Genomic DNA, 55389 nt, shown 5'->3' on the forward strand with positions numbered 1-55389 from the left:
TGGGCGGGGTCTGGCTGTTCGAGTGGGGGCGGCGCGAGGTCGGGGAGGCCTGATGGTGGCGCGGTCTGGCCGGGCGCCGGCGGCGGGAGGCCTGATCTCGGCGCGTTCTGGCTGGTCGGCGGCCTCCTTGCTGCCGCTGGCCTTCCTCGCGCTCTTCTTCGCCTGGCCGGTCCTCGCGATCGTCTCGCTCGGCTTCCGCAAGGGCGGTGTCGCCGAGGCGCTGTTCTCCGCCGAGACCTGGCAGCTCGTCGGCTTCACCCTCGGCCAGGCCGCCGCGTCGACCCTCGTCGCGGTGGTCGCCGGGTTGCCCGTGGCGTTCGTGCTGGCCCGGTGCCGGTTGCGCGGCCTCGGGATCGTGCGCGCGGCCGTGATGGTGCCGTTCGTGCTGCCGACCGTGGTGGTGGGTCTGGCGTTCCGGACGTTCTGGCCGGACGGCGGGGTGCTTCCGATCGTGCTGGCCAACGCGTTCTTCAACGTCGCCGTGGTCGCGCGGACCGTGGGCGGGCTGTGGGCGCACACGGATCGGCGGGCCGAGGACGCGGCTCGGGCGCTCGGGGCTTCTCGGCCGCGGGCGTTCGCGTCGGTCGTGCTGCCGGCGTTGGCGCCTGCGATCGGGTCCGCGGCGGCGGTCGTGTTCCTGTTCTGCGCCACGAGTTTCGGAGTTGTGCTGGTGCTGGGCGGGTCGCGGTACCGGACCTTGGAGACCGAGATCTACCTGCGGACGGTCGAGCTGTTCGACCTGTCCGGGGCGGCGGCGTTGTCGTTGCTGCAGTTCGCCGCGGTGCTGGCGGTGCTCGTGCTGGGGGCGTTGGCCCGGCGTCGGCGGGAGACCGCGTTGGCGTTGCGCGGCAGGGAAGAGCTGGCGCGACGGCCGTCCGGTGGTGAGTGGTACGTGGTCGCCGCGGCGGTCGTGGTCGTGGTGGCGCTGCTGACGCCGGTCGTCGGGCTGGTGGCGCGGTCACTGTCCACCCGGGACGGTTGGAGCTTCGCCGGGTACGCGGCGCTGGCGTCGCGCGGCGATCGCGGAACGCTGGCGGTGACCGGTCTCGACGCGGCGGTGAACTCGGTGCGGACCGCGTTCGACGCGACGCTGGTGGCGCTGGTGGTCGGGGTGTTCTCGGCGGTGGTGCTGGTCGGGTTGCGGCGGTCGGGTTCGCGCGGTGCCGAGGTGCTCGACACGGCGTTGATGCTGCCGTTGGGCGTGTCGGCGGTGACGGTCGGTTTCGGGTACCTGGTGACGATGGACGCGTTGCCGGGCGACTTCCGGACCTCGCCGCTGCTGGTGCCGTTGGCGCAGGCCCTGGTGGTGACGCCGTTGATCGTGCGGATGGTGTTGCCGGTGTTGCGGGCCGTGGACGAACGGCTGCGGCAGGCGGCGGCGACGCTGGGCGCCTCGCCGGTGCGGGTGTGGCGCGAGGTGGACCTGCCGCTGGTCGGGCGGTCGCTCGTGGCGGCGGCCGGGTTCGGGTACGTCGTGGCGCTGGGGGAGTTCGGGGCGACGAGCTTCCTGGCGCGGCCGGACGCGCCGACGTTGCCGGTGGTGATCGCGCGGTTGATGGCGCGGCCGGGGGAGTTGAACAGTCAGATGGCCTACGCGGCGTGCGCGCTGCTGATGGTCGTCACGGTCGGGTGCGTGCTGCTGATCGAACGGTTGCGCGTGCCGAGCAGCGGGGAGTTCTGATGGCGCTGGAGCTCGGCTCGATCACCGTCCGTTATGGACAGACGACCGCGGTGTCGGACGTGTCGCTGTCGGTGGCGGACGGCGAGGTCGTGGCTCTGCTGGGGCCGTCGGGCTGCGGGAAGTCGACGTTGCTGCGCACGATCGCCGGGCTGGAGAAGCCGTCTTCCGGTTCGGTGCGATGGGATTCCTCGGATTTGGCCGGCGTTCCGGTGCACCGGCGCGAGTTCGGGCTCGTCTTCCAGGACGGGCAGCTGTTCCCGCACCGGTCGGTGGCGGGGAACGTGGGTTTCGGCCTGCGGATGCACGGGGTGGACCGCGAGGAACGCGAGAAGCGGGTGCTGTCGTTGCTGGAGCTCGTCGGGCTGGAGGGCTACGCGGACCGGCGCGTGACGCAGCTGTCCGGTGGTGAGCAGCAACGGGTGGCGCTGGCGCGGGCGCTGGCTCCCTCACCTCGGTTGTTGCTGCTGGACGAACCGCTGTCGGCGCTGGACCGGGCGTTGCGGGAGCAGCTCGCGGTCGACCTGGCGCGGTTGTTGCGCGAGGCCGCGACGACCGCGCTGGTCGTGACGCACGACCACGACGAGGCGTTCACGCTGGCCGACCGGGTGGCGATCATGTCGCGCGGCCGGATCGTCCAGGTCGGACCGCCGGCAGAGGTGTGGTCGTCGCCGGTCGACGTGGAGACCGCGAAGTTCCTGGGGTGCAACAAGTTCGTGCCCGGCTCGTTCGTCGGGCTGGACGTCGCGCGGGTCGGGTTGCGGGCCACGGCGCTGCGGGTGGACGACTCCGGGCCGTTGGAGGGCACGGTGCTGGAGCGGGTGCATCGGCGTGATCACGTGCGGTTGCTCGTGGAGATCGACGGCGACGAGTACGAGGCCGTCGGACCGGTGTCGGTGGGCGACCGCGTGCGGCTCCAAATTGACTTGGACGGCGTTGCCCGAATCGGTTAGCTGGGGGTCCTATGGGATCTCTTGATGGACGAGTCGCGCTCGTCACGGGCGTGAGCAGGCGGCAGGGCATCGGGTACGCGATCGCACGGCGGCTGGCGTCGTTGGGCGCGGATCTGTTCGTGCAGCACCACGTGTCGCACGACGCTTCGCAGCCGTGGGGCGCCGACTCGATCGAAGACGTCATCGCGGGCATCGGCGGTCGCGTGCGGCACCTCGGCCTCGATCTGACCGAGCCGGACGCGCCGGACCGGCTCGTGGCCGCCGCGGTCGAGGCGTACGGGCGCGTCGACGTGCTCGTGTGCAACCACGCGCTCAGCGGGTCGGACGGGCCGTTGGGCGAGCTGGACGCGGCCATGCTCGACCAGCATTACGCGGTGAACACGCGGTCGTCGATCCTGCTGACGCAAGCGTTTGCGCGTCAGCACGACGGCGCGCGCGGCGGGCGGGTCGTGTTCATGACCTCCGGGCAGAACCTGGGACCGATGCCGAACGAGGTCGCGTACGCGGCGTCGAAGGGCGCGCTGGTGGGCATCATGTCGACGCTGTCGCACCACCTGATCAGGCGGGGGATCACGATCAACGCCGTGAACCCCGGCCCGACCGACACCGGTTACGCGAACGAGGAGACGAGGGAGTGGGTGCGGGAGCGGATGCCGCTGGGGCGCTGGGGCGAGCCGGACGACGCCGCCCGGCTGGTCTCCTGGCTGTGCACCGACGACGCCGAGTGGATCACCGGTCAGGTGATCAACAGCGAGGGCGGCTTCCGGTGACGACGTCCCACGAACCGGCCGGGTACGAGTGCCCGTTCTGCTTCCTGCTGGCCGGTGGGGAGACCGAGATCGACAGTCCGCGCGACATCGTGCTGCAGACCGACCGGGCGACGGCGTTCGTGGCATCTGGCTGGTGGCCGAACAACCACGGCCATGTGCTCGTGATCCCCAACGCGCACCACGAGAACATTTACGAGCTTCCCGCCGAGTACGGACACGCGGTGCACGACGTGGTCCGCGAGATCGCCATCGCGATGCGTGCTTCGTACGGCTGCGACGGCATCTCGACCCGTCAGCACAACGAGCCCGCCGGTGGCCAGGACGCGTGGCACTACCACGTCCACGTGTTCCCGCGGTACGACGGCGACGACCTGTACGGGTCGAAGCCGCTACCGGGGTTCGCCACCGGCGAGCAGCGTTGGGCCTACGCCGACAAGCTGCGCGCGGCGCTCAGCTGTCCTTCGTGACCAGGCGGATCGCCGCCAGCCCCGTGCCGATCAGCAGGTAGCAGCCCGCGAGCAGCGTGCTGTTCCAGATCTGGTCGGGCGGGATCGGGTCGCGCATCACGTCGACCAGGCCGGGGAAGCCGGTCGTGATCAGGAACGGGTGCAGCCAGTCCAGCGAGGAGAACTGCCCCAGCACCTGGAACACGATGATCGTCGTCATCGTCGCCGCCTGCACCACCAGCGGGTGCTCGGTGGTCGCGCTGACGGCGAGGGCGACCGCGCCGATCGACACCATCTGGAACGTCACGAGCACGATGAACAACGCGATGCGCAGCAGGCCTTCGCCGGTGGTCAACGTCGTCCCGGTGAGCGTCACCATGCCGTTGGTGCCCAGGAACGCCGTGCCGGCGATGATGCCCACGACCGCCATCAGCGTGACGGCGAAGAGCGACATCGCGGTGAGCCCGAACAGTTTCACGAACAGCAGCCGCACCCGTGACACCGGCGCGACCAGCAGGCCGCGCAACGTGCCGTGCTGCGCCTCGCCCGCGAGGCCGTCCGCCGCCCAGATCGACGCCACCAGCGGCAGCAGCAGGTTGAGCGACAGGAACAGCGTGAAGATCGGCACCACCAGGCCGTTGCCCTGCAGGATCGCGGCGAGACCGGGTCCGCCGCCGCTGTCGCCCGCGGCCCAGATGCCGAAGCTGATGATGATCGGCACCAGGACCAGCCCGAACAACCCGATGATGGTCCGCGGCCGGCGCAGCATCCACCGCACCTCGGAACCGAACTGACGCGCGATCATCGCGGTCCCCCGTCCAGCGTGTCCACAGAGGACATTCCGCGCTCGGCCTCCTCGGCCTCGGTGAGCCGCGCGAACAGCTCCTCCAGACCGGTCTTCCACCTCGTCGCCTCGTAGACCCCGACACCGGCCTTCACCAGCGTCTCGATCACCTGCGGCGCGCTGGTTCCGGCGAGCTCCACCCGCAGTCCCTCGCCGAGCGGGCGGGCGGAGATCTTGGCGCCGCGCAGTGCGCTCAGCGCGGTCTCCACGTCCGGGGTGATCACCTGGAGCGCCGAGCCGCCCGCCTGCAGCAGCTCGGTCAGTTCCCCTTGCGCCACCACGGTTCCGCGGTGCAGGACGGCGACGTGCGTGCAGGTCGCCTCGACCTCGCTGAGCAGGTGGCTGGAGACCAGCACCGTGGTGCCCTGGCGGTGCAGGTCGGCGATGATCTTGCGGATCTCGCGCGTGCCCGCCGGGTCGAGGCCGTTGGTCGGCTCGTCCAGCACGACCAGCTTGCGCGGCACGAGCAACGCCGCGGCCAGGCCGAGACGTTGCTTCATGCCGAGCGAGTAGCCCCGGTACCTGCGGTGGGCCGCCTGGGCGAGCCCGACTCGTTCGAGCGCGTCCTCGACCGCCTGCTTGATGTCGCGCTTCCGCAGCAGCGGTTCGAACGCGGCACACCTGACGAGGTTCTCCCGCCCGCTGAGGAACGGGTGGAACCCCGGACCCTCGACCAGCGCGCCCACGTGCGGCAGCGCCTGCTCGGCCCCGTCGGGAAGACGCTTGCCGAGCAGCTCGATCTCCCCCTGGGTCGGCCGCACCAACCCGAGCAGCATGCGGATCGTGGTCGTCTTGCCCGACCCGTTGGGGCCGAGCATGCCGAGCACGGCCCCCTCCGGCAGCTCCAGGTCGACGCGGTCGACGGCGACCGTGCTCCCGTACTCCTTGCGCAGACCCCTGGTCCGCGCGGCGACGGCGGTCGGCTTCTCCGTCGTCACCGGCGCGCTGGTCGAGGTGGTCACTTCACCTGTCCGATCGTGTCGAACAGCACCTGCTCGGGCACGGCACCCGCCGCCACGCGGCCGTCGTCCGCGATCAGGATCGTGGCGACCTTGGTGTTGAACAGCTTGCCGCTGCCCCAGCTGCCGCTGACCTTCTTCGTGAACCGGTCCACCAGCCCCTGAGCCTCGGCCGGCACCTTGGTCATGGCCTCAGCCGGGATCCTCGCCCCGACGACCGTGTCCCAGCCGCTGCCGAAGACCTGCGGGTTCTCACCCCGCAGCGCCTGCTCCAGCCCCAGCTCCGGCTGCCGCTGGTGCTTCTGCTGCTTCTCCTTGGCCTCCGGCGTGGTGACCTTGGCGCCGGCCGGCGGCGTGAACTCGAACAGCTTCGCGTCCTGCGGCCCCACGTCGATCTGGCTGAAGCCGACGGTGGCCGCCGGTTCCGCGGTGCCGTTGGTGAGGACGGCGACCCGCAGCGGCATCTTCAGCTCGGAGTCGACCGCGATCCGCACCTCGCGGACCAGGGTCTTCTCGGTGGCCTTCGGCGTCAGCACCAGCTCGTAGGCCGCGCGGTTGGCCACGCGGGCCGTGCCGTCGACCGTGATGTCGCTGAACTCCTTGGTCTTGCCGATGATCTCCTTGGCCGCGGTGGCCGGGTCGGCCGCCTTCTGCTCGGCGGCCTCCGGCTTGACGGAACCGAGCCGGTCGAAGCCCTCGGACTTCGTCACCTCGTTGTCCGCCGAGTTCCACGACCACACGGTGGTGCCGTCGTTCACGACGGTCTGCTCGGACTGGCCGTTGGGCAGCGCGAGCCTGAACTTGTCGTTGCCGTCCGTCCAGATCCGCGCGCTGTGCTTGCCGTCGGCGAGCTGCGGGATCTCGGCGATGGCCGGGAGACCGAGCTTGTTGTCGACCTCCACGGTGCCGCCGAACGCGCCCGGCTTCGCGGTCAGGACCTGCTCCACCAGGGTTTCCGGGGAGACGGTCGGCAGGGATGGTGGCTGGCCAGCGCCTGCGGGCATGGCGAGCAGGCTGAGGCCTGCCGCTCCGGTGAGCACACCGGCCGCTGCCGCGGCCAGGGTCACCTTTCGCTTGTTCATTCTTCTGTCCCCTCCTCCAAGGGCTTGTGGGTCCAGCTTGGTGGTGGGTTGCTGAGATGGTGCTGAGACTAGTTCCACCAGCGGTTTTGTGCCTGCCGGTGGCGGTTTTCGAAGCGTTGCTGAGAGTCGGCTGAGATCTTGCGGGCGGCGGAGCCGAGAGCGCGGCATGCTGTGCGGTGTGAAGCCTCGAGTGCTGGTCGTGGACGACGAAGTCGGCGTGCGCCGGGCGTTGGAGCGCGGGCTGGCGGCCGAGGGGATGGAGGTCGTCACGGCCTCCGACGGACCCACGGCGTTGCGGGTGGCGTTGACCGGGGCGTTCGACGTGGTGCTGCTGGACATCATGCTGCCCGGGCTGTCCGGGTACCGGGTGTTGCAGCGGATGCGGGCCGACGGGGTGCGGACGCCGGTGTTGATGGTGTCGGCGAAGGACGGGGAGATCGACCAGGCGGACGGGCTGGATCTCGGCGCCGACGGGTACCTGGTGAAGCCGTTCAGCTTCGTGGTGCTGGTGGCGCAGGTCCGGGCGTTGCTGCGGCGCGGGGGCGGGGCGCGGCGGAGGCTGACGTTGGGGGACCTGGTCATCGACCGCGGGTTGCGCGAGGTCAGCTGGGCCGGGCAGGACGTGTCGCTGAGCCCGCGGGAGTACGCGGTGCTGGACGTGCTGGCGTCGCGCGCCGGGTCGGTGGTGACCAAGGACGAGCTGTTGCGGACCGTCTGGGGTGACGAGCAGGCGGCCACGCGGAACGCGGTCGAGGTCTACGTCGGGTACCTCCGGCGCAAGCTGGAGGCGGTCGGGGCGGGGGAGGTCGTGCGGACCGTGCGGGGGCACGGGTACATCGCGTCCACTCCGGACCTCGACAACGCGTTGGGGAACAAGTGAGTCCTCGCCGCTGGTGGTTCCGGCGCACCTTGCGCTTCCGGATCACCGTGGTGGCGACCGGGGTGGCGTTGTTGTGCCTGCTGGCTTTCACGGGGCTGGCGCCGGCGTTGATCGGGCTCATCCAGATCACCGCGGTGGACCAGGAGCTGGCCAAGGCGCCGCCGCGGGTGCTGGACGTGTCCGGGGTGCCGGTGGACGGGAAACCGCCGCTTCCGTTGACGGCGCAGGACATCCGGACGTTGAAGGCCGGGGAACCGGTGCTGCGGCTGGAAGGGGCCTCCGCGCAGCGGTGGCGGGGGCACGTGGTGTTCACCGGGGACGGCACGCCGCGGCTCGAGGTGTACGGCAGCACGTTGCTCGGGTACGAGAAGGCCAACACGCTGGGAACCCGGTGGCTCGCGGTGGCGGCGGTGCTCGTGGCCGGGTTCGTGGGGATCGCCACCTGGCTGTCGGTGCGGTCGTCGCTGCGGCCCGTGGAACGGATGCGGGTGGCGGCCGGGGAGCTGCCGCACGGGGAGCGGTTGCCGGTGCCGCCGTCGCGGGACGAGCTGCAGGCGCTGGCCGAGGCGCTCAACGCGTTGCTGGCGCGGCGGGACGAGGCGTCGGACCGGTTGCGGCGGTTCACCGGGGACGCGGCGCACGAGCTGAGGTCACCGGTGGCGTCGGTGCGGGCGCAGGCCGAGGTCGCGGTGGCGCATCCCGATCCGGACTTCTCGATCGAGGTGCTGGAGTCGGTGGTCGAGGAGTCGATCAGGCTCAGCGCGCTGGTGGACTCGTTGCTCATCCTGGCTCGCGCGGACACCGCGGCACCGCCCCGGGCCGAGGCGGTGGACCTGGTGCTGGAGGCCGAGGCGGCGATCGCCCGGCTCGACACGGAGCTGCTGGTGCGGTTGAACGCGCCGCCGTCGGCGTGCCTGGTGGCGGCGACCAGGTCCGAGGTCGAGCTGGTGCTGGACAACCTGATGCGCAACGCGGCCCGGTACGCGTACTCGACGATCACGCTGACGTTGGTGCCGGTCGGGCGGGACGTGCGGTTGCTCGTGGACGACGACGGGCACGGGATTCCCGTGGAGCACCGGGCGAAGGTGTTCGACCGGTTCCACCGCGTCGAGGAGGACCGCGGGCGGGCGTCGGGTGGGTTCGGGCTCGGGCTCGCGCTGGTGGCGCATCTCGTGCAACGGCGGGGCGGGTCGGTGCGGGCCGCGGAGTCGCCTGCCGGTGGTGCGCGTTTGGAGATCCGCTGGCCGTCCTGGTAGGCAACCTCAGTGCCAGAGTTGCGAGCGTCGGCGCTGGTCGACGCGCCTGTTGCCGTTGTTGCCGGTGCCCTGCTGGACACCGCGTTGATCACCGGGTTCGGGGTGAAGGTGCCCGGTCCCCTGCTGTGCCTCGGGGACGTGCTCACCGGGCCGTTCGGGGTCGAGCTGACGGTCACGCGGGCTGATCTGTCCGGGGTGTCGGCGGCCGGTGACTTCCTGGAGCTGCACACGGATCTCGTGGTCACCGGGGCCGGGACGATGGTGATCGACCGGGTGAGCTGGACGACCGTCGGCGGCGTGGTCGGGCGGTTCGCGGACGTCACGGTCGGGCGCGGGATGGCGTTGCGGGTGCTGGAGAAGCGGTCGGCGTTGCTGGCGCGGCGGTGCCAGGAGCTGAGCGCGGCACGAGTGGTCGTCGGAGCGGCGATCGTCCGGAGTGGACGGTTGCTGGCCCAGCAGCGGTCCTACCCGGAAAGCCATGCGGGGCAGTGGGAACTGCCCGGAGGGCGGGTCGAGGCCGGCGAGAAGCCCGAGGACGCGCTGGTGCGCGAGTGCGTGGAGGAGCTCGGTGTGTCCGTCGTGGTCGGTGAGCAGGTCGGGCCGGACGTGCCGTTGAAGAAGGACCTGGTCCTGCGGATCTACGCGGCCCAGCTCGGCGGCGGTGAGCCGGAAGCGTTGGAGCACAACGCTGTCCGGTGGCTCACCGCCGACGAGCTGCCCGGCGTGGACTGGCTGCCCGCCGACCGGGTGCTGGTGCCCGCCCTTCAGCGGCTCCTCAACTGAGACCTGAGAGACGCAGAGCCGCGTTCAGGCGGTGCTGGGCGCGGTCGCGGGCCCTTTCCGCGCCCGCCTTGCGGATGCGGTCCAGCTCCGCCGGGTCGGCGAGGAGCTCCAGCGTGCGGTCGCGGACCGGGCGGAGCTCCTCGATCACCGCTTCGGCCACGACGTTCTTGAGGTCGGCGAACCTGCTCGTGTAGTCCTCCGGTTCCTTGCCGGTGCACGAGGTGAGGATCTCGGTCAGGTTCGCGATGCCCTCGGTCGACGACACCGCGCGGCGGACCTTGCGGCGCACCAGGTCCGGCTCGTCGAGGAGGAAGACGACGCCCGCGGAGTTCTGTGCGGACTTGTCCATTTTGCGCGCCGGGTCCGAGAGATCCTTGATGCGTGCACCCACTTTCGGCACCACGGCCGTCGGGACGATGAACGCCTCGCCGTACGCGTGGTTGAAGCGGCGGGCGAGCGCGCGGGCCAGTTCCACGTGCTGGAGCTGGTCCTCGCCGACCGGGACCTCCGCCGTGCCCTGCAACAGGATGTCCGCGGCCATCAGCACCGGGTAGGTGAGCAGGCTGAGGCGCACGGAGTCGCGGCCGAGCGACTTCTCCTTGAACTGGATCATGCGCGCGGCCTCCCCGTACGTGCAGGTGCACTCCAGCACCCAGTTGAGCGCCCCCAGTTCGCGGATCAGGTCGCTCTGGACGCAGGTGCTCTCCGGGGCGATCCCGCTCGCGATCAGCACGGCGAACTGCTCGCGCGTCAGGGATCGCAGACGTTGCGGGTTGTGCGACGACGTCATCGCGTGCAGGTCGCTGATGAAGTACACGTCGTCGGGCGTGCCCTCGCGTGCCCACGTCCGCAGCGCGCCCAGGTAGTTGCCCAAGTGGACCTGGCCGGAGGGCGTGATGGCGGAGAGCCGGATCATGTCGTTGGTCCTTTCGTGAAGGACCGCCCGGACGAAACGCACAAAAAAGCCGCCCGTCCCGGGCGGCCTGTGGGTGCGTCAGCGCACTGCTACTCCGGCCGCCTGAAAGCGGCCCACCAGAGGGTGTTCAGAGTGCGCACGATCACCAGTATAGGACTACCTTTGAAGGATGTTCATCGTGCTGCTGAAGTACGTCGCGCCACTGGAACAGATCGACTACGCCCTCCCCGACCACCGCGAGTGGGTCGAGAAGCAGTACGAGCGAGGGCTGTTCCTCGCCTCAGGGCGTCAGGTGCCGAGGACCGGCGGCGTGATCATCACGCGGCCCATGCCCCGCGGCAAGCTCGAAGCGCTGCTCGCCACGGACCCGTGGGCGGAGCAGAAGCTGGTGAAGTACGAGATCTGCGAGTTCGAGGCGACGCGGACGGCGCCGGAGCTCATGAAGCTGAACGAGGCCGTGCTGCAGGGTTAGCGCCTGGAGCCGAGCCGTTCGATCGCCGCGTCGAGCGCGTCGTACCTGTCGGCGTGTGTGAGCGGGGCGATCGGCGTGTTGCCGTACGTCCTGCCGGTGCGGTCGGCCAGGTACGCGGTGGTGATCGCGAGCCGCGCCCCGTCCGGCAGTTCGAAGCTGCTGTTGGCCGTCGCGCAACCGGCCGTCGGGGGCGGTGCGGATCGATTCCGGCGCGCCTCCCTCGGGTGAGACGAGCAGGACGGTGTGCGGGTTGCCGAGGGCCGCGATGGCCTCGTTGATCGCGCGGTAGGTGTCGACGGGTCGCTCGGCGTCCGCCGTGTCGCTGTGAGCTTGAGCACGCAGTGCCGGCCAGTCGGTCTCCCTGCTCTCTCCAGCGAGTGCCGGATCACGCTGCCTTGAGGGCCTTCTTCGCGGCCTTCTTCGCCGCCTTCTTGCGCGCTTTGTCCCGTTCCTTGAGCAGGAAGGGGACCGGGCAGCGCTTGCACTGGGGTTTCGACCGGCAGCACTTCTTCTTGAGCTTCTTGCCCACTGGTTCCCCCACTCCGACACCGTGTCACTAGAGTAGGTGAGGCTCACTTCACTAGGCACTCTTGTGTGGTAATGCCGACGCGGCCGGTACTCTGGTGTACGGCTGTGCGCATCGACGTGTCCGGCGCGAGCCCCTCCAACGCCTTCGAAGCTCTAGGAGTTCTGCGTGCCCACGGCCACCGCGTCTGCCCTTCAGACGCGCACCGACCTGCGAAATGTTGCGATCGTCGCGCACGTCGACCACGGCAAGACCACCCTGGTCGACGCCATGCTGCGCCAGTCCGGCGCCTTCTCCGCGCGTGCCGAGCTCGTGGACCGGGTCATGGACTCGGGTGAGCTCGAGCGTGAGAAGGGCATCACGATCCTCGCCAAGAACACGGCTGTGCGCAGGCACACGCCGGACGGCGACGTGATCATCAACGTCGTCGACACCCCCGGCCACGCCGACTTCGGTGGTGAGGTCGAGCGCGCGCTGTCGATGGTGGACGGTGTCGTCCTGCTCGTCGACGCCTCCGAGGGCCCGCTGCCCCAGACCCGGTTCGTGCTGCGCAAGACGCTGGCCGCCGGTCTGCCGGTGATCCTGCTGGTCAACAAGGTCGACCGCCCCGACGCCCGGATCTCCGAGGTCGTCGAGGAGGCCCACGACCTGCTGCTCGACCTGGCCACCGAGGTGGGTGCCGACGAGTCCGTGCTGGACCTGCCGGTCGTCTACGCCTCGGCGCGCGCCGGCCGTGCGTCGCTGACCCAGCCGGAGGACGGCGGCCTGCCGGACGAGGAGAACCTCGACACCCTGTTCAAGGTGCTGCTCGAGCACATCCCCGCCCCGACGGTGGAGGTCGACGGCCCGCTGCAGGCGCTGGTCACGAACCTCGACGCCTCGACGTTCCTCGGCCGCATCGCGCTGTGCCGCATCCACCGCGGCACGCTGCGCAAGGGCGAGACCGTGGCGTGGTGCCGCGCCGACGGCGAGCCGCAGAAGGTCCGCATCACCGAGCTGCTGATCACCGAGGCCCTCGAGCGCATCCCGGCCGAGGTCGCCCGCGCCGGTGACCTGGTCGCCATCGCCGGCATCCCGGACATCACCATCGGCGACACGCTGGCCGACGCCGACGCGCCCGAGGCCCTGCCGCGGATCACCGTCGACGAGCCCGCGATCTCGATGACCGTCGGTGTGAACACCTCGCCGCTGGCCGGTCGCAACGGCGGCACCAAGCTCACCGCCCGCCTGCTCAAGTCCCGCCTGGACTCCGAGCTGGTCGGCAACGTGTCCGTGCGCGTCCTCCCGACCGAGCGCCCGGACACCTGGGAGGTCCAGGGCCGCGGCGAGCTGGCGCTGGCCATCCTCGTCGAACAGATGCGCCGCGAGGGCTTCGAGCTGACCGTGGGCAAGCCCCAGGTCGTCACCCGCACGGTCGACGGCAAGGTCCACGAGCCGTTCGAGCGCCTCTCCGTCGACTGCCCCGAGGAGCACCTCGGCGCCGTCACGCAGCTGCTGGCCAACCGCAAGGGCCGCATGGAGAACATGTCGGGCCACGGCACGGGCCGCATCAAGCTCGACTACGTGGTCCCGTCGCGCGGCCTGATCGGCTTCCGCACGGAGTTCCTCACCGAGACCCGCGGCACCGGCATCGCCAACGCCGTCTCCGAGGGCTACGGCCCGTGGGCGGGCGAGATCCGCACCCGCCACAACGGCTCCCTGGTCGCCGACCGCGCGGGCTCCATCACCGCCTACGCCATGATCCAGCTGGCCGACCGCGGCACGTTCTTCGTGGAGCCCGGCGCCGACACCTACGAGGGCATGGTCGTGGGCGAGAACCCGCGCGCCGAGGACCTCGACGTGAACGTGTGCCGCGAGAAGAAGCTCACCAACATGCGCTCCTCCACGGCCGACGTGATGGAGACCCTGGCCCGCCCCCGCAAGCTCTCGCTGGAGGAGGCGCTGGAGTTCTGCGCCTTCGACGAGTGCGTGGAGGTCGCGCCCGAGGTCGTCCGCGTCCGCAAGGTCACGCTGGACGCGAACCTGCGCGGCCGCGAGCGTTCGCGCCTGAAGCAGCGCGGCTGAGTTTCCGCTGCTGAACGCCTGACGGGGCGGCTGGGCCTGGCGGCCTGGCCGCCCTTCGTCGTGTCCGGGGCAAAAGAGCCGGCACGCGGACCCCGCGGCGCGTGCACGCGGCTCGCTGAGTGCACGCGGGGAGCTTTCGTACTCTCCTGGAGTACGGGGGGTCCCCGCGTGGTGGTCGCCAGGGGTGCGGTGAGCGGGCGTGGTGGATGGGCGCGGTGGCGAGCGTGCTGGGGTGGGGGAGCGTCCGGCGTGCGGACCCCGCGGCGGGTGCACGCGGCTCGCTGAGTGCACGCGGGGAGCTTTCGTACTCTCCTGGAGTACGGGAGGGCCCCGCGTGGCGGTCGCCAACAGGGTGGAAGGCGGGTGGGCGGGGGGATTGGCGCGGCGGAGGCGTTTCGGCTGCTGAGAATCGGCGACCCCCACCCCGAACCACCCGACCAGGTGAGCCGTACTACCCAGGGTGTCGAGCAACCCGGCCCTGCCCAGCCACGTCCACCAAGTGGCGCGGGTGACAAAACCTGGGTTGCCCGGACGCCGCCACCACCCTTCTGGCAGTGTGAGGACCATGAGGCGACTCGGGGGAGTGCTGGCCGCTGCCGTGCTGTGCGGCACCGCGGCGTGCACGAACGCGCCGCCTCCGCCGTTGGTCGCGAAGTCCGAGGCGCCGGTCATCACCACCACGGGGCCCAAGGTCACCGAGATCGTGGTCGGCGTGGACGACGTGGCGGGCGGCTACAACCCGCACTCGCTCGCGGCGCAGAGTCCCATCACCACGGCGCTGAGCTCCCTCCTGCTGCCCAGCGTCTTCCGCCCCGGACCCGATGGCGCGCCGCAGCTCGACCGCAACCTCATGGTGAGTGCGAAGGTCACCAAGGCCGAACCGTTCACGGTCACGTACACCATCCGCAAGGACGCGAGCTGGTCGGACAGCGCTCCGATCGCCGCCGAGGACTTCTACTACCTGTGGCAGCGTATGCGCGTGGAGCCCGGTGTTGTGGATCCGGCGGGTTACCGGCTCATCAACAACGTGAGCGCGCGTGAGGGCGGCAAGGTCGTCGAGGTGGCGTTCGGCAAGCCGTTCCCCGGCTGGCGGAGCCTCTTCGCGAACCTCCTCCCGGCCCATCTGCTCAAGGACGCGCCGGGGACGTGGTCGAACGTGCTGGCCACCAACTTCCCCGCCACCGCGGGGCCGTTCCAGGTGCGCAGCCTGGACGAGCCGCGCGGGGAGGTCGTGCTGGAGCGCAGCGACCGGTACTGGGAGGCGCCGACCACGCTGGACCGGGTGGTGATCCGCCGTGCCACGCACAGCGCCATGGCCGAGTCACTGTCCAAAGGCGACAACCAGGCCGCACTGCTGCGGGCCGACGCGGCGGACGTGAACCTGCTCAAGGCGGTCCAGGGCCTGACCACGAAACCCGTGCCGCGCAACGAGGTCGCGCAGGTGCTGCTCCGGCCGGAGACCGACCAGCTCAAGGACATCAAGACCCGCAAGGCGGTTCTGAACGCGCTGGACCGGGACGCGCTGATCGCGTCCGGCACGCAGAGCGGGCCGAGTGCGCAGTACCGGGCCGACTCGTACGTGGTGCCGCCGAGCCGCGCCGGGTACCAGCCGACGATCCAGGGCAACACGCTCAACGCCGCCGCCAGTGACCAGCAGCTGACCGAGGCCGGGTACGCCCGCAACGCGCAGAACGTCTGGGAGAAGGCCGGCAAACCGCTCAAGCTGAGGATCGCGGCACCGGACAAGGTCGAGCCGTACGTCGGCATCGCCAACCGGGTCAAGGCGCAGCTGGAGGACCGCGGCATCTCCGCCGAGGTCGTCACCCCGAACGCCGAGGACCTCTTCAGCAAGCAGCTGCTCGGCAAGGACGTCGACATCGCGGTCGTGCCGCGCGTCGACGCCGGCGACTCGGCGGCCGGGCTCGCGAGCACCTACGGGTGTGCCGGTGACGCGCCGGACGGGGGCACGCCGAGCCCGCAGAACCCGGCCGGCTTCTGCGACCCGGCGATCCAGGCCGACATCGACGCCGCGCTCAACGGCAAGGTGCTCCTCAGCGACGCGCTCGCGCGGATCGAGCCGCAGATCCAGGCGCAGGCGGTCGCGTTGCCGTTGTTCCAGGTAGTGGACCTTCTTGGTGTGCTGCCAACAGTATCCGGGGTGGACACCGGGGCGCCGCTGGCCGGTGTGCTGAGCGAGGCACCCGAATGGCGGAGGCTCGACAAGTAGCCGGCGGGTGGGAAAACCCGTTGCGCGCGCCGATCGGTCGTTGCTACGTTCGGCGGCCCTCGTTGACAGAATTCCCGGTGCCCGGTCAACGAACGCATTCGCCCGGTAATCGGGCCATCGCGGCGCGCTACAAGGTGTCTCCATTGGGTCACGATCGCCCTCCCAGGTAGTGACCGCCGCCTCGACGGGTTCTTACCGTGCTGCCCACGATGTGCCGGTTCGGGGCGCGTAAGGCACATCTCGGTCATGGGCGTGCATGCCGATCTGGCCACGGCCGCCCAGTGCTAGGAGGGCACGTGTCGATGAGGAGAACCAAAGCAATTCCGGCGATCGCGCTGATTTCGAGCGCGGCTCTCGTGCTGGGTGCCTGCGGTGGCGGTGGCGGTACCAACAACTCCGACGCTGGTGACAACAGCATCGCGGGGATGGCGACGGCCCGCGGTGAGTCCGCGGACGGTTACACCGCGCCGGACACCAAGGAGAGCGACCAGGTCGTGGTGTCGACGGACAAACCGTTCACCTCGTACAACAACGCGACCGAGGACGCCAACCAGTCCTACAACACGTTCGCGCTGGTTCTCGTGCAGCCGGGTGCGCACATCATCAACGGCAACAACAAGGTCATCCTGAACAAGGACGTCATGGAGTCGGTCGAGGTCACCTCGAAGTCTCCGCAGGTCGTGACCTGGAAGCTGAAGAAGGGCGTCAAGTGGTCCGACGGCGAGGCCTGGGACTGCGACGACCTCTACATGGCGTGGTTCACGCAGAGCGAGCAGGCGAAGAAGGCTGACGGCGGCAAGTACTTCAAGCCGGCCAGCACCACCGGCTACGACCTGATGACCGGTCAGTGCAAGGACGACCAGACGTTGGTCGGAACGTTCTCCGAGCCGTACCCGGACTACGAGGACATGTTCAACACGGACATCCTCCCGGCGCACATCCTCGAGAAGGCGACCGGTGTCGCCGACATCACCAAGATCACGAAGGACAGCCCGGCCGCGGACATCCAGAAGGTCGCCGACTTCTGGAACGAGAAGTGGAACGGTTTCAGCAAGGACCTCATGCCGGGTGCGGGCCCCTACGTCCTGACCGGCTTCGAGCCGAACCAGTCGGTGACGCTGGAGCGCAACCCGATGTGGGCCGGCAAGCCCGGTGGCCCCAAGAAGATCATCCTGAAGGCGATCCCGGACCCCGTCGCGCAGGCGCAGGCGCTGGAGAACGGTGAGGTCGCCGTCAACTCCATGGCCCAGCCCGACGCGAACGCCGCGACGAAGCTCAAGAGCCTCAACGCCCAGGGCGTCACGTTCGGCTCCGGTCCCGGTCTGTCGTTCGAGCACCTCGACCTGCAGATGAAGAACCCGGTGCTGGCCAAGGAAGAGATCCGCAAGGCGTTCTTCATGTGCGTCAAGCGCCAGGACATCATCGACAAGCTCATCACCGAGGTCCAGTCCGACGCCAAGCCGCTGGGCAGCCTGCTCTTCTTCCCGAAGGACGAGGGCTACAAGGACAACTACGCCGACAAGGCCAAGGGTGACCCGGCCGCGGCGAAGAAGATCCTCGGCGACGCGGGCTGGACGCAGGGTGCCGACGGCGTGTTCGCGAAGGACGGTGTGCGTGCCTCCTTCCGGATCAGCCACACCGACATCCCGCGCCGCAAGCAGACCGTCGAGCTGATCCAGGGCCAGTGCAAGGAAGCCGGCATCGAGGTCAAGGACGACACCGACGCGAACTTCCTCGACGAGCGCGTCTCGAAGGGCGACTACGACGTCGCGCTGTTCGCGTGGTCCGGCTCGCCGTTCAAGAGCCCGAAGAAGTCGATCTACGAGACCGGTGGTGGCCAGAACTGGTCCAACTGGAGCGTGCCGAAGGCCGACGCGGCCCTGAAGACCGCTGTCTCGCAGACGTCGATCGCCGACTCGCTGAAGTACTTCGCCGACGCGGACGTGGCGCTCTCCGAGCAGTACCTCTCGCTGCCGCTGTTCCAGATGCCGAACATGTGGGCCTTCAAGGGACTCGACCGCGTGTACTTCCAGAGCTACTTCGGTGCGCTGTGGGACGCCAACGAGTGGCAGACCAAGTGACCGTGCTCGTCTGAAGTGCCTGAAGTGCGCCCTGAAAGTGCACTAACGCCTGACCGGGCGGGGCCGGACCACGAGTCCGGCCCCGCCCGGGCCGGGTTTCCCCTAGGAGCTCGTCGTGATCCGCTACATCATCCGGCGCCTGCTGATCTCCATACCCATCCTGCTGATCGGCAGTTTCGCCTGTTACGTCCTCGTCGCCACCGCCGGCAACCCCTTGGCGGAAATGCGATTCCGGCCCAACGTCACCGAAGCCGACATCAAGGCCGCCGAGATCTCCCTCGGCCTCGACAAGCCGGTCGTGGTCCGCTACTGGAACTGGCTCACCGACTTCGTGTCCGGTGACTGGGGGAAGAGCATCGCCCTCGGCCAGGCCAAGACCGAGGTCTTCCCGGCCGTCACCGAAGCGCTGTGGACGACCGGGCGGCTCGTCATCGGCGCGGAACTGCTCGCGCTGACCCTCGGTGTCGCGGTCGGCGTGCTCGCCGCCGTGCGGCAGTACTCGCTCTTCGACTACCTCGCCACCAGCACGGCGTTCCTGATGTTCTCGATGCCGATCTTCTGCGTCGCGGTCATCGTGAAGAACTACGGCATCCAGTTCAACAACGTGCTGGAGTCGATGGGGCTGCAGCGCTGGCTCACCACCGCGGGGCCGCGGCCGGGAGGCTTCAGCGGCAGCTTCGGTGACGTGATCTTCAAGTACACCGGCACGTTCCTGCTGCCGACGATCGCGCTGATGCTGATCAGCTTCGCCGCGTACAGCCGGTTCGAACGCGCCTCGATGCTGGAGATCCTGCACTCGGACTTCGTGCGCACCGCGCGGGCGAAGGGCATCTCGCAGAGCCGGGTGATCTTCAAGCACGCGTTCCGCAACGCGCTCATCCCGGTCGCCACGCTGTTCTCGCTGAACTTCGGTGCCGTGCTGTCCGGCGCGATCATCACCGAGACGGTGTTCGGCTGGGCCGGCATGGGCACGCTGCTGGTGAGCTCGGTGCGGCAGTTCGACCCGCCGATGCTGATGGGCTGGCTCGCGGTAACCGCGACGCTGATCGTGCTGTTCAACCTGGTCGCCGACATCGTGTACGGCATCCTCGACCCTAGGATTCGCCTTGGCTAACATCAACTTGGCGTCCGAGGGCGGCGTGGTGAACAGCGCTCCCCGGTCCGACTCGCACGAGTTCGACGCCACCAAGACGCGCACGCAGGGGCAGCTCGTCCTGCGGCGCTTCCTGCGCCACCGGCTCGCCATGGTGAGCCTCGGCGTGTTCGTCTTCCTCGTCCTGTTCGCGTTCCTCGGCCCGCTGATCTGGACCTACGACTTCGAGGACGTGTCCAGCAAGTCGTACCTGCCGATGAGCGGCGCGCATCCGCTCGGCACCACGCAGGTCGGCAAGGACATGCTGGCGCTGCTGATGCGCGGCACCGGCTACTCGCTGCAGATCGCGTTGATCGTGGCCGCGCTGGCGACCGCGATCGGCGTCGTTTTCGGTGCGCTGGCGGGATATCTGCGCGGGTTCGTGGACGCGGCGCTGATGCGCCTGGTCGACCTGCTGCTGATCATCCCGCAGATCGCGGTCGCCGCGATCGTGGTCAAGGGGTTCTCCGGCAGCTGGTACGTCGTCGCTCTGGTGCTCTCGGCGTTCGCGTGGATGCAGATCGCCCGCATCACCCGCGGCGAGACGCTTTCCTTGGCACAGCGGGAGTTCGTCGAGGCGGCACGGGCGTGCGGCGCCACCACGTCGCGGATCATCTTCAAGCACCTGGTGCCGAACATGATCGGCAGCATCACGGTCAACGCCACGCTGGCGGTCGCGACCGCGGTGCTCACCGAGGCCGCGCTTTCGTTCCTGGGACTGGGAGTTCAGCCCCCGGACACCTCGCTCGGCGTGATCGTGCTGGAGAACTACGGGCAGTTCCTGAACCGGCCGTGGCTGTTCTGGGGTCCGTTCATCGTGCTCGTGTCGCTCTCCCTGGCCGTCAACTTCATCGGTGACGGTCTGCGCGACGCGTTCGACCCGAGGCAGACGAAGGTGCGTGCTTGATGACGAGTGTTTCCGAACTGTCGGAGGACTTCCTGCCCTCCGACGACAGCGCCACCACCGCACCGCTGCTCTCGGTCAGGAACCTGTCGGTCACGTTCCCGACCGACGACGGCGACGTCCGGGCGGTGCGCGACGTCTCGTTCGACCTCAACTCCGGCGACGTGCTGGGGATCGTCGGCGAGTCGGGCTCCGGCAAGTCCGTGTCCTCCATGGCGATCATGGGCCTGCTGCCCAAGAACGCGATCATCGAAGGCTCGATCCGCTACCGCGGTGAGGAGCTGAACGGCCGCACCTACAAGCAGATGCAGCCGTTCCGCAGCAAGCACATCTCGATGATCTTCCAGGACCCGATGACGTCGCTGAACCCCGTCTACACCGTGGGGTGGCAGCTCGCTGAGACCTATCGCGCGCACCACGACGTCTCCAAGAAGGCGGCGTGGGCCAAGGCGGTCGAAGCGCTGGAGCTGGTCGGCATCCCGCAGCCGGACAAGCGCGCGGCCCAGTACCCGCACGAGTTCTCCGGTGGCATGCGGCAGCGCGTGGTCATCGCGATGGCGATCATCAACGACCCCAGCGTGATCATCGCGGACGAGCCGACCACCGCGCTCGACGTGACGGTGCAGGCGCAGATCCTCGACACCATGCTGCGCATCCAGTCCGAGACCGACGCGGCGATCGTCATGATCACGCACGACCTCGGCGTGGTCGCGGGCATGGTCAACCGCGTGCAGGTGATGTACGGCGGCACCGTGGTCGAGTCCGGCCCGGTCGACGACGTCTTCGAACGCCCGCGAATGCCTTACACGGTGGGACTTCTGGGCTCGGTGCCGAACCCGGCCACGCTGGGCAAGCGGCTCACCCCGATCAAGGGCGCACCGCCGTCGCTGGTGAACCTGCCGACCGGCTGCTCGTTCTCGCCGCGCTGCCCGCTCGTCGCCGACGTGTGCCACGAGTGGGAACCGCTGCTGGAGGAGGCCGGCGCCGCGAACCACACGACGCGGTGCCACCGCTGGGAGCACCTGGCGACGATCGAGGCGCCGCAGCGGTTGTTCCTGCACGAGGAGATCGGCTCGATCGAGAACCCGGCGGTGTTCGCCGAGGCTGAGCCCGACAACTCGCTCGAAGTGACCGCTGTGCACGGAGATCTGGCTTCTGAACTGTCCGATGAGGAGGCGAAGTGACCACGCCGTTGCTGGAGGTCACCGACCTCGTCAAGGAATTCCCCGTGCGGGGCAAGGGGATCATCCCGCGCAGCATCGGCACGGTGCAGGCCGTGTCGGGTGTGTCGTTCGCGCTGCACGCCGGTGAGACGCTCGGTCTGGTCGGCGAGTCCGGTTGCGGCAAGTCCACGACCGGGCGCGCGATCCTGCAGCTGCACAAGCCGACCTCGGGCTCGGTGAAGTTCGAGGGCCGTGAGCTCACGGCCATGAGCAACAAGCAGCTGCGGCCGTTGCGCAAGGACATCCAGATCGTCTTCCAGGACCCGTACGCGTCGCTGAACCCCAAGTGGCAGGTCAACGACATCATCGCGGAACCGTTGCGGATCCACGGTGTCGAAGGTGGCGTGCAGCGGAGGGTCAACGAGCTGATGGAGCTCGTCGGCCTGAATCCCGAGCACCGCAACCGCTACCCGCACGAGTTCTCCGGCGGTCAACGGCAGCGCATCGGCATCGCGCGCGCTTTGGCGCTGAACCCGCGGTTCCTGGTGCTGGACGAGCCGGTGTCCGCTTTGGACGTCTCGGTGCAGGCCGGTGTCGTGAACCTGTTGGAGGAGCTGCAGGAACGGCTCGGGCTGGCGTACCTGTTCGTGGCGCACGACCTGTCGGTGGTGCGGCACATCTCGGACCGCGTCGCGGTGATGTACCTCGGCAAGATCATCGAGATGGGCGAGCGCGAGGCCATCTACACCAGGCCGATGCACCCGTACACGCAGGCCCTGCTGTCCGCGGTGCCGATGCCGGATCCCAAGCAGGAGCGCAAGCGTCAGCGGATCGTGCTGACCGGTGACGTGCCGTCGCCGGTCAACCCGCCGTCGGGCTGCCGGTTCCGGACCCGGTGCTGGAAGGCCCAGGACATCTGCGCCACCGAAGAACCGAAGCTGGAACTGCGGGGTGGACCGGACGGAACGCTGTCCGCGTGCCACTTCGCCGAGGAACGCTCACTCGTCTAGCGGTCACGGTGAAGGGTGCTTTCATCCATCCGAGGTGGATGAAAGCACCCTTCATCGACAAAACGACCTCCGGGGCGTGCGCTGCTCACACAGCCTTTACTCTTTTCCGGTGACGCTGACTGCCCCACCACGGTTGCTCTTCGTGCACGCCCACCCGGACGACGAGAGTCTCTGGACGGGCGGCACCATCGCGCGCTACGCCTCCGCGGGCGCGCACGTCACCGTCGTCACCTGCACACTGGGGGAAGAGGGCGAGATCATCCCGCCCGCGCTGGCGCACCTGGCCGCCGACGCCGCCGACCAGCTGGGCGGGTACCGCGTGGGCGAGCTGAGATCAGCGTGCGCCGCGCTCGGTGTGACGGACCACCGGTTCCTCGGCGGCATCGGCAGGTGGCGCGACTCCGGCATGGTCGACGTGCCGTCCAACGCCCACCCGCGCGCGTTCATCCAGGGCGCGCTGGAAGACCAGACCGCCCAGCTGGTCGAGATCCTGCGCGAGGTCAAGCCGCAGGTCGTGGTGAGCTACGACGCGTTCGGCGGCTACGGCCACCCGGACCACATCCGCGCGCACGAGATCACCGTGGCCGCGTGCGCCCAGGTCTCGGACGTCGAGCGGGTCTTCTACGCGGTGACGTCCCGCGACGCCACGAACGCCGGTGTGGCCGCGCTGGAGAACGTTCCCGAGGCGTTCCGGCTGCCCGAGCCGGGCGAGCTGCCGGTGACGCCGGATGAAGAGATCACAACGGTTGTGGACGTGTCCGAGCACCTGACGGCCAAGCGCCGTGCGTTGCGTGCACACTCGACGCAGGTCAGTGTGTGGGACGGCGGGTACGCGTTGTCGAACAACATCGCGCAGCCCCTGGTCGGCGCCGAGTTCTACGTGCTGGCCAAGGGCTCCGCGGACGGCGCGGCCACAGATCTGTTCGGAGGACTGGGTGATCGGTAGCGTGCGAGTGTTCCTGCTGCTGCTTCTGTGCGTCGAGGCAGCAGCGCTCGCCGTGCTGGAAACCATGTTCCTGCCGCTTCGCTTCGACGGCACGCTGCTGCCGAAGCTGGGCGACTTCCCGTTCCCCGTCATGATCGCCGCGGCCGCCCTCACCACGCCGCTGCTGGTGCAGTGGGCGGCCTCGGTCTCCGAGCACGTCTTCACCGCCGCGCTGCCGCTGATCACCTGGTTCCTGACGATCATGATCTTCGGTTACGCCGAACCCGGCAGCACCAGGGAGACGGTCGTGCTGCTGCAGGACTGGCGCGGCCTGCTGATGCTCGCGGGCGGCGCGTTGACCGGTGCGGTGGCGTTGGGGGCCGTGATGGCGCGCAACGCGGCCAACCGGCCCGGCCGCTACGAGCCCGCGGGCACCCAGTAGCGGTAGCGGTGGTGCTCGGTGCAGCCGAGGTCGGTGTAGAGCCCGATCGCCGCCGAGTTGTGCTCGGCCACCTGCAGCACGCACGTCGTGGCGCCCTGCTGCAGCCCCCAGCCCGCCAGCTCGCCCATCAGCTGCCGCGCCAGGCCCTTGCGGCGGTGTGACGGCCGCACGGCGAGGCGGGCGACGTGCAGCACGTCCTCGACGACGGCACCCCGCACGGCCGCGACCACGGTGTCGTTCTCGGTGCCGTCCTCGGTGAGACTCGCGAAGCACACGACCTCGCTGGAACCGAGCACGTGTCGTTGTGCGGCGGAAACCTCGGATCCGGCCGTGAGTTCCCACCATCCGGGAAGGTCACGGCTTTCCGTCGCGCCGTCGGCGAACTTCTCCAGCGGACCGGTCATCACCAGCGACTCCGCACCACCGGGGTGATCGAGGTCGACGATCCAGCCGGCGTCGCGGATCGCTCGTTCGCAGCTCGACCCGTTCACCACGTGCGCGGTGGGTTTGATGCCGTGCTCCCGCGCGAACCCTTCGGCGAGGGCCAACGCGTCCGGAACAGGCATTCCGGGATCACCGCAGGTCAGCGTGCTGTTCGCGCGGCCGGTGAACCTGTCGGCGGCGCGCATCGACCAGTCTCCTAGCGGAACTTCGGTCAGGGCGGGCCATGCTCGCGCGCAGAGCGATTCCAGGTGATCCACGGTGTGCACGCGTTCATCCTGTCCCAAGCCCGTCCCAGCAGATGGAGTGACGTGGAACACCGTGCAGCTAAGGCAAGCCTGACCGGGTGATACTCGAACGTGCCGCGTACTCTCCGGCTTGCGCGGTGTGGACCAGAGGAAGTTGGAGAGCGCAGTGACCTATGTGATCGCCCAGCCGTGCGTGGACGTGCTCGACAAGGCGTGCATCGAAGAGTGCCCCGTCGACTGCATCTACGAAGGCGACCGGATGCTCTACATCCACCCCGACGAGTGCGTGGACTGTGGTGCGTGCGAGCCCGTGTGCCCGGTGGAAGCCATCTACTACGAGGACGACGTCCCCGACGAGTGGAAGGACTACACCAAGGCGAACGCGGACTTCTTCAACGAGCTCGGCTCGCCCGGTGGCGCGTCGAAGGTCGGCAAGGTCAGCGCCGACCCGGAGTTCGTGAAGGCGCTCGAACCGCAGGCTGAGGGGCATTGATCATCGACCCGAAGGGCCGGCGCAGGGGGCCGGCCCTGCCGGACTTCCCGTGGGACTCGCTGTCCGACCACGCCGCCAAGGCGCGCAAGCACCCGGGTGGCGTGGTCGACCTGTCCGTCGGCACGCCCGTCGACCCGGTTCCCGCGGTGATCCAGTCCGCGTTGTCGTCCGTCGCCGACATCCCCGGTTACCCGACCACCCACGGCACCCCCGAGCTGCGTGCGGCCTTCGTGGCGGCCGTGGAGCGCCGGTACGGCGTCGTCGGGCTGTCGGAGCAGGCCGTGCTGCCCACGATCGGCTCCAAGGAGCTGGTGGCGTGGCTGCCGACCCTGCTCGGCGTCGGTCCGGGCGACGTCGTGGCCGTGCCGTCCGTGGCGTACCCGACCTACGAGGTGGGCGCGCTGCTGGCGGGTGCCTCCGTGGTGCGTCTTGCCGACGGTGAACTGCCGCCCGCCGGCACGAAGCTCGTGTGGCTCAACTCGCCGTCGAACCCCACCGGACGCGTGTTGTCCGCCGAGCAGCTGCGCGACGCCGTCGCCGCGGCCCGCGCGGTCGGCGCGGTGGTGGCCTCCGACGAGTGCTACCTGGCGCTGCCGTGGGAAGCCGCGCCGGTGTCGGTGCTGCATCCGTCCGTTGTGGACTCCTTCGACGGTGTCCTCGCCGTGCACTCGCTGTCGAAGTCGTCCTCGCTCGCGGGCTACCGGGCCGGGTTCGTCACCGGCGACCCGCAGCTGGTCGCGGAGCTGCTGGAGCTGCGCAAGCACTCCGGGATGATCGTGCCGCGGCCGGTGCAGGAGGCCATGCGGGCGGCGCTGGAGGACGACGAGCACGTCGCCGAGCAGCGTGCCCGGTACCTCGCCCGGCGCGAGGTGCTCAAGCCCGCGCTGGAGGCGGCCGGGTTCACGGTGTCGCACTCCGAGGCGGGGCTCTACCTGTGGTCGTCGCGCGGTGAGGACGCCTGGGAGACGATCTCCTGGCTGGCCGACCGCGGGATTCTCGCGGCTCCCGGCACGTTCTACGGACCGGCGGGTGCCCGGCACGTGCGGATCGCGCTCACGGCGACGGATGAGCGGATCGCGGCCGCCGCGGAACGCCTCAAGGCCTGAGGGCTGAGCGGCTGAAGGCCTGAGGGTTGGGCGACCCGCTGAGCGGCTCGGCGTGGGAACCGCGGTCGTGCGCCTCAAGGCTTGAGGGCTGACCACACCCGGCGGGTGAACTGGTTCGGCGGCACCGCGTCCGTCGTGAGCCGGACGCTCGTGCTGATCGAGTCCCCGCTCAGCCCGAGGCCGAGCACCAGGTGCCAGTGCAGGTCCCAGAGGTCGGAGAACGCCTCCAGCTCCACGTCGGCGTCCGCGCTCACGTGGAGCACGGCCGGTTCCGCGACCCGCACGACCCGCTCGACCGCCCGCACGTCACGCGTGTTCGTGCGGAAGCTGAACGCCAGGTCGACCGTCTCGCTGTCGAGCCCGTACGTCGCGTACGAGTGGCAACGGTGGTGCGGCAGGGACAGCGGCTGGTTCGTCTCCAGGTAGAGGTCACCCTCGAACCGCAGCGTCGGCGAGTGCTGGCTGAGCGTGGCGCGGGCGCTGACGAACTCCCAGCCCGGCATGTCCAGCTTGGGCACCAGCAGTTCCAGGACCTCGCCTCGGCGAGCGGATCTCGTGCGTTCGCCTGAGCGCCAAGGGATTTCCCGGCTGTAGGGCTCCTTCTTGGTGACGAAGACGTACGGCGCGTTGTCCGTCTGCAGCGACAGCACGACGACGGTTCGCCTTGGCGCCCAGTCGAACGCGACCGTGGTGAGCCCCGGCGCGACACCGTCGAAGTGGCTCTCCACCTTGGGCCACCAGCTCGACAGCTCCTCCGCCGGCGCGCCCTTGACGTAACGGCCCTTCTCGTCGACGCCGACGATCCACATCGCCTCCGACCCGCGCGCGGCGTTGCAGAGCGCGGCGATCTGGCGTGCGGCCTTGCCGTGGTCGATCGGCCACTGGGTCTTGAACTCCACGAAGGAGTCCTCCGACTGAGCCCCCTGCAGGGCACGCTCGATCGCGGCGCGAGCGTTCAACTCGAGTCGCTGTTTCAGCACGTGCACCTCCCTGAGCCGGCAAGGGCCCAGCCTGCCGCAGCAGTCCGGGCCCCAGGCACTGTATTTGTCCTCCTAGAAGCGGCTTGTGCCTCAGTCGTTCGCGTGCAGCGCGGCGTTCAGTTCGACGCCGGTGCCCTTGCGCGGCTTCACCAGGACCGTGCCGCTCACCGAGTCCCGGATGAACAGCAGGTTGGACTGGCCGCTGAGCGACAGGGCCTTGACCACCTCGCCGTCCGGCAGCGTCACCTTCGTGCCCGCGGTGATGTACAGGCCCGCCTCGACCACGCAGTCGTCGCCGAGCGAGATGCCCAGACCGGCGTTGGCGCCCAGCAGGCACCGCTCGCCGACGCTGATGACCTGCTTGCCGCCACCGGACAGGGTGCCCATGATCGAGGCGCCGCCGCCGACGTCCGAGCCGTCGCCCACGACGACGCCACCGGAGATGCGGCCCTCGACCATGGAGTTGCCGAGCGTGCCGGCGTTGAAGTTGACGAAGCCCTCGTGCATGACGGTGGTGCCCGCCGCGAGGTGGGCGCCGAGGCGGACGCGGTCGGCGTCGGCGATGCGGACGCCGGACGGGACCACGTAGTCGACCATGCGCGGGAACTTGTCGATGCCGTAGACGGTCACCGGGCCGCGGACGCGCAGGCGCGTGCGGGTCTGTTCGAACCCGTCGACCGCGCATGGGCCGTGGTTCGTCCACACGACGTTGTTGAGCAGGCCGAAGAGGCCGTCCAGGTTGGCGCCGTGCGGCTTGACCAGGCGGTGGCTCAGCAGGTGCAGCCGCAGCCAGATGTCGTAGGTGTCGGCGGGGGCCGCGGTGAGGTCGATCGCGACGCGCACACCGACGACCTCGACGCCGCGTTCGAGGTCCTCACCGAGCAGCTTGGCGGCCGACTCGCCCAGGGCCTCCGCGATCTCCGCGGACGACACGCGGGACGTGCCCAGGTCCGTCGTCTCACCGAGGGCGGGGGACGGGTACCAGGTGTCGAGGACGGTGCCGTCCGGGGTCACAGTGGCCAGGCCGATGCCGTATGCGGTGCTCACGGGCACCCAGCTTAGTCCGCTCGCGGGGTGGGATCAGTCCGGGACGTCCGCGGAGAAGTAGAGCGATCCCAGGTCACCCCTGGTGGCGATCAGCGCCTCGTTGCACTTCGACTGACGGGCGTCGGTGCTGCCGATGTTGTCGACCTTCACCTCACCGCAGCGGTGCGCCTCGAAGTCGCCCACCGCGGTCATCAGCCGGGGCAGCACCGCGCTGACGTCCTCCTGGACGCGCTTGCCCTGCAACGCCCGGTCGAGCTTGCGGGTCATGGTGCTGACGCGGCTCACCCAGCCCGCGCAGTCGGCGGGGGTGCCGCTGTGCTGGGAGCCGCACGGGGCCGCGAAGAGGGTCCTGATCTCACCGCACTGCCGGTCGCACGCGGCCGGTGCCTCGCCGCAACCGGTCGCCATCAGCAGCAGAGTGATCACGAGCAGTGTGCGTTCGATCACGCAGCGCACGGTATCGGCTGAACGGCCCAGCGCCCAAGCGGGCTGAGTAGGGTGAACGCCGTGTCCGACACCCTTGATCTGCTCGCCGACCCGATCGACCTGACGACCGCGCTGGTGGATGTGCGCAGCGTGTCCGGGGAGGAGGCGGAGATCGCGGACCTCGTGGAACGGTCGCTGCAGCTGCACGCGCCCCACCTGGAGATCACCCGATCGGGCAACGCGGTGCTGGCGCGCACGAACCTCGGCAAGGATCGCCGGGTGGTGCTGGCCGGGCACCTGGACACCGTGCCGATCAACCAGAACTTCCCGAGCCGTCGCGAGGGCGAGATCCTGCACGGCTGCGGCACCGTCGACATGAAGGGCGGCGACGCGGTCATGCTCGCGATCGTGGCCCTCAGCCAGAACGCGCGCCACGACCTGACGTTCGTCTTCTACGACTGCGAGGAGATCGAGGCCGAGCGCAACGGGCTCACCCGGATCGAGCGCGAGCTGAAGGACTGGCTGCTGGGCGACCTCGCGATCGTGTGCGAACCGTCCAACGGCACGGTCGAGGCCGGGTGCCAGGGCACGATGCGGATCGAGATCAGGACCACCGGAAAGCGCGCCCACACCGCCAGGGCGTGGATGGGCCGCAACGCCATTCACGGCATGGGCGAGGCGTTGCGCAGGCTGGAGGCCTACGAGCCGCGGCAGCCCGAGATCGACGGCTGCCGGTACCACGAGGGCCTGCAGGCCGTGAAGATCAGCGGTGGCGTCGCGGGCAACGTCGTGCCGGACGAGGCGGTGCTGACCGTCAACCACCGGTTCGCCCCGGATCGCACGGTGGCGCAGGCGGAACAGCACCTGCGCGAGGTCTTCGACGGCTTCGACGTCACCGTCACGGACTTCGCGGCCGGCGCGCTGCCCGGGCTGAACGCGCCCGCCGCCCAGGAGCTCGTGCGGGCCGCGGGAGGCACCCCGGTGGCCAAGCTCGGGTGGACGGACGTGGCGCGGTTCGCGGCGCTCGGCATGCCCGCCGTCAACTTCGGACCGGGCGATCCGACGCTGGCGCACACGCAGGAGGAGAACGTGCCGGTACGTCAGATCACCGGTTGTTTCGACGTGCTTAAGCGATTTCTGCTTGCCTGATCACTAGTATCTCAGTGATGACGAAAGACGAGAACGGCGTGGTGGACGAGCGTCCACTGGAGAAGATGCGCGGGCCGGTCGTGCTGCGCAGAGAACGCCGGGACGAGCTCACCACCACCGACCAACGCCTGCTGGACTCGCGCGGGCCTTCTGACTGGGTGCACACGGATCCGTGGCGGGTGCTGCGGATTCAGGCCGAGTTCGTCGAGGGCTTCGGGGCGCTCGCCGAGGTGCCCAGCGCGGTGACGGTGTTCGGTTCCGCGCGCACCGGCAGGGACCACCCGGAGTACCAGATCGGCCGGGACCTCGGCGCGGCGCTGGCCCAGGCCGGGTTCGCGGCGATCACCGGTGGCGGACCGGGTGCCATGGAGGCCGTCAACCGCGGGTGCTCCGAGGCCGGCGGGTTCTCGATCGGGCTCGGCATCGAGCTGCCGTTCGAGCAGGGGCTCAACCCGTGGGTCGACCTCGGCGTGAACTTCCGCTACTTCTTCGTGCGCAAGACGATGTTCATCAAGTACTCGCAGGCCTTCATCTGCCTGCCCGGCGGGTTCGGCACGCTCGACGAGCTGTTCGAGGCCCTGACGCTGGTGCAGACGAAGAAGGTCACGAAGTTCCCGGTCGTGCTGTTCGGCACGCACTACTGGCAGGGCCTCTACGACTGGATCAAGAACTCGGTGCTGGAGGGCGGCAAGGTGGGCGAGAAGGACCTCGCGCTGCTGCACCTCACCGACGACATCGAGGACGCGGTGCGCGTGGTCAAGGAAGCGCACCAGGCATGGGCGGACGCGCACTGATGTACGTAGCTGTGTACTGCGGCAGCCTGTCGACCGTTCCGCAGAGCTACATCGACCTCGCCGCCGAGGTGGGGCGCCAGATCGCGGCACGCGGCTGGCACCTCGTGTGGGGCGGTGGGCAGACGTCGATGATGGGTGCGGTGGCACGGGAGGCCCGCGCCGGTGGGGCGCACACCTACGGGGTGATCCCCAAGGGGCTCGCCACCAGGGAGATCGCCGACCGGGAGTCGACCGAGCTGCACGTGGTCGACACCATGCGCGAGCGCAAGAAGATGATGGACGACAAGGCGGACGCGTTCCTCACGCTGCCCGGTGGCATCGGGACCGCCGAGGAGTTCTTCGAGGTGTGGACGTCGCACGTGCTCGGCATGCACGCCAAGCCGGTGGTGCTGCTGGACGTCGACAACCACTACAAGGGGCTCGTCGAGTGGCTGACCGAGTTGCGGGACAAGGGTTTCGTCTCGCACGCCGCGTTGAAGTCGCTCGTGGTGACCGACGACGTGTCAGTCGCTCTTGACGCTTGCGTCGGCTAGTCCCTTGGCCTGAGCCAGGAGCTGGGCCTCCGGCAGGAGATCCGGCAGCGGGCGGTACGGCGTGGCCGTCACCTCGAACCGCTTGCCGGAGACCACCCTGCCCTGCCAGGAGCCCGCGATCTCGCCGTCCACCAGGATCGCCCCGCGCCGGCCGAGGATGCGGAAGATGTCCTTCTGCGCGGCCTTGTCCGGCAGCAGCAGGTCCCGGTCGCGGGCCTGCAGGTACGGGTCGGTCGGCGGCAGCAGCCGCACGTCCGGCGGTTCGGCGTCGACGATCTCCACGTCCTCCGGCAGCCATGCCCGCTGCCCCTCGACGGACACCTCGACCAGGCCCTCGGTCGGCCACTGCTTCTTGACCTCACGGGTCGTCGTGCCGAAGTAACCGGCCACTTCGGACGGTCCCGCCGGTCCGTGCAGGCTCAGGTACCGGTGCACCAGCTCGTGGAAACCGGCCGTCTTGCGCGGCACGACCGGCCAGCCGTGGATCCGTTCGAACGTCACGGTCTTCTCCTCCGGGAGGATCCGGAGACCGGCCGGGAGCGCGCCGAGGCGGAAGATCGGGTCGCTGACGTGCTCGGTCCCGCAGCCGCGGCACGGTTCGACGGTCTGCCTGGGCGCCAACGGGGTCAGCGCCTTGCTGACGTCGCCCTTGGTCATCGGCTTGGTGACGATCGACCGCATCGCCGTGGCGATGTGCCGCAACGACGCCACCATGTCGTCGACCTTGGGACGCGCGGCACGCGCTCGTGCGTCGGCGTCGCTCCACGGCCACAGCGCGCGGGCGAACGCCTTCAGCTCACCCGCGCGGTGCAGATGAGGAGCGCCTCGTACGGACCAGGTGACGGTGAACTCGTCCACCGAGGGATCGTGCAGCCGCGCGGCGAGGCTCAGCAGGGCCGAGCCGGAGGTGTTGTCCTGGACGCCCAGGGAGAACACCGCCAGCTCGGCCGCGCTTGCCACCCGCCGGTCCAGCTCGTGCTGGTGGATCCGGTGGAAGAGCACCTGCTGCCGGGTGAAGTCCACCCGGACATTCTTACGCCTTGGGCACCGTCAAGCTCGACGGTCCGAACGTGACGGTGGCACCACGTGTCGATTCCGTGACATAGCGCGGGTCGACCGTGTCGATCACCAGTGCGATCCGGTCGCCGGCGCCGACGTTCCACACGGTCGGCTCCAGTTCCACGTCGAGCGTCTGCGTGCGGCCCGCACCGGTCACCTTGACCGGCTTGTGCGTGATCAGCGAGCCCAGGCCGAGCGGCCCGACCTCATACAGGTAGGCGAACAGCGTGGTGGTCTCGGCGCTCGGCGTCACGGTCAGCCGGAGCTTCGGCGTGCCCGCGAGCGTTGCGCCGTTCGGGTACTGCGGTCCGTTCCACACGCCCGCGAGGTTGCGGTCGACGAACGGCAGCGAGACCCCGGTCGGGATGTTCAGGAACCCTTGCAGCGCACCGGAGAGCAGGATCGTGCCGCTGTCGGCCACGGTGTTCCAGCCGGCGTGGATGCGTTTGCCGTCGAGCTCCATCGTGTCCACGGCACCGGACGGCCACGAGGCGAACTTCCGCCACGTGCCGCCGTTGTTGGGCTTGAGCTGCACCGGTTGTTCCGCGTCGATGCCGTTGGCCGTGCCCTTGACGTAGCGGTCGAACCAGCGGCCGACCGACTCCCAGATCTCGTTGGGCAGCCCGGCCGCGCCGAAGAGCTCGGCGGTGGCGTGGTCACCCGGCGAGAGCATGAGCCGCTTGGGGCCGGTGAGCTTCGAGTAGAAGTCCGCGACCTGGCCCGGCGCGAAGATGCCGTCGTTCCAGGCGTTGCCGAGCAGCACCGCGGTGCCGTTGGCGTTGATCTGCGCGATCTTCGAGGCGGCCGAGCGGCCCGCGGAGATCGGCAAGACCTCGGAGAACCTGCCGTCGTGGTAGGCGTCCTCGGCCTCGTTCAGCACGGGACCGGGACGTCCGGTCGCGTGTCCCGCGGCGAGCAGCACTTCGACGGCCTGCTTGTTCACGGTGTTGTTGGGGTAGAGCGAGCGGGCCAGGTCGGTCCACGTGCTCAACGCGGCCGCCGCCTTGATCCGCTTGTCGTTGGCCGCCGCCAGCAACGACTGCCCGGCGCCGTAGGAGATCCCGGCGACGCCGACCTCGCTGCCGTCGGCGTGGGCGTTGGCGATGGCCCAGTCGATGACCTTGCTCACGTCACCGACGGTGTCCGGACCGGCGATGTCGATCTCGCCGCCGGAGTCCCAGAAGCCGCGGCTGGTGTAGCTGACCACGACGTAACCGGATTCCTTGGCGAGCTTGGCCGCCGCGCCGACGTACTCGATGTTCGGCACCGCCCAGCTGGACGGCATGACCAGCAACGGGAACGGCCCGTTGCCCCGTCCGGTCGGTTCGACGACGAAGGCCTTCAGGGTGGTGCCACCGACGCCGGAGATCGACTCGTAGGAGATCTGGTGTCCGGGTGCCGCGATGGCGGCCGGAGCACCGAGCAGGGTTGTGAGGAGTACCAGGACTGGAACAAGTGATCGTCGCACGCTGGTCCTCCTTGACCATGACGTAGATCACACAGGGTTGTTACTGCGGAGTAAAGCAGATTGCTACTCGCCGGTAGCAAGCCGTGTGAGCCAGCTCACTGTTTTACGCTGAGTGGCATGAACCGATTCCGCATCACTGAGCTGCCGAAAGACCGCGTGCTGGTCGTTGCGCATCTGACCAGCGCGGACGCTTTGGGCCAGACCATTGATGACGGCGCGGACGTCGTGGAATTCGACGGTGACCTGGAATTGCCATCGCTCACCGAAACGTTGGATGTGGTGACGATCCCCGCAGGGGATGAGGATTTCACCCTGGCGACTGCCACAGTGGCTGCGATGTCCGGAGTACGCGCCATTCGTGCGTCCGACGTGCGGCAGGCGAGGAAGGTCGTGGAGATGGTTGCGAGCGTGACGGGAACCCGTCCGCCGGCCCGAGCCGTGCGGGCGCTCGCCTGATGCTGCCCTCCGTCGAAGCCTGGTTCGCCACGCACACCTGGCAGCAGCCCTCGTGGACGGTCGACGAGCTCGTGGCGCTGAAACGCGGCCGGACCGTCTCCGTCGTGCTGCCCGCGTTGAACGAGGAGGAGACCGTCGGCGACGTCGTCGGTGTCGTCCGGCCGTTGCTCGGCACGCTCGTCGACGAGCTGGTGGTGATGGACTCCGGTTCCACCGACCGCACCGCCGGCGTCGCGGCGGCCGCCGGGGCGCGGGTGGTGCGGCGCGAGGACGTCGTGCCGTGGCTGGAACCGTTGCCCGGCAAGGGAGAGGTGCTCTGGCGGTCGCTCGCCGCGACCTCCGGCGACCTGATCGTGTTCCTCGACTCCGACCTGGTGGATCCCGAGACGGCGTTCGTCACGGCGTTGCTCGGGCCGTTGCTCGACGTTGCGGACGTGCACCTGGTGAAGGGCTTCTACCGGCGGCCGTTGCGGCTGGAGAGCTCCGGTGGCGGGCGGGTCACCGAACTGGTGGCACGGCCGTTGCTGAACACGTTGCGGCCGGAGCTCTCCGGTGTGGTGCAACCGCTCGGCGGCGAGTACGCCGCCACCCGGTCCTTTTTGGAGTCCGTGCCGTTCGCGGCCGGGTACGGCGTGGAGATCGGGCTGTTGCTGGACGCGCACCGGATCTACGGGCTGTCCGCGCTGGCCCAGGTGAACCTGGGCGTGCGCAAGCACCGCAATCGGTCGCTGCTGCAGCTCGGCGTGATGTCGTCGCAGATCATGGGCACGGCGCTGGCCCGGTGCCGGGTGGACTTCGACCCCGGCCCGTTGACTCAGTTCGTGCAGGTCGACGGCGAGTGGCTACCCGACTCGACCGACGTGCTCGTCGCGGACCGGCCCCCGATGGTGCACGTGGTCGAAGAGCGCTAGCTGCTCCTCCCTGTGCGTCACGACGAGCGCGGTGCCCCGGCAGGCGTCCAGGACCTTCTTCAGCACGCGGTCGGCCTGCTCGGGGTCGAGCCCTTCCGTCGGCTCGTCCAGCAGCAGGACCTCCGGATCGGCCAGCACCGATCTGGTGAGGATCAGGCGCTGCCGCTGGCCGCCGGAGATCTCCTCGCCGCGTTCGCCGACGACCCGGTCCCAGTCGAGGTCCAGTTCGGTGATCTCGGCCGCCCGGTCGAGTTCTTCCTGCGTGGCGTCGGGTTTGGCCAGCAGGACGTTCGTGCGGACCGTGGTGTGGAAGACGTGTGCGTCGGCGAGCGCGCCCTTGCTCGGTTCCAGCCGGTGGGCGATGGCGTTGAGCAGGGTGGTCTTGCCGATGCCGCTCGGGCCGACGATCGCCGTCCTGCCTTGGAGCACCGGGGTTTCCGGCACGTGGACCGGCTCGGGTTCGCCGGTCGGTTCCGGGGCCGGCCTGGTGAGGGCGGCGAGCGGGATGGTGATCTCGAACGTCGCGATGGCGGCCATGATCAGCCAGGCCGGTTCGTGCTGGGCGAGCAGGACGAGTGCCGTGCCGAACTGGACGGCGATCGCGAGCGGGGTCAGGTCGCGGGTGCGTTCCTTGCGGGACAACGCCTTCGCGGTCGCGGTGGCCGCGGAGAGCTTTTCGTCGAACAGGCCGTAGGCGATCAGTTCTTCTTTGCCGTGCACCAGTTCCGCAGTTCGTTCGGTCAGCTCGGCCCGCAACGGTGTGAGGTCCTCCGGTTTGCGGACGGCGAGCCAGGGCAGCAGCGCGACGTTGATCAGCAGGCCGAGCGCGAGCGGGAGGGAGAAGACCGCCGCCACCGCGCTCACGAGACCCGCGGTGATCCACGGCAGGGTCGCGCGGAGCTTCGTGTCGAGGTGCTGGTCGACGTTCGTGACGATGCGGGTCAGCGCCGTGCCGGACGGGACGTGCCTGCGGTTCACGAGGTCGTCGTAGACCCGGCCGCGCAGCTCGACGGCCTCGCTGAGCACGGCCTTGTGGCTGGTCAGGCGTTCGAGGTAGCGCAGCGCGCCCTTGGCCAGCGCGAGCGTGCGGACCGCGACGATCGCCACGGTCAGCGCCTGCATCGGCGGGTGCTCGGCGGCCCGCATGATCAGCCAGGTCGCCGTCGCGGTGAGGCCGACGCCGGCCAGTTCGGCGAGGACGCCGACGAGGATCGCGAGTCTCATACCTGGACCACCCTGTTCACCTCGTTCAGCAGCGTCGGCCGGTGCGCCACGATCACCGCGGTCCGGCCCTTCGTGAAGTCGCGCGTGGCCTGGAGCACCAGCGCTTCCGACTCCGCGTCCAGGTGCGCGGTCGGTTCGTCCAGCAGGAACAACCCGGCGTGGCGCCGGTCCAGCGCCCTGGCCAGCGCGACCCGTTGCTGCTCACCGGACGACAAGTTCGCGGGCACGAGCGTCGGTCGTTGCGGCACCCATGCGAGCGCCTTCAGCCAGGCCTCGCGGTCGATCTCGCGCAGGTCCACGCCACCGACCAGCACCCGGCCGGCGTCCGGCTGCACGAACCCCAGGAGCAGCCCGAGAACCGTGCTCTTGCCCGCACCGCTCGGCCCGACCAGCGCGATGCGCTCACCCGGTTCGATGTGCAGCGAGAAGTTCCTGAGGCTGCGCACGCTCACGTCCTCGAACACGATGTCGGCGTGCGCGAGGTCCGGCGGCTCGACCCCCGTGGTCTCGGTGTGCGGCGGCACCTTCGCGAGCACCTCACGGCCCTGAGCGCTCGCGTGGTACTGCGCCCCGGCCGCGCGCAGCGGGAGAAACGCTTCCGGGGCGAGGAAGAGCACGAGCAGTGCGGTGTGCAGCGGCACCCCGCCGGTCAGCAGCCTCAGCCCGACCGGCACCGCGACCACCGCCACCGACATCGTGGCCACCAGCTCCAGCACGAACGCCGACAGGAACGCCACCCGCAGTGCCGACATCGTCTCGGCCATGTGCCGCGCGGCGAGTTCGCGGACCGTCGTGGACTGCGCCCGCGCCCGCCCGAACGCCCGCAGCGTCCCGATGCCCTTGACGACGTCCAGGAAGTGCCCGCCGAGCGTGGCGAGCGCGTCCCACTGGCGAGCCGTCCGCTCACGGGTGTGCGCGCCGACCAGAGCACCGAAGACCGGGATCAACGGCAGCGTCAGCAGGATCGTCAGCGCCGCCGTCAGGTCGGCGAACGCCAGCCTGATGACCACCGCGAGTGGCACGGCCACGGCCAGAACCTGTTGCGGCAGATACCCGACGACGTACGGCGTCACGTCGTGCACGCCCCGGGTCACCAGCGTCGCGACCTCGCCCGCCCGCGTGCCGGGGGAGCGCAGGAAGGCCTCGCGCAGACGTGCTCGGGTTCGTTCGGCAGCTCGATGCGCCATCGCCCGGTGCGCCCACCACACCAGCACCCGCAGGCCGACCACCAGGCACAGCGGGAGAAGACCGGATCCGCCGCTCAGCACCGACGCCAGGAGCTCGGCCTGGGCCAGCACCAGGAACGGGATCGGGATCAGCGCGAGGAGATGGCGACGATCGACCACTGCACCAACACCACCAGCGGGATGATCGGGATCGCGACCCACGCGAGCAGGCCGAGCGTGTTCGCGTGCGCCATCAGCCCGCCGACGTCGATCGAGCTGAACGCCAGCGGAACGGGCAGCGCGCAGAGCAGTCCGGTGAGCGGGAACAACGTCCACCGCCGGGTCTGGAACGCCCAGCCGTGCAAGGCGAACAGCACCGGCATCACCAACGCCACCGGCCACGGCGCGGCGAGCAGGTGCGCCAGGAACAGGCCCCAGCCGACGGAGACCGTCAGCGCGCCGGTGAACACGAGCCACGACCACAACCGCAGCTGCACGGCCGCCATGAACAGCACCAACCCGGCCAGCACCAGCGTGAACACCGAGTGCGCCCCGGACAGCAGCTCACCTTCGAGCCGCGGGAACGCCGCGAACAGCACCCCGATCGCGGCCACCAGCCACACCTCGTTGCCCAGGAAGAACGGCGTCATCCGGGCCAGCGTCTCGTCGCGGCGCCGGAACGGCAGCAGCAACCCCGTGCCGTAGTCGAAGCCCGCCAACGCGAAGTAGCCGACGACGAGCACACCGAGCACGACCAGCCAGAGCATCTCCATCAGAGCGTCACCACCAACGGCGAGACAGGCGCGGGCGTGACGTCCGGACCGCGGCGGACCGCACGTGCGATCAACGCCCAGTCGACGCACGCCAGCAACACGAACAGGGACGAGAACACGACGAGCGACAACAGGATCTGCGAGGAGTCCACGTGGGACACCGCGTCCTCGGTGCGCAGCAACCCGTAGACCAGCCACGGCTGCCGGCCGACCTCGCGGAACACCCAGCCGAGGATCGCGGCCACGAACGGCAGCGGAATCCCGATCACCATGAGGTACAACGGGAATCGCATCCGGATGACCAGATCCTTGACCAGCAACGGCAGCGTCAGCCAGCTGACCGTCGTCAGCGTCATCCCGATGATGATCATGAATCCGAGTGCGACGCCCGGTCCGGCCGCGAGCTTGCCCGGCTGGAACTCCCTGAGGATCGGGAACTGCGCGAAGCCTGCCCCGACCAGCACGGGCGTGGCCAGCGCGGTCGTGATCACGCCCATCCGCAGCGACCGCCGGAAGAAGTCCGTCTCGGCCGTGCGCCTGATGAAGTGGTACCCCGACACGCCGGTCAGGAACACCCCGCCGACCGTGAGGGACGCGAACACCACGTGCACCAACGCGGTCCCGAACGTCGGGTTGGTCAGCAGTGCCGAGAAGTCCTCCAGCCGCAACACGTTGCCGTCGACCCGGTAGCCGACGGGGTGCTGCAGGAACCCGTTCGCCGCCATGATCCAGAACGCGGACGCGTAGGCGGTCAGCGCGGTCAGGTACAGCAACGCCAGGTGCAGCCAGCGGTTGAGCCGGCCCCAGCCGAAGATCCACAGCCCCAGGAACGTGGACTCCAGGAAGAACGCGACCAGCGTCTCCAGCGCGAGCGGCGCCCCGAACACGTCACCGGCGTAGGTCGCGAGACCCGACCAGTTCAGCCCGAACTGGAACTCCATCACGATCCCGGTGGCGATCCCCAGCGCGTAGTTGATCACGTAGATCCGGCCCCAGAACCTGGTCATCCGTTCGTGCACGGGTGCTCTGGTCAGCGTGAACCGGGTCTGCATGATCGCGAGCAGGGTCACCAGCCCGAGCGTGAGCAGCACGAACAGGAAGTGGAACGAGGTCGTCGTCGCGAACTGGACGCGGGCGAGGTCGGCAGCGCTCATGAGTAGGGAGGCTATATGTAGGCGCGCTACTCATCGAGCGTTTCGGCGGGATATGGGGGAGATCTCAGGGCTCCCCTGATGCGGCGGCATGAGTAGAGTGGCTACTCATGAAGCCCGATGCGCTGCGTGGCCACCTGGACGCGTTGCTGCTGGCCACGCTCGACGGCCGGGAGCTGCACGGATACGCGATCATCGAGGCGCTGCAGCTGGGCAGCGGCGGCGCGCTCGACCTGCCGACCGGCACGGTCTACCCGGCGTTGCGCCGGCTGGAGCGCGCCGGGCACGTGGTCAGCGACTGGAGCACGGTCGGCGGACGCAAGCGCCGCACCTACAAGCTGACCTCGGCCGGTCAACGGGCGCTGCGCGCCGAGCGCAGCGCGTGGCAGGAGTTCACGTCGGTCATCGACGGCGTGCTGGGAGGGGGCGGCAAGTGGGCACAGGCCTGATCGACGACTACGTGACGGACCTCGGGTCGCGCTTGCAGGGTTCCCGCAGGCAGGTCCGCGACCTGCTCACCGAGACCCGTGACAGCCTCAGCGACGCCGTCGAGGCCCACCTCGACCGCGGCCTGGACGAGGAGACCGCGCAGCGCAAGGCCGTCGAGGAGTTCGGCCCGGTCCGCGAGATCGCCGGGGAGTACCAGGCGGAGCTGGCCGTCGCGTACGGCGCGCGCACGCTGGCGTGGCTCGCCGTCGTGCTGCCGACGATGCACGCGTTGTGGGAGATGGGCCGGCTCTACTTCATCGGGCCGTGGCAGGACTTCGGCGGCCCGGTGCCGACCTGGTACCTGTGGATCGCCAAGGCCAACGACATGACCAGCGGCGTCTCCGCGGGCATCGCCCTGGTGGCGCTCGTCCTGGGCCGCGTGCTGGCCCGCCGGTTCGCCACGCAGCTGCTCGCCAGGCTCGCGGCGTCGATCGCGTTGTTGTCGCTGCTGGTCGTGGTGCTGGGCAACGTAGCCATCCTCGGCGCGACCTGGGGCCTGGATCCGCAACGGCTCGTGCAGTCGTTCCCGATGAGCATCGCGAGCTTCGCGACGTGGGCCGTGATCGTCCGGCTCGGTCTGCTCGCTCGCCGCTGCCTGAGCTGTGCCACGATCGTCGGGTGACCAACGCCCTGATCTACCTGATCGTGATGGTGGCCGTCGCGGCAGTGGTGTTCCTGCTCGCGGCGTTGGTGTTCGGGCGCGGCGAGGAGCTCGCCCCGCTGCCGCCAGGTGCCTCGCCCACGCGGCTGCCGTCGGACGACATCACCGCGGAGGACGTCCGCGAGCTGAAGTTCCAGCAGGTGTTCCGCGGCTACAAGATGAGCGAGGTCGACTGGGCGTTGCAACGGCTCGCGACCGAGGTCGAGACGCTGCGGGCGCGCGTGGAGGAACTGGAGAGCAGTGACCGAGCTTGAGCTGACGGTCCAGGTGGCCGCTCCGCCCGACACGATCTTCCGCGCGATGACCGACTGGGAACGCCAGTCCGAGTGGGTGTTCGGCACCCGCGTGTCGGTCGTCGCGGGCGACGGGCGGTCGGTCGGCAGCGAGATCGACGCGGTCACGTTCGGCGTCTCGGACCGCATGCGGATCACGCGCTGGGACCCGCCGCACGCCGTCGAGGTCGAGCACCTCGGCCGGGTCGTGCGCGGCACCGGTGTTTTCGCCGTGCGCGGCAGTCGTTTCGTGTGGACGGAACGACTCGACGTGCCGTTCTTCTTCCCGGTGGTGAAGCCGCTCTTCGTGCTGATGCTGCGCCGCTCGCTGCAGCGGTTCGCGAGGTTCGCGGAGGAGTACCGGTGATCGTTCGCTGCCCGTGGGGTGATTCCACGCCGGACTACATCGCCTACCACGACACCGAGTGGGGCGTGGAGCTGCACGGCACCGAGGCCCTGTACGAGCGGATGTCGTTGGAGGCGTTCCAGTCCGGACTGTCGTGGATCACGATCCTGCGCAAGCGACCGGCGTTCCGCGCGGCCTTCGGCGACTTCGATCCCGAGCTGGTCGCGAAGTTCGGGCCCGCCGACGTGGAAAGGCTGATGGCCGACGCGGGCATCGTCCGCAACCGGATGAAGATCGACGCGGCGATCCACAACGCGCGGGTGATCGTCGACCAGGAGGTGGATCTCGACGAGCTGCTGTGGTCGTTCGCGCCCACCGACCACGTGCGGCCCGCGACGATCGCGGACGTGCCCGCGATCACCGCCGAGTCCAAGGCGATGGCCAAGGAGCTGAAGCGCCGCGGCTTCAAGTTCCTCGGCCCCACCACGTGCTACGCGCTGATGCAGGCCACCGGCATGGTCGACGACCACATCGCGACGTGCTTCCGCGCTACCGGCCGATGAACTTCGGGGCGCGCTTGTTCACGAAGGCGTCCACGGCTTCCCGGTGATCCTCGGTCGCGCCGCAGTCGGCCTGGGTGCGGCGTTCGGCCTCCAGGGCGTCCTCCAACGTGCCGTCGGCGGCCGCGGCCAGCGCTTCCTTGATCTTCGCGTACGCCGTCGTCGGGCCCTTGGCGAGCTTGGCGGCCAGCAGGTGCGCGGTCTCCTGCAGCTCCTCGTCCGGCACGACCTGGTTGACCATGCCGATCCGCAACGCCTCCTCGGCGCCCACCGGCTGCGCGAGCAGCATCATCTCCATCGCGCGGCCGTGCCCGATCAGCCGCGGCAACGTCCACGAGGCGCCGGAGTCCGCGGTGAGACCGACGTTCGCGAAGGCCATCAGGAACTTCGCCGACGTGCCCGCGATGCGCAGGTCCGAGGCGTAGGCGAAGGACGCGCCCGCACCGGCCGCGCTGCCGTTGACCGCGGCGATCACCGGCTTCGGCATGCCGATCAGCTCGCGCACGATGGGGTTGTAGTGCTGCTCCACGGTGTGCAGCGGCGCGGGATCACCGGCCTGCAGCAACCCGATGTGCTCCTTGAGGTCCTGACCCGCGCAGAACGCCCGGCCCGCACCCGTGATCACCACCGCGCGCACCGACTCGTCGGCCGCCGCCTCCTTCAGTGCGGCGAGGAACGACTCCTTCAGCGCGATGGTGAAGGCGTTGAACGACTCGGGGCGGTTGAACGTGAACGTGCGCACACCATCGGCGTCGTCGACGAGGAGCTCGGACACTGAACCTCCATCAAGCAGTGGAAACGTTGCGAACCGGCCGCAGGCACTCGTCGACGAACCGAGTCGTGCCCGGCGCCAGCCGCAGTGTCTGTTCGTCGAAGAACGACGCTGCCGCGTGCCCCGGCCAGTCCGGTGGCAACAGTTCAGCAGGAAGACCGGGATCGCGGAACAGGAACTTCCGCCACGCGTGCAGCAGCTGCTGTGACGCGGCGAACGCCGCCGCGTCGCCGGTTTCGTCCACAACGGACACCAGTGGCCGCCAGTGCGCGACGAAGGCGGCGTAGTCGCGTCCCAGCCCGGCCAGGTCCCAGGCCTTCGCGGCCAGCTCGACGTCCGGACCGTCGTGTGAACCGTGAAAAGTTCGTGCGGACACTTCTTCGGCGGCGAGCACGTCGGCCAGTTCCGGTGACGGCCGCGGCGCGATCCACGTCACAGGGCCGAGCGCGCCGTAGCCGAGCAGCTGCAGCTCCGAGGCCAGGTGGTCGCGCGAGTCGCGGCCCGGCATCTCCTCCAGCACCACGACGTGCCAGCGACCGTCCCAGGTGGACGGCCGGGTGCGGTAGATGCGGGCCGCGGCCTCGTCGAGCCTTCGTTCCCCGCGAGGTGTCATCGCATAACCCGGCCCGTCGGGCAGCCTGGTCGGCTGCAGCCAGCCCTGCCGCACCGTCCGGGAAACGGCGGTGCGCACGGCCGGTGCGGCGAATCCCAGGGGCTCCAGCAGCCGGACGAGGGCGGCAATGGTGGCGGCGCCACCGCGTTCGCGCAGGTGGCCGCCGTAGACGTCGAAGAGCGCGGAACGGGCTCGCACCCGGCACAGTCTGTCACGCCGCGCCCGCGACCGCCGAAAGTGTTGTCTTGTCGTGAAAACGGGTACTGATCAGGGTGAAATCAAGATCAACAAATGTCACCCGAACTCGCCAAAAGATCGGTTCGGTTTCGCCCCTGAGTCGCGATAGGGGAGAATGGAGCAGATCCGGCCTGGCCGGACGGGGAAGAGTTGACGGAGGGAGCACGCGATGGCGGCCATGAAGCCCCGGACCGGCGACGGTCCCCTCGAGGTCACCAAGGAGGGACGCGGCATCGTCATGCGCGTGCCGCTCGAGGGTGGTGGGCGCCTTGTCGTCGAGATGTCGGCGGACGAGGCCAGCGCCTTGGGCGACGCGCTGAAGGCCGCCGCCGGCTGAGGCATCCCGGCGAGAAGCACCAGAAACACGCAAGCCCCGGTTTCCGCTGTGTTCCACAGTGGAGGCCGGGGCATCGCAACGTTTGGCGCTGAGTCAAAATGGAGCCGTCGAAAATACATGGGGAGGGGTCCGGCGTGGGTTCGACGGTTCCGTCAGTGCCAACCAAGCTCGTGGACGTCGAGGTGGCCACCACCGCGCGCCGCGGCGTTGCGACGGTCGTGCTCGCGGCCACCGGACCGGTGCTCGGGCCGGGCGGCGACGGCATCGACGTCTCCGACCTCACGGGCAAGGCCGGTGAGGTGGTCCGCCACGACGAGGCCTGGACGCTCGGTGTCGGCACCGGCACGCTGAGCGACCACCGCACGGCGGGTGCGGCCCTGGTCCGCGCGCTGAGCGGCGAGGACGCCCCGAAGAGCGCCGACGTGCTGCTGACCCCGGACCTCGACGCCGAGAAGGTGCGCGCGTTCGTGCTGGGCGCGGCGCTCGGCGGCTACCGCTTCAAGGTCACCGGCGAGGAGGCCCCGAAGCGCGTCGGCTCGCTGCGGCTGGTCACCGGGGACACCGGGTTCGAAGAGGTGCTGACCTCGGCCGCGCTGAAGGCCCACGCGCTGGCCACCGCCACCTCGCTGGCGCGTGACCTCGCCAACACGCCCTCCAACGTCAAGGACCCGCGCTGGCTCGCGACCACCGCCGCCAAGCTCGCGGAGAAGATCGACGGTCTGTCCGCGACCGTGCGGGACGAGAAGTGGCTGCGGCAGCAGGGCTTCGGCGGCGTCCTGGCGGTCGGCGGCGGAAGCGCCCGGCCACCGCGGTTGCTGGAGCTGACGTACGGCACGACCGGCCCGCACCTGGTGTTCGTCGGCAAGGGCATCACGTTCGACACCGGCGGCATCTCGGTGAAGCCCGCCGACGGCATGCACCTGATGCGCACCGACATGGCCGGCGGCGGTGCGGTGATCTCCGCGCTGATGGCCGTGGCCCGCAGGCGGCTGCCGGTCAGGATCACCGGTCTCGTGCCGTGTGCGGAGAACCACATCTCCGGCTCGGCGTACCGGCCGGGCGACGTCGTGCGGCACTACGGCGGCGCGACCACCGAGGTGCAGAACACCGACGCCGAGGGCCGCATGGTGCTGGCCGACGCGATGGCGTACGCGGTGCGCAACCTCAAGCCGGACCTGCTCGTGGACGTGGCGACGCTGACCGGTGCGATGAAGGTGTCGCTCGGCCTGCGCACGGGCGCGGTGTTCACGCCGTCCGCCGAGATCGCCGCAGCCGTCATCGAGGCGGGTGCCGGGGTCGGCGAGCAGTGGTGGCGGATGCCGCTGCTGGAGGAGCACGTCGAGGCCGTGACCAGCGAGATCGCGGACTACAAGCAGTGCCCGCCCGGTCCGGGCGGCATCACGGCGGCGCTGTTCCTGCAGAAGTTCGCGGGCGACGTGCCGTGGGCGCACCTCGACATCGCGGGCCCCGCGCGTTCGGAGAAGGTCTACGAGGAGGTCGTCGCGGGCGCCACGGGCTTCAGCGCGCGCACGCTCGTCGAGCTGGCCGAAAAATATTCGCGTTAGTCCCTACGATCGGCCATACGAGACGGCGAAGTTCCACGGCATGATGTGAGCGCCTTCACACCGTCGTAGAGGAGCGCTCGTGTTGCTTCGCCTGGTTCTCGCCGTCTCGCTGACACTGGCGGCGCTGACCCCCGCCACCGCGAGCACGCCCTGGTGGGAACCGGTCGCCCGGCCCACGCAGGACTCGCAGATCAACGTCACGGGCGAGCCCTTCAAGGGCACCGACGGCCAGGGCAGGGTGCGCGGGTTCGTCGACGCGCACAACCACCTGATGACCGACCAGGCGTTCGGCGGCCGGTTGATCTGCGGCGAGGAGTTCGACGAGCAGGGTGCCCAGGCTGCGCTCAAGGACTGCCCCGAGCACTACCCGGCGGGCATCGGCGCGTTGTTCGAGGCGGTCGTCACGAACGACTTCGACGGCCACGACCCGGTGGGCTGGCCGACGTTCAAGGACTGGCCGTCCTACCAGACGGTCTCGCACCAGCAGAACTACTACGCCTGGCTGGAACGGGCGTGGCGCGGCGGGCAGCGCGTCCTGGTCACCGACCTGACCAGCAACGCCACCCTGTGCGTGATCTACCCGTTCAAGGACAAGCCGTGCGACGAGATGGCGTCGGTGCGGCTGCAGGCGAAGCGGACCTACGAGCTGCAGGACTTCGTGGACCGGCAGTTCGGCGGGCCCGGCAAGGGCTGGTTCCGCATCGTCACCTCGTCCGAGCAGGCGCGGGACGTGATCGAGCAGGGCAAGCTCGCGGTGATCATGGGCATCGAGACCTCTGAGCTGTTCGGCTGCCGGCAGCTGCTCGACCTCCCGTTGTGCGGCAAGGGCGACATCGACCGCGGCCTGGACGAGGTCTACGCGCTCGGCGTGCGCAGCGCCTTCCTGTGCCACAAGTTCGACAACGCCCTGTGCGGCGTCAGGTTCGACTCCGGGGTGCAGGGCGGCGTGCTCAACGCCGGCCAGTTCCTGCGCACCGGCACGTGGTGGAAGACCGAGAAGTGCGCGGGACCGCAGCAGGACAACCCGATCGGCGTGGCCGGGCCGAACGCGCTGATCCCCGCCAACGTCGTCGCGCCGAAGTACGACGAGGAGAAGCGCTGCAACGTCCGCGGCCTCACCTCGCTCGGCGAGTACGCGGTGCGGGGCATGATGAAGCGGCACATGATGATCGAGATCGACCACATGAGCGTGAAGGCCGCCGGACGCACGCTGGATCTGGCCGCCCAGGCGCACTACCCCGGCATCCTGTCGAGCCACAGCTGGATGGACGCGCAGTGGACCGAGAAGGTCTACCAGCTCGGCGGCTTCGTGGCGGGCTACGAGAACGACGCCCCCACCTACGTCGCCCAGGCGGCCGCGGCGGAACCGTTGCGCCGCAAGTACGACGTGGGCATCGGGTTCGGCAGCGACTTCAACGGCGTGGGCTCGCACCCGGCACCGCGCACCGGCGTGACCTACCCGTTCCGCACCTACCCGGAGGGGCCGCTCGTCGACCGGCAGCGCACCGGCGACCGCGTGTGGGACGTCAACACCGACGGCGGTGCGCACGTCGGCCTGCTGCCCGACTGGATCGAGCAGATCCACCAGGCCGGCGGTGACCAGCTCGTGCGGGACATGCTCGGCGGCGCCGAGTCGTACCTGCGGACGTGGTCCGGGACTCAGCGCTGGACGTCGTGAGTCCTGAGCGCGTGCTCGCGGAAGGCGCGGACCGCGGGCGGCAGGGGCTGGTCCTTCAACCACGCCAGCCCGAAGACGCGGCTCGCCCGCGGGGTCAGCGGTAGTTCGCGCAGCCCGGCCGGCGGGGTGGTCTCGGCGTGCGTCAGCAGTGCGACGCCGAGACCCGCCGCGACCAGGCCGCGGACGGTCTCGATCTCCTGGCTCTCGAAGGCGGTGCGCGGGGTGATCCCGGCGGCGGCGAACATGTCGTCGGTGATCTGCCGCAGGCCGTAGCCGTGTTCCAGCAGGATCAGGTCCTCGTGCTCCAAGTCCTTGAGCCGCACCGACTTCCTGGTGGCCAGCCGGTGCGCGGACGGCACGACGACGATCAGCTCCTGTTCGAACAGGACGGCCGAGGAGAACTCCGGCCCCTCGGGCGGTGGGGCGACCAGGGCGAGGTCGATCTCGCCCTGGCGCAGCTTCTCGACGACGGCGGCGCGGGCGTTCTGGATCAGGCCGAACCGCACGTGCGGGTGCTCGGCGCGGAACCCGCGGACCAGTTCTGGCACCAGCGACCGGCCGAGCATGTGCAGGAACCCCAGCACCACGCGGCCCTTCTCCGGGTCCAGCTCCTCCTCGACCTCGCGCAGGCCGGGTTCCAGCGCGGCCAGTGACCGGGCCGCGGCCTCGGCGAGGAGGCGGCCGGCGCGGGTGAGCCGGACCCGGCGTCCGGTCTTCACGACGACCGGTGCGCCGAGCTGCTCGCCGAGCTCGGCGAGCCAGCGGCTGACCGTCGGCTGGGGCAGCCCGACGCGTTCTGCGACACGGGTCACGTGCTCGTCGGCGGCAAGCGCTTTCAGCACGGCCAGCTTCGGGGCCAGGTCCAATTCATCCACGAATTGATTCTGACCCATTTCCGTATTGGACGTATGGCTTAGCGTCGAATGCGTGAACAGGTTGACCGCGTCCATCGCCGCATCGGGCCTCGCGTGTTTCGCGTTGCTCTACGCACCGCAGCCGGTGTTGCCGCAGATAGCCGCGGACTACCGGTTGGGGCCGGGCGGTGCGTCGCTCGCGCTGTCCGCCGCGACGCTGGCGCTGGCCGTGGTGGTCGTGCCGGTGGCGATGCTGTCCGAACGGGTGGGGCGCCGGCCGGTGATCGTGGCCAGCGTGCTGTTCGCGGGTCTGCTCGGCGTCGTGCTGCCCTTCGCGCCGAGCTACGAGGTCTTCCTGGTGCTGCGGGTGCTGCAGGGCATCGCGGCGGCCGGGGTGCCCGCGGCGTCGATGGCCTACCTCGCGGACGAGCTGCCCCGCGGGAAGCTCGGTGGCGCGATGGGCGCGATGATCGCGGGCAACAGCGTCGGCGGCATGCTCGGCCGCCTGCTCTCCGGCACGACGGCCGACTGGCTGGGCTGGCGCGGGTCGATCCTGCTCACCGGCGTGGCCGGGCTCGCGGCCGCGCTCGTCGTGGTCTTCTTCCTGCCGCGCGCCCAGGCCGCGCCGAAGCGGGCGCCGCGCGGGATGAAGGCGGCCCTGAGGGATCCGGTGCTGCTCGCGCTGTACGCGGTCGCCGTGCTGATGGTCGGCGCGTTCGTGTCGTTCTACAACGTCGCGGGTTTCCAGCTCACCGGTCCGTCGTGGCTGGAGTCGCTGGTGTTCCTGTTCTACGCGTTCGGCAGCACCGCGGCGGCGTTCGCGGGCAGGACGGCCGACCGGCTCGGCCGCGGGCGCGCGCTGCTCATGGCCATCGGGGTGGTGGCGCTGGGCACGGTCGCGAGCCTGGTGTGGGTGCCGCTGGGCCTGGCGATCGTCACGGCGGGATTCTTCGCCTCGCACGCCGTCGCGAGCAGCTGGGTCGGCTCGCGCGCCCCGTCCAACGCGCGCGGCCACGCGTCCGGGCTGTACCTGTGCGGGTTCTACGTGGGCAGCAGCATCGGCGGCACGTCCGGCAGCACCGCGTACGGCGAGTGGGGCTGGGGCGGGCTGGTGCTGGTGGTCCTCGGCTGGCTCGCGCTGGCCGCGATGCTGGTTCAGAACTCCAACGCGAGGGTGATGCGCGAGTCGACCGGCGAGATCAGCGTGCGGCCGATCCTCGGCAGCTCGACCACGCCCTCGACCAGGCCCACCGAGACCGAACGGGTGTCCGCGGGGACCTCGACCACGACCGCGAACGGCAGCGGACCGCCGTCGTAGCGGGCGCCGAGCTGCGGTGCGGTCGAGCCGTCCGGCAGCGTCACGGTGATCAGGTCCTTGGTCACGGCGCCGCCCGCGGTGTCCGGCAGGTCGCCGGAGGCCTCCATCCGCACCTCCAGCAGCGCCTTGTCCGGTGCGGAGATGGTGGCGAGGTCGTACTGGCTCTCACCGAACTTGATCGGGCGCTGCCGGCCGAGCCGCACGCCGGTGATCTTCATGTCGATCGCGCTGCCGCCGAGGCGGAGCTTCTGGGTCGACTCGGTGAAGTGGGCGGGAGCGGCGGCGCGCTGCAGCACCCGCGGCGGGTTGTCGGCGCGCTTGCCGGACGGGATCTCGACCCGCTGCTCCAGCGACTTGGCGCCGAGCGAGCCGAGGGTGAGCGTCTCGGTGCCCTCCTTCGGGTCGGGCACCGTGTAGACGACGAACACCGAACCGTTGGCCGGGAGCCGTTCGGCGGGCAGCAGCTGGCGCTTGCCGGGCACCTCCAGCGCGAGCTCGGACGGTTGCGGGGCGAAACCCTGCCAGTTCGTGCGGCGGAAACCGCTGTCGGTCTCGAAGAGCTTCTCGACCTTCATCCGCATCACGCGCAGCCGTGAGCCCGGTTCGGCGCTCAGGGTGCCTTCCGAGGTGTACCAGATGTCCGGGTTCGCCCAGCCGGAGATCGCGGTGCTGAGCAGGTCGTCGCGCAGCTTGAGGTCGATGTTGCCGAGCCCGAGGTCGGCGTTGGAGCGCTTGCCGTCGTCGGGCAGCACGGCGAGGAAGTCGCGCCCGGCGGTGAGGTCCTGCTGCTTCGACGGGTCGAACTCCCGGCCGTCGGTGCGCACGAGCTTGCCGAGCGGCGTGCTGCGGTTGCCCTTCTCCGGCACCTGCGGCGACTGCACCTCGTAACGGACCTCGTCACCCGTCTTGGTGACTTCCTTCAACGGCACGGGCACCCAGTCGGTGCCGGCGCCGGTGCCCGGCACCTGGACCGGTCCGCACCAGAGCCGCTTCTCCACCTCGGCCTCGACGCCCGTTCTGGCGAACCAGCAGCTGACCGCCGCCGCGCCCGCCCGTGCCACGTAGCCGTACTCCAGCGTGTACGCGAGCTGGGCTTCGGCCTGCGCCTGCAGGTCGGAGGCGTCGGCGAGCTTCAGTCCGTCGACCCTGAGCTGGACGGCCGTCGGCTGTGTCTTCGGGGCTGTGGCGCATCCAGTCACTGCAAGGAGGACCGTCAGACCCAGCACCGCACAACGCACAGTCCTCGCGCCCCTCACCGGTTGAAACGACAACGTCACTACTGGTTAAAGGCGGCGTTCACACTTTGGGGTTGCCCTGAGCGTGTGTGACTCAAATCACGCTGCGGTAGACCTCGACTGTCTGCTGGGCCATCGTCGACCAGGAGAACTCCTGCTCAGCGCGCTGCCGACCGGCAGCGCCGAAGCGCTGGGCCCGTCCAGAATCTGAGATCAGCTCATTTATTGCCTCGGCGAGACCGTGTCGATATGTCGACAATTCACGTTCGTCATAGTGCACGAGCAGGCCGGTCTCGCCGTGCGCGACCACTTCGGGGATGCCGCCGACGTCGCTCGCGACGACCGCCGTGCCGCACGCCATGGCCTCCAGGTTCACGATGCCGAGCGGTTCGTAGACCGACGGGCAGACGAACACCGTCGCGTGGCTGAGGATCTGCCGCACCTCGGCGGGCTGCAGCATCTTCTGGATCCAGAAGACCCCGGACCGCTTCCGCGCGAGCTCCTCGACCGCCAGCCGCGTCTCCTCGGCGATCTCCGGCGTGTCCGGAGCACCGGCGCACAGCACGATCTGCGCGCTCGGGTCGATCTCGTGCGCGGCGGCGACGAGATGTCCGACACCCTTCTGCCGGGTGATCCGCCCCACGAACGCCACGATCGGCTTCTCCGGATCGATGCCGTACGCGACGAGCGCGTCCGTCTCCGTCACCGGCCGGTACGCCGTGGAGTCGATGCCGTTGCGCACGACGTGCACCTTCGCCGGGTCCAGCGCGGGGTAGGCGTCGAGCACGTCGGCCCGCATCCCGTCGCTCACGGCGATGATCGCGTCGGCGTGTTCGTACGCGGTCCGCTCGGCCCACGACGAGATCCGGTACCCGCCGCCGAGCTGCTCGGCCTTCCACGGCCGGCGCGGCTCCAACGAGTGAGCCGTCACCACGTGGGGTATCCCGTGCAGGAGTTTGGCCAGGTGACCGCCCATGTTGGCGTACCACGTGTGCGAGTGCACGAGGTTCGCCGTGGACACCGCCGCGGCCATCTCAAGATCCACCGCGAGGGTGGTCAGCGCCGCGTTCGCCTGCTCCAGGCTGTGCGGTGGGTTGTGCGCGATGGCGTCGCCGCGGGGCGCACCGAAGCAGTGCACGTCGACGTCGACGAGCTCGCGGAGATGGGGCACGAGGAATCCCACGTGCACACCAGCGCCGCCGTAGACCTCAGGTGGGTACTCCCGCGTCATGACCGCAACTCGCACGCCTCCACCGTAGATCACGGCGGTAGGTGTTGGGACGAACCAGTTTGCGTCTGGTTGAAGCTCGATCGCACAGATAGGGTCACATACCGTGAAGGGGCAGCCGCACGTTCTCGGAATTGTGCTTGCCGGTGGTGAAGGCAAGCGCCTGTGGCCACTGACGGCCGACCGCGCGAAACCGGCTGTGCCCTTCGGGGGCAACTACCGGCTGGTCGACTTCGTGCTGTCGAACCTGGTCAACGCGGGGCTCGCGAAGCTCTGCGTGCTGACGCAGTACAAGTCGCACTCCCTGGACCGCCACATCTCGACGACGTGGCGCCTGTCCAATGTGCTCGGTCAGTACGTGACACCGGTGCCGGCCCAGCAACGCCTGGGCCCTCGCTGGTACACCGGATCCGCCGACGCGATCTTCCAGTCGCTGAACCTGGTCCACGACGAGAAGCCCGACCACGTGGTCATCTTCGGCGCCGACCACGTGTACCGGATGGACCCGTCGCAGATGATCTCGCAGCACGTCGAGTCGGGCGCGGCCGTGACCGTCGCCGGCATCCGCGTGCCGCGCACCGAGGCCAAGGCCTTCGGCTGCATCGACTCCGACGCGTCCGGGAAGATCACGCGCTTCCTGGAGAAGCCGTCCGAGCCACCACACGTGCCGGACGACCCGGACGTCACTTTCGCTTCAATGGGCAACTACGTCTTCACCACCGAGGCGCTGCTCGACGCGTTGCGCGGCGACGCGTTGAACCCCGACTCCGACCACGACATGGGCGGCGACATCATCCCCATGCTGGTCGACCGCGGTAAGGCGCACGTCTACGACTTCCAGGACAACGAGGTTCCCGGCGCCACTGATCGGGACCGCGGGTACTGGCGTGACGTGGGGACGATCGACGCCTACTACGACGCCCACATGGATCTGGTTTCGGTCCATCCGATTTTCAACCTCTACAACCAGCTGTGGCCCATTCGCACGGCCACTCCGCCGTTGCCGCCCGCGAAGTTCATCGCCGGAGGGTCCGCTGAGGACTCGATGGTCGGGCCCGGGTCGATCATCTCCGGGAAGATCCACGGGTCGGTGATCTCGTCCGATGTGACCGTTGAGGTCGGGTCGGTGGTGCAGGGGTCGGTGTTGTTGCCCGGCGTTCGGATCGGGAAGGGCGCCGTGGTTCGGCGGGCCATTCTGGACAAGAACGTCGTGGTGCCGGATGGGGCGTTGATCGGGGTGGACGCGCCGATGGACCGTGAGCGCTACACCGTTTCCGCGGGCGGCGTCACGGTCCTCGGCAAGGGCGTTCGGGCCTACTGAGCCTGAGCTTGGGCTGAGCCTTGGCCGGCCGGCCGCGGGTCGAGTGGGTGGTCGGCCTGCGTCGGGTTGTGAGGGTTGTTCGGGAAGAACGGCTCGGGCCTTCGGTCCTCGATCAAAGGCGGCTCGGCTTCGCCGTCGCTGGGCTAAGGGCGGCGGGCTGCCACCAGCAGGCCGTCGCCCAGCGGGAGGATCACCGGGACCAGGCGGTCGTCCTCCTTCACCAGGCGGGCGATGTCCCGCATCGCCTGGGTCGACTCGTCCCGTTTGGAAGGGTCGACGACGGCGCCGTGCCATAGGACGTTGTCGAACGCGATGACGCCGCCCGGCCGCAGCATGCGCACGCCGTGTTCGAGGTACTGCGGGTACTCGGGTTTGTAGGCGTCCACGAAGACGAGGTCGTAGGCCGCGTCGGTCAGCCGGGGCAGCACGTCCAGCGCCTTGCCCATGATCAGGCGGGTGCGGGAGGGCGAGATGCCTGCCGCCGCGTAGGCCTCGCGGGCGGCGCGTTGGTGTTCGGGGGCCACGTCGATCGAGGTCAGGATGCCTGAGGCCGGCATGCCGGCGAGCAGGTAGAGGCCGCTCGTGCCGGCGCCGGTGCCGATTTCGACGACCGCGCGGGCCTGCAGTGCGGTTGCCAGGAACCGCAGTGCGGCGCCTCCGCCGGCGCCGATGGGCACGCAGCCCAGTTCCTGGCCGCGTGCGCGTGCTGCCAGGTGCACCTCGTCCTCGGGGAGGTACTGCTCGACGTACTCCCGCAGGGCCGATTCCGCTGTCACGGATACGCAGGTTAGTGCCCCGCGTGCCCAAAACGGGTGAACGCCGCAAGAACCGAGATTCTCAGGGTGCTCTCAGGCAGCTCTCACGATCGTTTTAAGGGAGCAGGAGAAGGTAGGCAGGCAAGAAGCCAGGCTCTAGTCGGGAACAAGCCGGACCCGTCGCTCGTTGAGCCGCATAAGGGTCGCCGGGCGGCCCACATGGAGGTGCCGAAACACCTGATGCGCACGCAGTCGAGTTCGCCGGAGGCCGTCGCGCCCATCGAGACGGCCGACTGGACGCCGCCCTCGTGGGACGAGATCGTTCGCGAGCACGCGGACCGCGTCTACCGGCTCGCGTACCGTCTGACCGGCAACCAGCACGACGCCGAGGACCTGACCCAGGAGACGTTCATCCGGGTCTTCCGGTCGCTCGCGTCCTACAAGCCGGGCACCTTCGAGGGGTGGCTGCACCGCATCACCACCAACCTCTTCCTCGACATGGCTCGCCGCCGCAGCCGCGTGCGCATGGAGGCGCTGCCGGAGGACAACGACCGCCTTGAGGGTGACGACCTGTCCCCTGAAGAGATCTACGACGAGAACCACCTGGACCCCGACCTGCAGGCCGCGTTGGACGAGCTCCCCCCGGAGTTCCGCGCCGCCGTGGTCCTGTGTGACGTGGAGGGCCTCTCCTACGAGGAGATCGGCGCCACGCTCGGGGTGAAGATGGGTACCGTGAGGAGCAGGATCCACCGGGGCCGCCAGGCTCTCAAGGTCGCGCTCGAACGTCGTCGTCAGGAATCGTTGCTGGAGGACTCTGCATGACCGACCTCCGTGGTTGGGGCCTGCCTGAGCAGCATCTCTTGCCGGATGCCGTGGTCGCGTTCGTGGACGGCGAGCTGTCCTCGGTCGCTCACGAGCGAGCCTCCGCGCACATCCAGCGCTGCGGCTTCTGCGCCTTCGAGACCTACACCCAGCAGCAGGCGCGCGCGGCAGTGCGCACCGCGGCGGCGCCCACGGCGCCGGCGTCGCTGCTCGACCGGCTCGGGGCCATTCCGCAGGAGGTCGAGCTGCCGTCCGCACCGGACGGGCTCGCGATCACCGAGGACGGCCAGTTCGTCGCCGTGCAGCGCACCGACAAGCCCGCGTTCGGGTCCGGGCCGGTGCTCGGGTCCAGCAGACCTCTGGGCAGCAACGGCTGGTTCAGCGGCCGTCGCGCCCGGCAGGGTGCCGGGGTCGTGGTGAGCGGCATGCTGCTCGGCGCGCTCGCGTTCACCACGCCGGACAGCGACGCTCCAGCCACGCCTTCCGCGCCGCAGAACGCCCGCGCGGTCTTCGCGACCACCCCCTGACAGTCATTTCACCGCTCTTCGGGCAGGCTGTAGCTCAGCACTCCTAGCGGAAAATTCGGGGAGAGATGAGCCAGCAGTCGCCCAACGGCCAGACGCCCACACCCGTTTCCGGAGTGGACGACGGAGCGCATCGCAGGCTCCGGCCACGGCCCCTGGTGCAGCCGCCGGTCGACCCCGCGTACGCCACCGCTTTCGGCCGCCCGGACGGGGTGTCCGGCGCGTTCGCCACGCGCGACGTGCCCGTTCCCCAGGTCCAGTCCGCGCCGCCGCCACCCGAGTCGCTCGCGACCGCGTTCGGCCGCCAGGGCTCCTCCGAACTCCTCCAGCGGCCACCGCAGCCGACCGGCGAGCCCGACCCGGACATCGACCCGGTGTTCTGGGGCGACAAGCCCGCCGGTGACCCGTGGCGCGACCCCGCCTCCGGTGCCGTGATCGGTCCGCCCGCGGTGGGCGAGGACGCGCCGGGCGAACCCGAGCGCGAGCAGGAGCCCGGTCCGCAGCTCAGCGTCCCCGAGCTGATCTTCGGTCGCCGGGTGAAGCCGACCGCTCTCGCGTTGCTGACCGCGGTCGCGCTGCTCGTCGGTGCCGCCGGTGGCCTCGTCGGCTGGCTGATCGGCCGCGCCGGCAACCCGCTGACCGACTCGACCGTGACGCTGGCCGAGGTCGAGCAGGGCAAGGAGCGCCCGGCCGGGTCGATCTCGGACATCGCCAAGCGCGTCACGCCCAGCGTCGTGTCGATCGAGTTCAAGGGCGCGAACGTCGCGGGCGTCGGCTCCGGTGTCGTCATCGAGGCCGGTGGCTACATCCTCACCAACGACCACGTCGTCGCCCCCGCGGCCCAGGACTCGTCGGCCAAGCTCA

The 55389-nt window shown here is 69.7% G+C and carries 57 protein-coding genes (1 of these 57 only partly in view); 37 read left to right on the plus strand and 20 right to left on the minus strand.

Annotated features, from left to right (window positions below; translation table 11 throughout):
* Window positions 1-52 precede the first annotated feature (52 nt).
* Genes ACWEIJ_RS27835 through ACWEIJ_RS27850 form a run of 4 tightly spaced genes read left to right on the plus strand, consistent with a single transcriptional unit; the run spans window position 53 to window position 3868 of the window.
* Window positions 53-1681: an ABC transporter permease gene (locus ACWEIJ_RS27835; RefSeq protein WP_449840185.1), complete on the plus strand. Its 1629-nt coding sequence runs from the start codon at window positions 53-55 to the stop codon at window positions 1679-1681.
* Complete coding sequence (locus ACWEIJ_RS27840; protein ID WP_449840186.1) at window positions 1681-2631, plus strand: ABC transporter ATP-binding protein; 951 nt, start codon at window positions 1681-1683, stop codon at window positions 2629-2631. The genes ACWEIJ_RS27835 and ACWEIJ_RS27840 overlap by 1 nt, the downstream gene beginning before the upstream one ends.
* Window positions 2632-2642: 11 nt before the next feature.
* Window positions 2643-3401, plus strand: a complete 759-nt coding sequence (locus tag ACWEIJ_RS27845; RefSeq protein ID WP_449840187.1) for an SDR family oxidoreductase — start codon at window positions 2643-2645, stop codon at window positions 3399-3401.
* Window positions 3398-3868 (plus strand): HIT family protein, encoded by a 471-nt coding sequence (locus ACWEIJ_RS27850; protein ID WP_449840188.1) that lies wholly within the window; start codon window positions 3398-3400, stop codon window positions 3866-3868. The genes ACWEIJ_RS27845 and ACWEIJ_RS27850 overlap by 4 nt, the downstream gene beginning before the upstream one ends.
* On the opposite strand, the gene ACWEIJ_RS27855 is transcribed toward ACWEIJ_RS27850, so the two are convergent.
* From ACWEIJ_RS27855 to ACWEIJ_RS27865, 3 genes are read right to left on the minus strand one after another with little or no spacing between them, the layout of a single operon-like run.
* A complete protein-coding gene (locus ACWEIJ_RS27855; RefSeq protein ID WP_449840189.1) occupies window positions 3852-4652 on the minus strand; it encodes an ABC transporter permease in 801 nt (266 codons plus the stop codon). The genes ACWEIJ_RS27850 and ACWEIJ_RS27855 overlap by 17 nt on opposite strands.
* Window positions 4649-5653, minus strand: a complete 1005-nt coding sequence (locus ACWEIJ_RS27860; RefSeq protein WP_449840190.1) for an ABC transporter ATP-binding protein — start codon at window positions 5651-5653, stop codon at window positions 4649-4651. The genes ACWEIJ_RS27855 and ACWEIJ_RS27860 overlap by 4 nt, the downstream gene beginning before the upstream one ends.
* On the minus strand, window positions 5650-6732 hold the full coding sequence (locus ACWEIJ_RS27865; protein ID WP_449840191.1) for a LolA family protein: 1083 nt from the start codon (window positions 6730-6732) through the stop codon (window positions 5650-5652). Before ACWEIJ_RS27865 ends, ACWEIJ_RS27860 begins: the two co-directional genes overlap by 4 nt.
* Before the next feature lie 166 nt (window positions 6733-6898).
* On the opposite strand from ACWEIJ_RS27865, the gene ACWEIJ_RS27870 reads away from it, so the two are divergent.
* The 3 genes from ACWEIJ_RS27870 to ACWEIJ_RS27880 are packed head-to-tail and all read left to right on the plus strand — an operon-like array spanning window position 6899 to window position 9651.
* Complete coding sequence (locus ACWEIJ_RS27870; protein WP_449840192.1) at window positions 6899-7612, plus strand: response regulator transcription factor; 714 nt, start codon at window positions 6899-6901, stop codon at window positions 7610-7612.
* Window positions 7609-8868, plus strand: coding sequence for a sensor histidine kinase (locus ACWEIJ_RS27875; RefSeq protein WP_449840193.1), 1260 nt, complete (start codon window positions 7609-7611; stop codon window positions 8866-8868). Before ACWEIJ_RS27870 ends, ACWEIJ_RS27875 begins: the two co-directional genes overlap by 4 nt.
* A 9-nt stretch (window positions 8869-8877) precedes the next feature.
* Complete coding sequence (locus tag ACWEIJ_RS27880; protein ID WP_449840194.1) at window positions 8878-9651, plus strand: (deoxy)nucleoside triphosphate pyrophosphohydrolase; 774 nt, start codon at window positions 8878-8880, stop codon at window positions 9649-9651.
* On the opposite strand, the gene trpS is transcribed toward ACWEIJ_RS27880, so the two are convergent.
* The gene (trpS, locus tag ACWEIJ_RS27885) at window positions 9644-10567 is read right to left on the minus strand and encodes a tryptophan--tRNA ligase (protein ID WP_449840195.1); all 924 of its coding nucleotides are present in this window, start codon (window positions 10565-10567) and stop codon (window positions 9644-9646) included. The two genes, ACWEIJ_RS27880 and trpS, sit on opposite strands and share 8 nt — an antisense overlap.
* Window positions 10568-10736: 169 nt before the next feature.
* Here trpS and ACWEIJ_RS27890 point away from each other — a divergent pair, with 169 nt between their 5' ends.
* Window positions 10737-11039 carry a YciI family protein gene (locus tag ACWEIJ_RS27890; protein WP_449840196.1) on the plus strand — a complete coding sequence of 101 codons (303 nt, stop codon included), beginning with the start codon at window positions 10737-10739 and terminating at the stop codon, window positions 11037-11039.
* A gap of 385 nt (window positions 11040-11424) precedes the next feature.
* On the opposite strand, the gene ACWEIJ_RS27895 is transcribed toward ACWEIJ_RS27890, so the two are convergent.
* Complete coding sequence (locus ACWEIJ_RS27895) at window positions 11425-11580, minus strand: hypothetical protein (protein ID WP_449840197.1); 156 nt, start codon at window positions 11578-11580, stop codon at window positions 11425-11427.
* A 153-nt stretch (window positions 11581-11733) separates the two neighbouring features.
* Between ACWEIJ_RS27895 and typA the strand changes: the two genes are divergently transcribed.
* From typA to ACWEIJ_RS27940, 9 genes are all read left to right on the plus strand, one after another.
* Window positions 11734-13629, plus strand: a complete 1896-nt coding sequence (gene typA, locus ACWEIJ_RS27900; protein WP_449840198.1) for a translational GTPase TypA — start codon at window positions 11734-11736, stop codon at window positions 13627-13629.
* 565 nt (window positions 13630-14194) lie between these two features.
* On the plus strand, window positions 14195-15856 hold the full coding sequence (locus ACWEIJ_RS27905; protein WP_449840199.1) for an ABC transporter family substrate-binding protein: 1662 nt from the start codon (window positions 14195-14197) through the stop codon (window positions 15854-15856).
* Between the two features lie 302 nt (window positions 15857-16158).
* The gene (locus ACWEIJ_RS27910) at window positions 16159-17937 is read left to right on the plus strand and encodes an ABC transporter family substrate-binding protein (protein ID WP_449840200.1); all 1779 of its coding nucleotides are present in this window, start codon (window positions 16159-16161) and stop codon (window positions 17935-17937) included.
* Window positions 17938-18052: 115 nt separating this feature from the next.
* Window positions 18053-19051, plus strand: coding sequence for an ABC transporter permease (locus ACWEIJ_RS27915; RefSeq protein ID WP_449840201.1), 999 nt, complete (start codon window positions 18053-18055; stop codon window positions 19049-19051).
* A gap of 28 nt (window positions 19052-19079) precedes the next feature.
* On the plus strand, window positions 19080-19976 hold the full coding sequence (locus tag ACWEIJ_RS27920) for an ABC transporter permease (RefSeq protein WP_449840317.1): 897 nt from the start codon (window positions 19080-19082) through the stop codon (window positions 19974-19976).
* On the plus strand, window positions 19976-21157 hold the full coding sequence (locus ACWEIJ_RS27925; RefSeq protein WP_449840202.1) for an ABC transporter ATP-binding protein: 1182 nt from the start codon (window positions 19976-19978) through the stop codon (window positions 21155-21157). The genes ACWEIJ_RS27920 and ACWEIJ_RS27925 overlap by 1 nt, the downstream gene beginning before the upstream one ends.
* Window positions 21154-22146: an ABC transporter ATP-binding protein gene (locus ACWEIJ_RS27930; RefSeq protein WP_449840203.1), complete on the plus strand. Its 993-nt coding sequence runs from the start codon at window positions 21154-21156 to the stop codon at window positions 22144-22146. Before ACWEIJ_RS27925 ends, ACWEIJ_RS27930 begins: the two co-directional genes overlap by 4 nt.
* Before the next feature lie 109 nt (window positions 22147-22255).
* Window positions 22256-23092 carry an N-acetyl-1-D-myo-inositol-2-amino-2-deoxy-alpha-D-glucopyranoside deacetylase gene (gene mshB, locus ACWEIJ_RS27935; RefSeq protein WP_449840204.1) on the plus strand — a complete coding sequence of 279 codons (837 nt, stop codon included), beginning with the start codon at window positions 22256-22258 and terminating at the stop codon, window positions 23090-23092.
* Window positions 23082-23513: a hypothetical protein gene (locus tag ACWEIJ_RS27940; protein WP_449840205.1), complete on the plus strand. Its 432-nt coding sequence runs from the start codon at window positions 23082-23084 to the stop codon at window positions 23511-23513. The genes mshB and ACWEIJ_RS27940 overlap by 11 nt, the downstream gene beginning before the upstream one ends.
* Here the strand turns inward: ACWEIJ_RS27940 and ACWEIJ_RS27945 are convergent.
* On the minus strand, window positions 23489-24274 hold the full coding sequence (locus tag ACWEIJ_RS27945) for a GNAT family N-acetyltransferase (protein WP_449840206.1): 786 nt from the start codon (window positions 24272-24274) through the stop codon (window positions 23489-23491). The two genes, ACWEIJ_RS27940 and ACWEIJ_RS27945, sit on opposite strands and share 25 nt — an antisense overlap.
* Window positions 24275-24368: 94 nt before the next feature.
* Here ACWEIJ_RS27945 and fdxA point away from each other — a divergent pair, with 94 nt between their 5' ends.
* Window positions 24369-24695, plus strand: a complete 327-nt coding sequence (fdxA, locus tag ACWEIJ_RS27950) for a ferredoxin (RefSeq protein ID WP_355445994.1) — start codon at window positions 24369-24371, stop codon at window positions 24693-24695.
* Window positions 24692-25801, plus strand: coding sequence for a succinyldiaminopimelate transaminase (gene dapC / locus ACWEIJ_RS27955; RefSeq protein WP_449840207.1), 1110 nt, complete (start codon window positions 24692-24694; stop codon window positions 25799-25801). Before fdxA ends, dapC begins: the two co-directional genes overlap by 4 nt.
* A 74-nt stretch (window positions 25802-25875) precedes the next feature.
* Here dapC and ACWEIJ_RS27960 read toward each other — a convergent pair whose 3' ends face one another.
* From ACWEIJ_RS27960 to ACWEIJ_RS27970, 3 genes are all read right to left on the minus strand, one after another.
* A complete protein-coding gene (locus tag ACWEIJ_RS27960; RefSeq protein ID WP_449840208.1) occupies window positions 25876-26781 on the minus strand; it encodes a hypothetical protein in 906 nt (301 codons plus the stop codon).
* A 90-nt stretch (window positions 26782-26871) separates the two neighbouring features.
* The gene (gene dapD, locus ACWEIJ_RS27965; protein ID WP_449840209.1) at window positions 26872-27828 is read right to left on the minus strand and encodes a 2,3,4,5-tetrahydropyridine-2,6-dicarboxylate N-succinyltransferase; all 957 of its coding nucleotides are present in this window, start codon (window positions 27826-27828) and stop codon (window positions 26872-26874) included.
* 33 nt (window positions 27829-27861) lie between these two features.
* Window positions 27862-28275, minus strand: coding sequence for a hypothetical protein (locus tag ACWEIJ_RS27970; RefSeq protein ID WP_449840210.1), 414 nt, complete (start codon window positions 28273-28275; stop codon window positions 27862-27864).
* A 60-nt stretch (window positions 28276-28335) separates the two neighbouring features.
* Between ACWEIJ_RS27970 and dapE the strand changes: the two genes are divergently transcribed.
* The 3 genes from dapE to ACWEIJ_RS27985 are packed head-to-tail and all read left to right on the plus strand — an operon-like array spanning window position 28336 to window position 30730.
* Window positions 28336-29403: a succinyl-diaminopimelate desuccinylase gene (dapE, locus tag ACWEIJ_RS27975; protein WP_449840211.1), complete on the plus strand. Its 1068-nt coding sequence runs from the start codon at window positions 28336-28338 to the stop codon at window positions 29401-29403.
* Between the two features lie 17 nt (window positions 29404-29420).
* Window positions 29421-30197 (plus strand): LOG family protein, encoded by a 777-nt coding sequence (locus ACWEIJ_RS27980; RefSeq protein ID WP_449840212.1) that lies wholly within the window; start codon window positions 29421-29423, stop codon window positions 30195-30197.
* Entirely contained in the window at window positions 30197-30730 is a 534-nt protein-coding gene (locus tag ACWEIJ_RS27985) for an LOG family protein (protein ID WP_449840213.1), read from the plus strand. The genes ACWEIJ_RS27980 and ACWEIJ_RS27985 overlap by 1 nt, the downstream gene beginning before the upstream one ends.
* Here the strand turns inward: ACWEIJ_RS27985 and ACWEIJ_RS27990 are convergent.
* Complete coding sequence (locus ACWEIJ_RS27990; protein WP_449840214.1) at window positions 30701-31753, minus strand: winged helix DNA-binding domain-containing protein; 1053 nt, start codon at window positions 31751-31753, stop codon at window positions 30701-30703. The genes ACWEIJ_RS27985 and ACWEIJ_RS27990 overlap by 30 nt on opposite strands.
* A gap of 10 nt (window positions 31754-31763) precedes the next feature.
* Window positions 31764-33257, minus strand: coding sequence for a CocE/NonD family hydrolase (locus ACWEIJ_RS27995; protein ID WP_449840215.1), 1494 nt, complete (start codon window positions 33255-33257; stop codon window positions 31764-31766).
* A gap of 117 nt (window positions 33258-33374) precedes the next feature.
* On the opposite strand from ACWEIJ_RS27995, the gene ACWEIJ_RS28000 reads away from it, so the two are divergent.
* Together ACWEIJ_RS28000 and ACWEIJ_RS28005 are read left to right on the plus strand one after the other, a co-directional pair.
* A complete protein-coding gene (locus ACWEIJ_RS28000) occupies window positions 33375-33713 on the plus strand; it encodes a hypothetical protein (RefSeq protein WP_449840216.1) in 339 nt (112 codons plus the stop codon).
* Window positions 33713-34624, plus strand: coding sequence for a glucosyl-3-phosphoglycerate synthase (locus ACWEIJ_RS28005; protein WP_449840217.1), 912 nt, complete (start codon window positions 33713-33715; stop codon window positions 34622-34624). Before ACWEIJ_RS28000 ends, ACWEIJ_RS28005 begins: the two co-directional genes overlap by 1 nt.
* On the opposite strand, the gene ACWEIJ_RS28010 is transcribed toward ACWEIJ_RS28005, so the two are convergent.
* Genes ACWEIJ_RS28010 through ACWEIJ_RS28025 form a run of 4 tightly spaced genes read right to left on the minus strand, consistent with a single transcriptional unit; the run spans window position 34556 to window position 38941 of the window.
* Window positions 34556-35848, minus strand: a complete 1293-nt coding sequence (locus tag ACWEIJ_RS28010; protein ID WP_449840218.1) for an amino acid ABC transporter ATP-binding/permease protein — start codon at window positions 35846-35848, stop codon at window positions 34556-34558. The genes ACWEIJ_RS28005 and ACWEIJ_RS28010 overlap by 69 nt on opposite strands.
* Complete coding sequence (locus tag ACWEIJ_RS28015) at window positions 35845-37194, minus strand: ABC transporter ATP-binding protein/permease (RefSeq protein WP_449840219.1); 1350 nt, start codon at window positions 37192-37194, stop codon at window positions 35845-35847. Before ACWEIJ_RS28015 ends, ACWEIJ_RS28010 begins: the two co-directional genes overlap by 4 nt.
* Window positions 37164-37787 carry a cytochrome d ubiquinol oxidase subunit II gene (locus ACWEIJ_RS28020; RefSeq protein ID WP_449840220.1) on the minus strand — a complete coding sequence of 208 codons (624 nt, stop codon included), beginning with the start codon at window positions 37785-37787 and terminating at the stop codon, window positions 37164-37166. The genes ACWEIJ_RS28015 and ACWEIJ_RS28020 overlap by 31 nt, the downstream gene beginning before the upstream one ends.
* Complete coding sequence (locus tag ACWEIJ_RS28025; RefSeq protein WP_449840221.1) at window positions 37787-38941, minus strand: cytochrome ubiquinol oxidase subunit I; 1155 nt, start codon at window positions 38939-38941, stop codon at window positions 37787-37789. The genes ACWEIJ_RS28020 and ACWEIJ_RS28025 overlap by 1 nt, the downstream gene beginning before the upstream one ends.
* 107 nt (window positions 38942-39048) lie before the next feature.
* Here ACWEIJ_RS28025 and ACWEIJ_RS28030 point away from each other — a divergent pair, with 107 nt between their 5' ends.
* From ACWEIJ_RS28030 to ACWEIJ_RS28050, 5 genes are read left to right on the plus strand one after another with little or no spacing between them, the layout of a single operon-like run.
* Window positions 39049-39387, plus strand: a complete 339-nt coding sequence (locus ACWEIJ_RS28030) for a PadR family transcriptional regulator (protein WP_449840222.1) — start codon at window positions 39049-39051, stop codon at window positions 39385-39387.
* Entirely contained in the window at window positions 39372-40049 is a 678-nt protein-coding gene (locus tag ACWEIJ_RS28035) for a permease prefix domain 1-containing protein (RefSeq protein ID WP_449840223.1), read from the plus strand. The genes ACWEIJ_RS28030 and ACWEIJ_RS28035 overlap by 16 nt, the downstream gene beginning before the upstream one ends.
* The gene (locus ACWEIJ_RS28040; protein WP_355446043.1) at window positions 40046-40342 is read left to right on the plus strand and encodes a DivIVA domain-containing protein; all 297 of its coding nucleotides are present in this window, start codon (window positions 40046-40048) and stop codon (window positions 40340-40342) included. The genes ACWEIJ_RS28035 and ACWEIJ_RS28040 overlap by 4 nt, the downstream gene beginning before the upstream one ends.
* The gene (locus ACWEIJ_RS28045; protein ID WP_449840224.1) at window positions 40329-40727 is read left to right on the plus strand and encodes an SRPBCC family protein; all 399 of its coding nucleotides are present in this window, start codon (window positions 40329-40331) and stop codon (window positions 40725-40727) included. Before ACWEIJ_RS28040 ends, ACWEIJ_RS28045 begins: the two co-directional genes overlap by 14 nt.
* Window positions 40727-41269: a DNA-3-methyladenine glycosylase I gene (locus ACWEIJ_RS28050; protein ID WP_449840318.1), complete on the plus strand. Its 543-nt coding sequence runs from the start codon at window positions 40727-40729 to the stop codon at window positions 41267-41269. Before ACWEIJ_RS28045 ends, ACWEIJ_RS28050 begins: the two co-directional genes overlap by 1 nt.
* Here ACWEIJ_RS28050 and ACWEIJ_RS28055 read toward each other — a convergent pair.
* On the minus strand, window positions 41256-42041 hold the full coding sequence (locus tag ACWEIJ_RS28055) for an enoyl-CoA hydratase-related protein (RefSeq protein WP_449840225.1): 786 nt from the start codon (window positions 42039-42041) through the stop codon (window positions 41256-41258). The genes ACWEIJ_RS28050 and ACWEIJ_RS28055 overlap by 14 nt on opposite strands.
* Before the next feature lie 10 nt (window positions 42042-42051).
* Window positions 42052-42849 (minus strand): PaaX family transcriptional regulator, encoded by a 798-nt coding sequence (locus tag ACWEIJ_RS28060; RefSeq protein ID WP_449840226.1) that lies wholly within the window; start codon window positions 42847-42849, stop codon window positions 42052-42054.
* A gap of 208 nt (window positions 42850-43057) precedes the next feature.
* On the opposite strand from ACWEIJ_RS28060, the gene ACWEIJ_RS28065 reads away from it, so the two are divergent.
* The 3 genes from ACWEIJ_RS28065 (at window position 43058) to ACWEIJ_RS28075 (ending at window position 46468) form a co-directional block, all read left to right on the plus strand.
* Complete coding sequence (locus tag ACWEIJ_RS28065; protein WP_065914675.1) at window positions 43058-43225, plus strand: DUF3117 domain-containing protein; 168 nt, start codon at window positions 43058-43060, stop codon at window positions 43223-43225.
* Between the two features lie 98 nt (window positions 43226-43323).
* Window positions 43324-44790, plus strand: coding sequence for a leucyl aminopeptidase family protein (locus ACWEIJ_RS28070; RefSeq protein ID WP_449840227.1), 1467 nt, complete (start codon window positions 43324-43326; stop codon window positions 44788-44790).
* 79 nt (window positions 44791-44869) lie between these two features.
* Window positions 44870-46468, plus strand: coding sequence for a hypothetical protein (locus tag ACWEIJ_RS28075; protein WP_449840228.1), 1599 nt, complete (start codon window positions 44870-44872; stop codon window positions 46466-46468).
* Here the strand turns inward: ACWEIJ_RS28075 and ACWEIJ_RS28080 are convergent.
* Window positions 46450-47343, minus strand: coding sequence for a LysR family transcriptional regulator (locus ACWEIJ_RS28080; protein ID WP_449840229.1), 894 nt, complete (start codon window positions 47341-47343; stop codon window positions 46450-46452). The two genes, ACWEIJ_RS28075 and ACWEIJ_RS28080, sit on opposite strands and share 19 nt — an antisense overlap.
* Before the next feature lie 52 nt (window positions 47344-47395).
* Between ACWEIJ_RS28080 and ACWEIJ_RS28085 the strand changes: the two genes are divergently transcribed.
* On the plus strand, window positions 47396-48640 hold the full coding sequence (locus tag ACWEIJ_RS28085) for an MFS transporter (RefSeq protein WP_449840230.1): 1245 nt from the start codon (window positions 47396-47398) through the stop codon (window positions 48638-48640).
* A 1329-nt stretch (window positions 48641-49969) separates the two neighbouring features.
* Here ACWEIJ_RS28085 and glgA read toward each other — a convergent pair.
* Window positions 49970-51121, minus strand: coding sequence for a glycogen synthase (gene glgA, locus ACWEIJ_RS28090; RefSeq protein WP_449840231.1), 1152 nt, complete (start codon window positions 51119-51121; stop codon window positions 49970-49972).
* 88 nt (window positions 51122-51209) lie between these two features.
* On the opposite strand from glgA, the gene glgC reads away from it, so the two are divergent.
* Window positions 51210-52424, plus strand: coding sequence for a glucose-1-phosphate adenylyltransferase (gene glgC, locus ACWEIJ_RS28095; protein ID WP_449840232.1), 1215 nt, complete (start codon window positions 51210-51212; stop codon window positions 52422-52424).
* Window positions 52425-52567: 143 nt separating this feature from the next.
* Here the strand turns inward: glgC and ACWEIJ_RS28100 are convergent, their stop codons facing one another.
* Window positions 52568-53200, minus strand: a complete 633-nt coding sequence (locus ACWEIJ_RS28100; RefSeq protein ID WP_449840233.1) for an O-methyltransferase — start codon at window positions 53198-53200, stop codon at window positions 52568-52570.
* A 198-nt stretch (window positions 53201-53398) separates the two neighbouring features.
* On the opposite strand from ACWEIJ_RS28100, the gene sigE reads away from it, so the two are divergent.
* The 3 genes from sigE to ACWEIJ_RS28115 all read left to right on the plus strand — a co-directional run.
* Window positions 53399-54001, plus strand: coding sequence for an RNA polymerase sigma factor SigE (gene sigE, locus ACWEIJ_RS28105; protein ID WP_355446079.1), 603 nt, complete (start codon window positions 53399-53401; stop codon window positions 53999-54001).
* Window positions 53998-54528, plus strand: coding sequence for a zf-HC2 domain-containing protein (locus ACWEIJ_RS28110; RefSeq protein WP_449840234.1), 531 nt, complete (start codon window positions 53998-54000; stop codon window positions 54526-54528). Before sigE ends, ACWEIJ_RS28110 begins: the two co-directional genes overlap by 4 nt.
* A 65-nt stretch (window positions 54529-54593) precedes the next feature.
* Window positions 54594-55389: the 5' portion of a trypsin-like peptidase domain-containing protein gene (locus ACWEIJ_RS28115; RefSeq protein WP_449840235.1), read on the plus strand. It continues 725 nt past the right edge of the window; only the first 796 of its 1521 coding nucleotides appear in the window; the start codon lies at window positions 54594-54596; its stop codon lies off the right edge, out of view.

It is taken from the genome of Lentzea sp. NPDC004789 (genome assembly GCF_053601075.1).

Coding starts and splice junctions, on each gene's coding strand:
- ACWEIJ_RS27835 (WP_449840185.1), top strand. CDS start 53: ATGGTGGCGCGGTCTGGCCGGGCGCCGGCGGCGGGAGGCCTGATCTCG.
- ACWEIJ_RS27840 (WP_449840186.1), top strand. CDS start 1,681: ATGGCGCTGGAGCTCGGCTCGATCACCGTCCGTTATGGACAGACGACC.
- ACWEIJ_RS27845 (WP_449840187.1), top strand. CDS start 2,643: ATGGGATCTCTTGATGGACGAGTCGCGCTCGTCACGGGCGTGAGCAGG.
- ACWEIJ_RS27855 (WP_449840189.1), bottom strand. CDS start 4,652: ATGATCGCGCGTCAGTTCGGTTCCGAGGTGCGGTGGATGCTGCGCCGG.
- ACWEIJ_RS27865 (WP_449840191.1), bottom strand. CDS start 6,732: ATGAACAAGCGAAAGGTGACCCTGGCCGCGGCAGCGGCCGGTGTGCTC.
- ACWEIJ_RS27870 (WP_449840192.1), top strand. CDS start 6,899: ATGCTGTGCGGTGTGAAGCCTCGAGTGCTGGTCGTGGACGACGAAGTC.
- trpS (WP_449840195.1), bottom strand. CDS start 10,567: ATGATCCGGCTCTCCGCCATCACGCCCTCCGGCCAGGTCCACTTGGGC.
- ACWEIJ_RS27890 (WP_449840196.1), top strand. CDS start 10,737: ATGTTCATCGTGCTGCTGAAGTACGTCGCGCCACTGGAACAGATCGAC.
- ACWEIJ_RS27905 (WP_449840199.1), top strand. CDS start 14,195: ATGAGGCGACTCGGGGGAGTGCTGGCCGCTGCCGTGCTGTGCGGCACC.
- ACWEIJ_RS27910 (WP_449840200.1), top strand. CDS start 16,159: ATGAGGAGAACCAAAGCAATTCCGGCGATCGCGCTGATTTCGAGCGCG.
- ACWEIJ_RS27925 (WP_449840202.1), top strand. CDS start 19,976: ATGACGAGTGTTTCCGAACTGTCGGAGGACTTCCTGCCCTCCGACGAC.
- ACWEIJ_RS27980 (WP_449840212.1), top strand. CDS start 29,421: ATGACGAAAGACGAGAACGGCGTGGTGGACGAGCGTCCACTGGAGAAG.
- ACWEIJ_RS27985 (WP_449840213.1), top strand. CDS start 30,197: ATGTACGTAGCTGTGTACTGCGGCAGCCTGTCGACCGTTCCGCAGAGC.
- ACWEIJ_RS28000 (WP_449840216.1), top strand. CDS start 33,375: ATGAACCGATTCCGCATCACTGAGCTGCCGAAAGACCGCGTGCTGGTC.
- ACWEIJ_RS28005 (WP_449840217.1), top strand. CDS start 33,713: ATGCTGCCCTCCGTCGAAGCCTGGTTCGCCACGCACACCTGGCAGCAG.
- ACWEIJ_RS28010 (WP_449840218.1), bottom strand. CDS start 35,848: ATGAGACTCGCGATCCTCGTCGGCGTCCTCGCCGAACTGGCCGGCGTC.
- ACWEIJ_RS28020 (WP_449840220.1), bottom strand. CDS start 37,787: ATGGAGATGCTCTGGCTGGTCGTGCTCGGTGTGCTCGTCGTCGGCTAC.
- ACWEIJ_RS28025 (WP_449840221.1), bottom strand. CDS start 38,941: ATGAGCGCTGCCGACCTCGCCCGCGTCCAGTTCGCGACGACGACCTCG.
- ACWEIJ_RS28030 (WP_449840222.1), top strand. CDS start 39,049: ATGAAGCCCGATGCGCTGCGTGGCCACCTGGACGCGTTGCTGCTGGCC.
- ACWEIJ_RS28065 (WP_065914675.1), top strand. CDS start 43,058: ATGGCGGCCATGAAGCCCCGGACCGGCGACGGTCCCCTCGAGGTCACC.
- ACWEIJ_RS28070 (WP_449840227.1), top strand. CDS start 43,324: ATGGAGCCGTCGAAAATACATGGGGAGGGGTCCGGCGTGGGTTCGACG.
- sigE (WP_355446079.1), top strand. CDS start 53,399: ATGGAGGTGCCGAAACACCTGATGCGCACGCAGTCGAGTTCGCCGGAG.
- ACWEIJ_RS28110 (WP_449840234.1), top strand. CDS start 53,998: ATGACCGACCTCCGTGGTTGGGGCCTGCCTGAGCAGCATCTCTTGCCG.